Genomic DNA, 57,104 nt, shown 5'->3' with positions numbered 1-57,104 from the left:
TGGTCGCCTCGGGTACGAGGTAGGCCTCGGCGATCTGCCGGGTGGTGAGGCCGCCGACGGCGCGCAGCGTGAGCGCGACCGCTGATGCCGGGGTCAGCGACGGGTGGGCGCACAGGAAGTAGAGCTGGAGCGTGTCGTCCGCCGCGGGCGCACGTCCTGGCGCCGGTTCCTCCTCGACGCGGTCCTCACGCCGGCGGCGGGCGGTGTCGGCGCGGGTCGCGTCGAGGAACTTGCGCCAGGCCACCGTGACCAGCCAGCCCTTGGCATCCCGCGGCGGGTCGGCCGGCCAGACGCGGAGCGCCTCGACCAGCGCGTCCTGCACGGCGTCCTCGGCCGCCGCGAAGTCAGCTCCGCGGCGGACGAGGACGGTCAGCACGCTCGGCGTGAGGCTCCTGAGCAGGGCCTCGTCCATCGGTGAAGTCATTCCGGTGAGGTCATTCCGGTGAAGGCATTCGGTGACGTCATTCCGTGATGGTGGGCTGCACGCCGTAGAACGGGCGCACCTCCAGCCACTCGTGGATGGGCTTGCCGCCCGCCCCTGGAGCGGCGGACAGCTCCCCGGCCAGCTCGACGGCCCGCTCGTAGCTGTCGACGTCGATGATCATCCAGCCGGCGATGAGGTCCTTGGTCTCGGCGAACGGTCCGTCGGTGACCGGCGGGCGTCCCTCACCGTCGTAGCGGACCCACGCTCCCTCGGGGGAGAGCGCCTGGCTGTCGACGTACTCGCCGGTCTTCTCCAGCCGGGCCGCGAAGTCGTTCATGTACTGCACATGCGCCGAGATCTCCTCGGGGCTCCACTGGTCCATCGGCGTGGCGTTGACCGAAGCCGGGGCGCCGCGGTAGTGCTTCAGCAGCAGGTACTTCGCCATGATGTTCTCCTCGGTGCTCGTGCGACCCATTGTGGTCGCGTTCACACCGGGGACGGAGCCGGACGCGGGTTCTCGACATCCCTGTCCGACTTTTTTCGGGCCCCCTGGGAACGAGGCCTCACACCGTCGCCGCCAGGCCCCCCGCCCGCCGCCGGATCACCAGCGCCATCAGCGCCGCCACCGCGCACAGCGCCCCCGACGCGTACCAGACCACGTCGTACGAGCCGAACGTGTCGCGGGCGACCCCGCCGAGGAAGGCGACCAGGGCGGCGCCCACCTGGTGGGAGGCGAGGACCCAGCCGAAGACGATCGCGCTGTCCTCGCCGTACTGCTCGCGGCACAGGGCGAGGGTGGGCGGGACGGTGGCGACCCAGTCGAGGCCGTAGAAGACGATGAAGAAGATCATCGGCGGGTGAACCGAGGGCGCCAGCAGCAGCGGCAGGAACAGCAGCGACACCCCGCGCAGCGCGTAGTACACCGCGAGCAGCCGGCGCGCGTCGAAGCGGTCGGTGAACCAGCCGGAGGCGATCGTGCCGACGACGTCGAAGATCCCGATGACCGCGAGCAGCGAGGCCGCGTCCGTGATGGGCATGCCGTGGTCGTGGGAGGCGGGCACGAAGTGGGTCTGCACCAGGCCGTTGGTGGAGGCCCCGCAGATCGCGAAGGTACCGGCGAGCAGCCAGAACGGGCCGGTGCGGGCGGCGGAGAACAGGACGGACACGGCACGGCGCGCGGCGCCCACCACCGGGGCCGGCTTCGGTACGAACTCCGCCGCCCCGTACGGCTTCTGGCCGACGTCGGCCGGGTGGTCGTGCAGCAGGAGCCATACGAACGGTACGACCACGAGTGCCGCGAGTGCGACCGTCACGGCCGCCGGACGCCAGTCGTAGCGGTCGATGATCCTGGCCAGCAGCGGCAGGAAGATCAGCTGGCCCGAGGCCGACGCGGCGGTGAGGATGCCGCTGACCAGGCCGCGCCGCTCGGTGAACCAGCGGTTGGTGACGGTCGCCGCGAACGCCAGCGCCATGGAGCCGGAGCCGAGGCCGACCAGCAGACCCCAGCACAGCATCAGCTGCCAGGCCGCCGTCATCCACACCGTCAGGCCGGAACCGAGCGCGATGACGGTCAGGGCGACCGCGACCACCCGGCGGATGCCGAAGCGGTCCATCAGGGCCGCCGCGAACGGGGCCGTCAGGCCGTACAGCGCGAGATTGACGGAGACCGCGGCACCGATCGTGCCGCGTGACCAGCCGAACTCGGTGTGCAGGGGGTCGATGAGCAGGCCCGGTACGGAACGGAAGGCCGCGGCGCCGATGATCGTCACGAAGGTGACAGCGGCCACGAACCAGGCGCGGTGCACACGCCTGCGCTTCGGTTTCGACGGCTGCTCCACGACTGTGGGGGCTTCGCTTGTCTGTGTCACGTCATAGAGCTTCCGATCCGGGCCCGGGACGCAGCGAGTGGCCCGAGGGACAGCATTCGCTAGGATCGGGCCATGGCAGCGAGCGCAGCACACCCGGGCTTCCGCCCCCACCGCGTCGTCGTCCTCGCCCTCGACGGACTGCTCCCCTTCGAACTGGGCATCCCGCACCGCATCTTCGGCCGCCCCAAGGACCGAAAGGGCCGGCACCTGTACGAGGTCGTGACCTGCTCGATCCGCCCGCCCGGCCCGGTGATGACGGACGCCGACTTCACCATCCACGTCGCCCATGGCCCCGAGGCCCTGGCCACCGCCGACACGGTGATCGTCCCGGCGTCGTACGAACTCGGCCCGGTCTACGAGGAGGGCGTGCTGACCGGTGAACTCGCCGCCGCCCTCGCCCACCTCCGGCCCGGCACCCGGCTGGCCTCCATCTGCACCGGTGTCTACGTCCTCGCCGCCGCGGGCCTGCTCGACGGCCGCCCCGCCACCACCCACTGGGCCGACTCCGAACGCCTCCAGCGGCTCTTCCCGCAGGTCGAGGTCGACCCGGACGTGCTGTTCATCGACGACGGCGACGTGCTGACCTCGGCGGGCGTCGCGGCCGGCCTCGACCTGTGCCTGCACATGGTGCGCCGCGACCACGGCGCCGCCGTCGCCAACGACGTGGCCCGCCGTACGGTCGTACCGCCCCACCGCGACGGCGGGCAGGCGCAGTACATCGAGCGGCCGGTGCCCGATCCGCAGCAGGCGTCCACCACCGCCGCCCGCGCCTGGGCCCTGGGCCGCCTGCACGAGCCGATCCAGCTGCGCGACATGGCCGCCCAGGAGTCCATGTCGGTCCGCACCTTCACCCGCCGCTTCCGCGAGGAGACCGGCGTCAGCCCGGGCCAGTGGCTCACCCAGCAGCGCGTGGAACGGGCCCGGCATCTGCTGGAGTCCACCGACCGCTCCGTCGACCAGGTGGCCCACGACGCCGGGTTCGGCACGGCCCAGTCGATGCGCCAGCACCTCCAGACGGCACTCGGCGTCACACCCACCGCCTACCGGCGCACCTTCCGGGCCGGGGAAGGGAAGACGCCTGAAGTCCCCCGGGGAACGAGTGAGGTGCCCCAGGGCACGACGACCCTCAGAACGTGAGCACCCCGCGCGCCACCCGCCCCGCCTCCGCGTCCGCCGCCGCCTTCTCGAACTCCTCGACGGGATAGGTCCGGGTGACGAGTTCGTCGAGCAGCAGCCGGCCCTCGCGATACAGGTCGGCGTACAGGGCGATGTCGCGCTGCGGGCGTGAGGAGCCGTAGCGGCAGCCCAGGACGGACTTGTCGAGGTACATCGACGAGACGCGGAAGGACGCCTCGGCGGTGGCCGGGGGCACGCCGAGGAGGATCGCCTGGCCGTGCCGGTCCAGGGCGTCGATCGCCTGACGGATCAGCTCCACACGGCCGACGCACTCGAAGGCGTGGTCCACGCCGGTGGGCAGGACACTGCGCACCCCCTCGGTCGAGGTGAGGAAGTCCGTCGCACCGAAGCGCCGCGCCACCTCCTCCTTGGCCGGATTGGTGTCGACGGCGACGATCCGCAGGGCGCCCGCGAGCCGCGCCCCCTGCAACACGTTGAGCCCGATGCCGCCCGTCCCGATGACCAGCACACTGTCGCCCCGGTCCACCCGCGCCCGGTTCAGTACGGCGCCCACCCCCGTCAGCACCCCGCACCCGATGAGAGCCGCCGACGCCATGGGAATGTCCTCGGGGATGCGGACGGCCTGCACGGCCTTCACCACCGTGCGCTCCGCGAAGGCCGAGTTCGACGCGAACTGGTACACCGGCAGACCGTCGTGGCTGAACGGCCGACCCGGGCGCCCGATCGCCCCCCGGCACATCGTGGGGCGCCCCCGGTCGCACTCCGCGCACGTCCCGCAGTTGGCCAGTGTGGACAGCGCGACATGGTCACCGGGCGCCACATGGGTGACGCCCACACCCACCGCTTCCACGACCCCGGCCCCCTCATGGCCCAGCACCACAGGAACCGGGAAGGGTATGGTCCCGTCCACCACCGACAGATCGCTGTGGCACAGCCCGGCCGCCCGGATGGCGACCCGCACCTCACCCGGCCCCGGCTCCCGCACCTCCAGATCCGTCACGACCCGGACCTGCTTCCCGTCGAAGATCACGCCTCGCATCACACGGCTCCCTTGGGCTCCCTGGGCAGGCCGAGCACGCGCTCGGCGATGATCGTGCGCTGGATCTGGTCCGAGCCGCCGTAGACGGTGTCGGCCCGGGAGAACAGGAACAGGTGCTGTGCCGCGTCCAGTTCGTACGGCGCCGAGGCCGACCAGTCGGCGGGACCCACGCCCGCCACCGCGCCCCGCACCAGCACCGCCAGCTCCCCCAGCCGCTGATGCCAGCCGGCCCACAGCAGCTTCGCCACGCTCGGCGCGCCCGCGTCGCCCGAACCGCCCAGCGTGCACAGGGCGTTCCAGCGCATGGTGCGCAGTTCGGCCCACTGCCGTTCGAGCCGTTCCCGTACGACGGGATCCCGCACCGCCCCCGACTCCTGGGCCGCCCGCACGACGTCCTTGAGCTCCTGGGCGAATCCGATCTGCTGGGCCAGCGTGGACACCCCCCGCTCGAATCCGAGCAGGCTCATGGCGACGCGCCAGCCGTCGCCCTCGCCCCCGACGGCCTGCTCCGCGTGTGCGCCGTCGAAGAAGACCTCGTTGAAGTCGCTGGTGCCGGTCAGCTGTCGGATGGGACGGACCTCGACACGGCCCGGCTGGTCCATGGGGACGAGAAGGAAGGTCAGCCCGTGGTGCCTGCGGGACCCGGCCTCGGTACGGGCGAGCACGAAGCACCAGTCGGCCTCGTGCGCGAGCGACGTCCAGATCTTCTGCCCCGTGACGCGATACCCAGGGCCACCCTCCTCGCGTACGGCCGCGGTACGGACCCCGGCCAGGTCCGAACCGGCACCGGGTTCGCTGTAGCCCTGGCACCAGAGTTCGTCACCGGCTGCGATCGGGGGCAGGAAGCGGGCCTTCTGCTCCTCGGTGCCGTGGGCTATGAGCGTGGGCGCGAGCAGGTTCTCCCCGATGTGCCCGGAACGCGGAGGCGCCCCCGACCGCGCGTACTCCTCGGCCCAGACGACCTGCCGAGTGAGACCGACCCTCCGATTCCCGTACCCGCCCACCCCCCACCCGAGCCCGATCCACCCGGCCGCTCCCAGGGTGCGTTCCCAAGCACGTCGGTCGTTCGTGCCCGTGGCGTGCGCCGCGAGCCATTCACGAACCTCGGCACGAAAGCCCTCGTCATCACGCGTGAACCCAAAATCCATGAGGTTCGTCCCTCCCTCAGGGGCGCGGGGAACTGCGCGACCAGCCACAACCCACCCGCAGCCGCCGAACAACACACGCCCCCGAGCTACTGGGCGTTGGGCCGCTCCCCCTCCTGAGCCGCCCGCTCCATCTCCCGCACCCGTTCCAGCAACGGCATCGGATCCACCCCCACCGACCCCGGCAGAAACTCCGCGATCTTCTCCACGGTCCACCCGCCGGAGGCAAACCCCGCCCGCATCTCCCTCGGCTGCGCCCACACCGCGATCTTCGCCCCGGCGACCGTGTACACCTGCCCGGTGATCCCCTCCCGGGCCGCCGCGTCGGACAGCAGATACACCACCAGCGCGGCGACATCCTCCGGCTCCCCGATCTCCGCCAGCTCCATCGGCACACCCGCCGACATCCGCGTCCGCGCGACCGGCGCCACCGCGTTCGCGGTCACCCCGTACTTGTGCAGCCCCAGCGCCGCGCTCCGCACCAGCGAGATGATCCCGCCCTTCGCGGCGCTGTAGTTCGCCTGCGAAACCGACCCCTGGTGATTCCCGCTGGTGAACCCGATCAGCGTCCCGGCCCGCTGCTTCCGCATCACCGCCGAGGCCGCCCGGAACACGGTGAACGTGCCCTTCAGATGGGTCGCGACGACCGGGTCCCACTCCTCCTCGGTCATGTTGAACAGCATCCGCTCGCGCAGGATCCCGGCCACGCAGACCACTCCGTCGAGCCGCCCGTACGACGACAGCGCCACGTCGACGACCCGCTGTCCGCCCGCCATGGTGGAGATGTCGTCGGCGACCGCCACCGCGGTTCCGCCCGCCGCCTCGATCTCCTTGACCACGGCCTCGGCGATCTCGCTGGTGGGCGAGGCGCCGTCGACCGAGACGCCGTAGTCGTTGACGACGACCTTCGCCCCCTCGGCCGCCGCCGCGAGCGCGACCGCCCGGCCGATGCCCCGCCCGGCGCCGGTGACGGCGACGACCTTCCCTGCCAAGAAGTTCCCCACGCCCGGCCCCTTCCCGTCCCACGGTTTCTGACGAACCGTTAGATTTCAGGTTCCCGAATTCTACGACCCGTCAGATACGGGAAGACAAGCCCCGGGGAGGACCCATGTCGCTGCCGGACGCGTTCCACGACATCGCCAAGCGCGTGAACAACTGGGGCCGTTGGGGTGCCGACGACGAGCTCGGCACGCTGAACCTGATCACCGACGAGGTCGTACGGGAGGCCGCGGCCGGCGTCCGCAGCGGACGCCGCGTCCCTCTCGCGCTGCCCCTCGAACACAACGGCGTACAGACAGGGATGATCCCGGGCCGTATCGACCCGCTGCACGTCATGGTGCAGATCAACCAGGAGCTGTTCGGCCCGGGCACGGTGGCGTGCAGCGACGACGCCGTGACCATGGGACTGCAGGCGGCCACCCACTGGGACGCGCTGCCCCATGTCTCGCACTCGGGCCGGATCTACAACGGCCGCCCGGCCGACTCCGTCACGGCGCACGGCGGTGCCGGGTTCAGCGGCATCGGCAAGGTCCGGCACCTCGTCTCGCGCGGGGTCCTGCTCGACGTCGCCCGGGCCAGGGGCACGGACCGGCTCGACGGCGGGTACGCCGTCACCCCCGAGGACCTGGACGCCGCCGAGGAGCTGGCCGGCACACGGGTACGGGCCGGCGACATCGTGCTCGTACGGACCGGGCAGGTCCAGGTCTGTCTGGCCGGGGACCGGCACGCCTACGCCCACCCGTCACCGGGGCTGTCGATCCGGACGCCGGAGTGGTTCCACGCGCGTGATGTCGCGGCCGTCGCCAACGACACCCTGACGTTCGAGGTGTTCCCGCCCGAGGTGGCGGACCTGTGGCTGCCGGTGCATGCCCTCGACCTCGTGGAGATGGGGATGCCGCAGGGCCAGAACTGGAATCTCGAAAAGTTGTCCACAGCCTGTGGAGAAGCGGGCCGCTACACCTTCCTGCTGACGGCGACGCCCGAGCCGTTCACCGGAGCGACCGGGTCTCCGGTGGCGCCGGTCGCCGTCCTCTAGGGCACCAGCCCCCAAGGGCCCGCCGAGCAGGATGGCGGCGCCGCGCTGCTCGCCCCGAGCACGGCAGCGCGCGCCGCCACCCGACTCCGGCGCTCCCGCCCCGGCTCCCCTGGCCCTGAAGGGAGCCGACGCCGAATCACGACTCACACTCGCCGAGGGCTGCCGTCACCGAGGCCCTCGCCGTCCCCTCACGGCGAATCGCTGCCCACCAGCGTGTGCAAACGGTCACGACGCGTCAACACCCGGTTCGGTGATTTGTCGCTTATGCGGGGTGTTCCGGAGGCGCGCACGGAAGCACGTCCCGGCGCATCACCGCATGCCGCGACGGAGCCGGCCGGCCGCCGTGCACCCACGCCCCGGCCTTCGCCGCAAGACCCCGCGGCATGTGCCGCCGTCCACCACGCCTCGCGCTCCACGCGCCCGGCGGGCACGGACAGGACCGTCAAGGACCGGGCAGGACCGGCAAGAACGGGCAAGCCGGAGGACCGGACCCCGGTCCGCCTCGCCGGCCCTACACCGCCTCGTACGCCAGCCCCTCGAAGGACGTCCCGCCGCCGTACGCCGCCGCGCCCCCTCCGCACGACGCCGTGACCTCGCCGGACTTCGCGCACCGGTCCAGCTCGCACCAGATGCGCTTGCCGGTGCTCTCGACGCTCCAGCCCCAGCGGTCGGCGAGGCCGTCGACGAGGGCGAGACCCCGGCCGCCGGTCGCGTCGTCGTCAGCGCACCGGGGCACGGGGGCCCGGCCGCTGCGGTCTTCGACCTCGAGCCGGACCGTGGCCTCGTCCGTCACCGCGTGCGGCAGTGACAGCAGCAGTACCGCGGGACGGCCGGTGTGCACCACGGCGTTGGTGACGAGCTCGGAGACGAGCAGGATCAGCGTCTCGGCGAGCGGTTCGTCGGCCTGTATGCCGGACCCGGCCAGGCGCGAGCGGGCCCACCGACGGGCACGCCCCACCTCTGCGGGGTCGGGCCGGATCTCCAGCTGCACTTGAAGCACCTGCACCGCTCACACCATCCGAACCGGCGGACACTTAGGCTCGCGCCTCACGAGGGCCACGATCGTAGCCATTTTCTGCATGGCCAGAACAATGGCCGGGACAAGGATCACGGAACGTGAATCCCTTGTGGGACAGCATGGTTGACGTACAGTCACGCCAACAAGCGCTTCGGGCATATTCCAGCGCGAAGGAGTACCCCTGCGGGATACTGTGCGACGCTCGCCACGGGGAGTCGAACAGGCGGCGCCCCGGGGTCGCACTGCGCTCTGAGCCACTCGCATCTCACACAAGGTACCGGAGCGGACCGCCGACTCCGGGCTGTTACGAGTCACGCATCGGATACGACCCGGTATCAACTCTCCGTAATTCCGGCATGCCACAATCCGCGACATCTTTGCGGGCATCGTCGGCAATGTCGCAGCCAGACGGCCTGTCAGACCGTTCCGGTCGTCAGATCGGCCGCGAGGAGTTCCTCACTCTCCGTGACTCCCCCCGCACGTTGGGTTCGAACCCATGCGCGCTTCAGATGCAGCTGGACCTCGGACTCCCAGGTGAAGCCCATGCCGCCGTGCACCTGGAGACAGTCGCGGGCGCCGCGTACGGCGGCCTCGTCGGCGAGCAGCCGGGCGGCGGCGATGTCGGCCGGGTCGGCGGTGACGGCGGCCGCGTACACCGCGGCGCGGGCCGTCTCCGCCCGGACCAGCATCCCCGCGCACAGGTGCGCCACCGCCTGGAAGGCCCCTATGGGCCGTCCGAACTGTTCGCGGGCCCGGGCGTGTTGCGCCGCCAGTTCGCAGACGCGGTTCGCCGTGCCGAGCTGCTCGGCGGCGGTGAGGAGGACGGCGACGGAGTCCGTGGCGGCCGCCGCGCCGCCGGGAACGCGGTGCAGGGGCGTCAGCGGGTCGAGCGAGCGCAGCGGCACGGCTCCGGCGGTGTCGCCGCGTACGACGTCGGCCTCCGCCAGCCACTCCGCGAGACCGCCGTCGACGGACGTCACGACGGTCTCGCCCGTGGCGGCGCCCGGTACGGCACCGGCCGCGAGGTGGGTGGCGGCCAGCGGCCCGGGCAGCAACGCCCGTCCCGTCTCCTCGAACATCAACACCGCCTCGGGGAGCCCCAGTCCGACCCCGCCGTCCGCCTCCGGCAGCCGCAACGCGAAGAACCCGGCGTCGCCCAGGGCCCGCCACAGCGCCCGGTCCAGACGCGCCGGGCCCCGTGCGGCGGCCCGCAGGGCCTCCGCGTCGAAGCGCCGGGTGAGCAGCTGCCGCACCCCCTCGCGCAAGGCCCGCTGGTCGTCCGTCAACCGGAATCGCACGGTCACCGTCCCTTCGGCAGGCCGAGGATCCGCTCGGCGACGATGTTGTGCTGGATCTGCGAGGTACCGGCCGCGATGGTGTACGAGAGGGACGAGAGGCGCTCGAGGGCCCAGGACCGGTCCAGGTCGAGGCAGTCGGGGCCGAGGACGTCGGCGGCGGCGTCGTAGAGCTCCTGGCGGGCGTGCGAGTAGCGCAGCTTGAAGACCGAGCCCGCGGTCCCGGGCACCCCGCCCGAGGTCTCCGCCGCGCTCACGTTCCACTGCGTGAGCCGCCACAGGGCCCGGAACTCGGCGTTGAGCCTGCCCAGGCGGCGCCGGAGCACCGGGTCGTCCCAGCGGCCGTTCTTACGGGCCTCGACGGCCAGTTCGCCCAGGACGCGGCGGCAGGCGACGACCTCCCCGGCGAAGGCGGTGCCGCGTTCGAAGGACAGCGTCACCATCGTCACGCGCCAGCCGTCGTTCTCGTCCCCCACCCGGTTCGCGACGGGCACCGGCACCTCGTCCAGGAACACCTCGGCGAACTCGGCCGACCCGGCGAGGGTCCGCAGCGGCCGTACGGTGATGCCGGGGGCGTCCATGGGCAGGGCGAGCCAGGTGATGCCCCGGTGCTTGGGCGCCGACGGGTCCGTGCGGACCAACAGTTCGCACCAGTCGGCGACTTCCGCGTGGGAGGTCCAGATCTTGGAGCCGGTCACCACGTAGTGGTCGCCGTCGCGCCACGCGCGGGTGCGCAGGGCCGCGAGGTCGGATCCGGCCTCCGGTTCGCTGAAGCCCTGGCACCAGACGTCCTCGCCGCGCAGGATCGGCGGCAGCCAGCGCGCCCGCTGCTCGTCCGTGCCCTCGGCGGCGATGGTCGGCCCGGCGTGCAGCAGCCCCACGAAGTTGGCCCCCACATAGGGCGCGCCGGCCTTCTCGGTCTCCTCCAGGAAGATCAGCCGGGTGGTCGGGGAGGCGCCCCAGTGGACGTCGGCGTATCCGGCGTCGTGGAGCCTGCGCTGCCAGCCGAGGTCGTACGCCCGCCGCCCCGGCCAGTCGCCGGGCGACGGCTTGGGCGGGAGGCCGGGCAGCGTCCGCGCGAGCCACTCCCGCAGCCGGGCCCGGAAGTCCTCCTCCTCGGGCGTGTACGACAGGTCCATCAGCGGGCCTCAGCGGTCCAGGTCCAGGTCGAGCATCCGGATCGCGTTGCCGCGCATCAGCTTGTAGACCGTCTCGTCGTCGAGGCCCTTGACGTGGTCGAGTGCGACTTCCTTGGTGTGCGGGAAGGTCGAGTCGACGTGCGGGTAGTCGGTCTCGAAGGTGGCGTTGTCGCGGCCGACGACGTCGAGCGAGGCCACGCCGTGCTTGTCGCGGAAGAAGCAGCAGAAGATCTGCCGGTAGTAGTAGGTGGACGGCGGCTCGGGGATCGTGTCCCGGACGCCACCCCAGGCGCGGTGCTCCTCCCAGACGTCGTCGGCACGCTCCAGGGCGTAGGGGACCCAGCCCATCTGGCCCTCGGAGTAGGCGAGTTTGAGGCGCGGGAACCTCACCAGCACCCCGCTGAAGAGGAAGTCCATCATCGAGGCCATCGCGTTGTTGAAGCTGAGCGAGGCCTGGACGGCGGGCGGTGCGTCCGGGGAGGCGGCGGGCATCTGGGACGAGGACCCGATGTGCATGTTGACGACCGTCCCGGTCTCCTGGCAGACCGCGAAGAACGGGTCCCAGTAGCCGGAGTGGATTGACGGCAGCCCGAGGTGCGTGGGGATCTCGGAGAAGGTGACCGCCCGTACCCCGCGCTCGGCGTTGCGCCGGATCTCCGCGACCGCCAGCTCGACGTCCCACAGCGGGATCAGGCAGAGCGGGATGAGCCGCCCGCCGCTGTCCCCGCACCACTCCTGGACCATCCAGTCGTTGTAGGCGCGCACACAGGCCAGGGCGACCTCCTTGTCGTGCGCCTCGGCGAAGGTCTGGCCGCAGAAGCGGGGGAAGGACGGGAAGCAGAGGGACGCCTCGACGTGGTTGAGGTCCATGTCCTCCAGGCGGGCCTTCGGGTCCCAGCAGCCGCGCCGCATCTCCTCCCGGGTGATGCCCTCCAGGGTCATCTCGTCCCGGTCGAAGCCGACGGCGGCGATGTTGCGCTTGTACGGGAACTTCAGGTCCTCGTAGATCCACCAGTCGGTGGGCGGGCCGTCCGGGTCCATCGTGATCCGGTACTTGCCGCCGACATAGGCGAGTTCACCGATGCCTGCGGTCAGGGGCCTGGGTCCGCGGTCGCGGTACTTGGCCGGCAGCCACGTCTCGAAGAGGTGGGCGGGCTCGATCACGTGGTCGTCGACGCTGATGATGCGGGGCAGTTCGGTCGCCATGGGTCCCCTCCGCCGGACTGGTGCTTATCTGATGCAGCGTCAGATAGCATCCCACCTGACGACCCGTCAGCCAAGGAGCAGGGGGCAGTCGTGAACGAGACCCCGCACGCCCTGAGTTCGTCCCGCACGCTGTGGGAGCTGGTCGCCCGCCGCGCCGCCCTCACCCCGGACCGGCCGCTCTTTCTGGAAGGCGAGCGCAGGCTCACCTTCGGCGCCCTGCGCACCCGGGCCGAGCGGGTCGCGGCCGGGCTGTACGGCATGGGCGTCCGCCCCGGCACGGTGGTCGCCTGGCAGCTGCCCACCCGGATCGAGACGGCCCTGCTGTCCTTCGCGCTGGCCCGCCTCGGCGCCGTGCAGACGCCGGTCATCCCCTTCTACCGGGACCGCGAGGTGGGTTTCGCGCTGCGCGAGTCGAGGGCGGAGTTCTTCGCGGTGCCGGGCGAGTGGCGCGGCTTCGACCACGCGGAGATGGCGCGGCGGCTCGGCGCGAAGGGTGTCTTCGAGGCGTACGGCGACCTGCCCGACGGCGATCCGTCCGTCCTGCCTCCCCCTCCCACCGACGGCACCACGGTCCGCTGGATCTACTGGACGTCCGGCACGACCTCCGACCCCAAGGGCGTGCTGCACACGGACCGTTCCCTGATCGCGGGCGGCTCCTGCCTCGCGCACGCCCTGCGGCCCACGGGGGACGACGTGGGGTCGATCGCCTTCCCCTACGCCCATATCGGCGGGCCCGACTACACGGTGATGCTGTTGCTGTACGGCTTCCCGGCGGTGCTGTTCGAGCAGTTCGCGCTGCCGGACGCGCTGGAGTCCTACCGCCGGCACGGGGTGACCATGGCGGGCGGGTCCACGGCGTTCTACTCGATGTTCCTGGCGGAACAGCGGAAACGACCGGGGACCCCGGTGGTCCCGACGCTACGGCTCCTGGCGGGCGGCGGAGCGCCGAAGCCGCCGGAGCTGTACCACGCCGTGGTGCGCGAGATGGGCGTACAGCTCACGCACGGCTACGGCATGACCGAGGTGCCGATGATCACCATGGGCGCGCCGGACGACACCCCGGAGCTGCTGGCGACGACCGAGGGACGGCCGCCGGAGGGCATGGAGATACGGATCGTGGACGGGGAGGTGCGGCTGCGCGGCGAGGCGGTGTGCCAGGGCTATCTGGACCCCGGGCAGACGGCGCAGGCCTTCGACGCTGACGGCTTCCTGCGCACCGGCGACCTCGGGCACGTGACGGAGACCGGGCACCTGGTCCTCACCGGCCGGCTCAAGGACGTGATCATCCGCAAGGGCGAGAACATCTCGGCCCAGGAGATCGAGGACCTTCTGCACCGGCATCCGGCGGTCGGGGACGTGGCGGTGATCGGCCTGCCCGACGCGGCGCGCGGCGAGCTGGTGTGCGCGGTGGTGGAACAGCCGCCGGGCGCCGAGCCCTTGACCCTGGCGGCGGCGACCGCCCACCTGCGCGCCGAGGGCCTCTCCGTCCACAAGCTGCCGGAACGGCTCGAGGTGGTGGACGCCCTTCCGCGGGGCGAGACCCTGCGCAAGGTACTCAAGTACAAGCTGCGCGAGCGCTACTCGGGCACGTGACCCGCTGCGGGCAGGTTCCTCAGGGGCGCGGGGAACCGCGCGAGCGACCACGGACAGCCCGCAGCCGCCCGTCCGAGGACAACCCCTACGGCGAAGGGGCGCCGAAATCCCACGGCGCGGACGCGTGGCCCTACTCGGGCACCGTGAAGTAGCGGGCGAAGGCGGGTACGACCTCGGCCTCGCCGACCTTGCCGTCCTCGTCCGCGTCGAGCGCGCCGACGGCCGTGCGGGCGACGTCCTCGGGGGCGCCGAGGCACGTGAGGACGCGGGACACCTCCTCGGTCGTCGCCGCGCCGTCACCGTCCGTGTCGGCGACGTCCAGTGCCGCGTGCAGGAAGGGGCGGGCGATCTCGGCGAACCGGTCGGGGTTGTCGCGCAGGCGCTTGACCGCGCCGTTGACGAACTCCTCGCGCGTGATGCGCTGGTCACCGTCGCGGTCCGCGATGCCCGCCATGCCCTGCCAGAACGCCTCCGCGCCGCCGTACAGCGCCTGTCCCTTGTCGGACCGGGCCGCTACGGCGAACTCCGCGAGCAGCGCCTTGGCCGCCCCGTAGAAGTCCTCGCGGTCGATGTAGCCGTTGCCGTCCTGGTCGAAGATGGCGAACCGGGCGGCGATCCTGCGCTCGTACTCGCTGCTGACCATGTCTCTTTCAGGCCGCCTTACGTCAGGTGGGGTGCGTCTCGCTCGGAGCGTACGACGGAGGGGGCCGTTCGGGCGCGGGAAAACGTCACTTGCGCCAAGACCGGGGGAATTCCGGGACAACAGCGTGTCAGAACGGCAACACTCGCCCTACCGTGCGTTAGCGGCCCGTCACGCGGACAGGGGTTCGCCCTCGTCACCCAGGGCCGCGTCCGCATCGCCGTACACGTCGAACAGCCTGCGAACACCCAGCGCGCCGAGGACCCGGTTGACATGGGACCCGTCGGCCGCGCCCCGGGCGGGCAGCACCAGCCGCAGCCGGCCCTGGCAGGAGCGGATCAGACGGCGCGCGGCGATCAGCACGCCGACGCCGCTGGAATCGCAGAAGAACACCTCGGACAGGTCGAGGACAAGACAGTGATGCCCCTCGGCCACTACGTCGTGCACACGCTGACGCAGCACCGGCGAGGTCACCAGATCCAGTTCGCCCGACACCTGGAGCACGGCCCATTCGCCCTGCTCGCCGCCGGTCACTTTGAAGGTCACCACACGCCCTTCGATCGCCAAAACGGAAGCAGTGCCTACGCTTCCTTGGAGCGCGGCTGCCCAGCGGCCGTTCCCTGAAACACAACGCGAAAAACGGATCCCCTTCGAATCAGGCTTGTTTTAGTCGGCTTCGATCCTGTTCGATCCTCTTCAGTCAGGTCTGATCGGATGGCAGCGGGGTAACCGCCTCTACCACCTGCGGCCGACCAGGGGGCGCACATTGCCACAAAGGGGCGTGCGCTACCGGACGTGCCGACTACATTCGAGGAGACATCAGGCACACGCTGGACAGGGCACGGGCGCGGGACACGAGCAGGGGGTGAGGGGGCCGCATGGCGAAAAAGGACGTACCGCCCCGCTGGGACCGCAAGATGCAGCAGCGGCTCGCCCGCGGGGAGGCCGCCGCCCTCGGTGAGCTCTACGACCGGTTCGCCTCTCTCGTGCACGGCCTCGCCCACCGCGTCCTCGGCGACGAGCGCGCCGCCGACGGCATCACCCGCGAGGTCTTCGTCCACGTCTGGGAACACCCGGACGCCTACGACCCCAGACAGGGCCCGCTGCGCACCTGGGTCGCCACGCTGACCCACCGCCTGGCCGTGCAGCGCCTGCGCGCCACCGAGACCGCCGCCCTCGCCCGCGACGGCTCCGGCACCGCGGAGGAACTGGAGCACAGGGTGCGCCGCGCCTCGGTCGCCGCCCGCGCCGACTACATCGTCCAGTCCATGCCGGTCCCGCTGCGCTCGGCCCTGGAGCGGGCCTACTTCCAGCGCCGCGACTACCGCCAGACCGCCACCGACCTCGGCATCACCGAGGACGAGGCCCGCCGACGGCTGCGCCTGGGCCTCCAGCTCCTGTCCACCGCCCACGAGACCGAGCCACCCGGCGCACCGCCCGGACACGGGGGTGCGGTGTGAGCGGCTCGGAGTTCCCCTCGGGCCCGGGCGAGCCGGACGGGCCCGAGTACGACGAGGGGCAGGAGCCGGGGAAGCCGCCGCACATCCCCATGCCCCGGGCCTCCGTCGAGGACAGCGGGCGGCCGCTGCCCGCACTGGAGGACCTCGGTGACACCGCACCATCTCCCGTACGGCCCGTGCTGGAGCACCCCGTGCTGAAGGCCCTGCTCGGCGCATGGGCGCTGGCCGCCTGCTCGGCCGAGGAGGCGGTGGCCGTCGAGGAGCACCTCGGCGAGTGCGGGCAGTGCGCCGACGAGGCCCGGCGGCTGCGCGAGGCGGTCGGGCTGCTGCAACGGCCCGAGAGCCTCGACCTGGACCCGTCCCTGCGCACCCGGGTCCTGGAGACCTGCCTGGAGCGGCGCCCGCCACGCATCCCGGTGCCCGACTGGGCCGCCGCGTACGACGCCGAGACCGCGCGCCTGGACGCCCTGCTCCAGGACTTCGGCGACGCCGAGTGGCACGCGCCGGTACGGCTGCGCTGGTTCCGGGGCGACGCGTCGACGAGCCGTCGTACGACCGTCGCCGGGGTCATCGCGCATCTGCTCAGCGTCGACGGTCTTGTCGCCCTCGCGCTGGGCCTGGACGATCCCCTGGGCGACGTCACGCCCCGGCACCCGACTCCGGCGTCCCGCACCGAGGCGTACTGGCGCGCCTCCCACTTCCCGCCCACCCGGGCCGTGCGGGCGCCCTGGCGGGAACAGAGCCACAACCTCGTCCGCACGGTGTCCTTCACGGGCGGCGGCGCGGGAAAGATGTCCGTGCCGTACGGCGACTTCGCCCTGCCCCTGCACGACGCGATGCTCGACCGGGCCTTCGAGTGCTGGGTACACGCCGAGGACATCGCGGACGCGGTCGACTACCCCTACGACCCGCCCTCGCCGCGCCATCTGCACCGCATGATCGACCTGGCGGCCCGCATGCTGCCGACGGCCCTGGCGCACCGCCGCCGCGCCGGCCTCGCGGGACCCGCCCACCACCGCCACCTCGTCGCGGCCGGCGAGCCGGGCCGCAGCCTCCGCCTGGAGATCGAGGGCCTCGGCGGCGGCGAGTGGCTGATCCCCCTCGACTCCCCCGCGGCCAAGGGCTCCGCGGAACACGAGGTGGCCCACGTCGCCCTGGACGGCGTCGAATTCTGCCGCCTCGCCGCAGGCCACGTACCTCCCCAGGAGGCGGCGGCGGGCCAGGTGGGGGACAAGGAGGCGATCAGAGACGTCCTGTTCGCCGCAGCCTCACTGAGCAGGATGTAACCAACCCAGGGGCGCGGGGAACTGCGCGATCAACCCCCACGCACCCGCACTCGCACTCGCACTCGCCACCAAACGGCACGAACCGAGCTCTCAGGCGAAAATAACCGTCCGCCGCCCATTGGGCAGAATCCGCCGCTCGGCATGCCACTTCACCGCCCGGGCCAGCGCCTGGCACTCCACATCACGCCCGATGGCGACCAGCCCCTCCGGCGTCACGTCATGCCCGACCCGCTCGACCTCCTGCTCGATGATCGGCCCCTCATCAAGATCGGCCGTCACGTAATGAGCGGTCGCACCGATCAGCTTCACGCCCCGCGCATGAGCCTGGTGATACGGCTTCGCCCCCTTGAAGCTCGGCAGGAACGAGTGGTGGATGTTGATGATCCGCCCGGACAGCGCCTTGCACAGATCGTCCGACAGCACCTGCATGTACCGGGCGAGAACGACCAGCTCGACACCCTCCTCACGCACGATGTCGAGCAGCCGCCCCTCCGCCTCGGCCTTCGTGTCCTTCGTCACCGGAATGTGGTGGAAGGGGATGTCGTACGAGCCCACCAGCTCGGCGAAGTCCGTGTGGTTGGACACCACCCCGGCGATCTCCACCGGCAGCGCCCCGGTCCGCGCACGGAACAGCAGGTCGTTCAGGCAGTGCCCGAACTTGCTGACCATGAGCAGGATGCGCATCTTCTGGTCACCCCGGTGGATCTGCCACTCCATCTGGAAGGAGTCACCGATCGCCGCGAAGCTGGCCCGCAGCTTCTCCACGGACACCGGCGCGTCCGCCGAGAAGTGGACGCGCATGAAGAACAGTCCCGTGTCGTGGTCGCCGAACTGCTGGCTGTCCTCGATGTTGCAGCCGGTCATGAACAGATAGCTCGACACGGCGTGCACGATGCCCTTCCTGTCCGGGCAGGAAAGGGTGAGGACGTACTGGTCCGGCGGGGTCGCGGCGGTGGTGGACTGCTCGTTCATGCAGGACAGGTTCCCACAGGCGGCCGCACCGCCCGCAATCGTCCCGCTAGGCGGACCTGGTCATGAGCCGCAGCACCTCCAGGCTGCGCGGCGGTGTGTCCGGCTCCTCGCCGTCGCTCGTGGCGAGCCGCACGTGCGCGTCCCGGGCCGCCTGGATCGCCTCGGGCCACGCCTGGTTCTCGAGGTACGCGGTGACCGGGGCGTCCGGCCCGACCTGGTGCATGATCCGCAGCACCCGCAGCACGGCGGTGTCCACGAGGGCCGCCTCCTGCGAGTCACGGAAGATCGTGCCGACGTACTTCTCGGCGGACCAGTGATCCAGCCAGGTGTCCTCGACCAGCCGGTACACCGCGTCGGTCACGTCGCCGTAGCCGTCCACGCCGGCCAGCCAGACGTCCCGCTGGAACCCGGGATCGGAGAGCATGTGCAGCGCCGAGCGCACGTTGCTGCGCCAGCGCCACCACGGCATGTCGTTGACAGGCATGCCGCCCATGGTGGATGAGCGACGGCCACGACGGGAAGAGTTCTCCGAAGCTTGCACGGTCATCGATCGTACGTTCCCCTCCACATCGGTCACACAGACCCCCGTAATTCACCTGCACGTCACCAACCGTTGACCCCAGATCGCTCTCGGGTTGGCCATGTAACGGAATCGTGCGGAAGCATGACCGGCAGGCGACGCAACCGCAGCACATCCCTCCCCGGCCTCCTCACCCGTCACGCCAGAAAAGGCGTCCTCTCCGCGGGCTCGGCGGCCGCGTGCGCGTCGCTCCTCGCCGGCTGCGGGGTCGTCCCCGGCACCACGGGGGATGCCGGGGACGATCCGATCACCGTCATGACCTGGGCGCCGCAGGACACCAAGGCCACCAACAAGCCCGGAATGCCGGCCTTCGCCCACGCCTACGCCCGCTGGATCAACGCCAAGGGCGGGATCAACGGCCGCAAGCTCAACGTGCTGACCTGCAACGACCACAACGACAGCGTGGCCGCCGCCAAGTGCGCCCGGCGGGCCGCCAAGGAGAACGTGGTCGCGGTCGTAGGATCCTACAGCCAGTACGCCGACTCCTTCTTCCCGTCCCTGGAGGGCGCGGGCATCCCGTACATAGGCGGCTACGGCATCACCAACGCCGAGTTCACCAGCCCCCTGTCCTACCCCGTCAACGGCGGCCAGCCCGCGCTGCTGGCCGGTCTCGGCAGATCGCTCGCCGGCTGCGGGCCGGTCGCCCTGGTGCGGCCCGACACCATCGCGGGCGACCAGCTGCCGCCGCTGCTCGACTCCGGCCTGAAGGCGGGCGGGCACCGGGCGGCGCGGGACCAGCGGGCGGCGGAGGACGCCACCGAGTACGACGGCCAGGCCGAGCGGGCGCTGGAGACGACGACCTCCGTCCCGGGGGACGAGGGGTGTGTGGTGCCCGCGCTCGGAGACCGCAACGGCACCTTCATGGACTCCTTCCGACGGGCCCGCGAGGACTATCCCGACGTACGCACGGCCACCGTGCTCGGCAGCGTCGACCAGACCGTGATCGACGCGACCGGCGGGGCCTCGGGGCCGTACGAGGGCTCGTACATCACCGGCTGGTACCCCGTGGAGAGCGATGCCCGCTGGAACGGGATGAAGCAGGTGATCAAGGAGGAGGCCTTCGGCGACAACCGCATCGACGCCGCGGACGCCGGAGTGCAGACCACCTGGATCGCCTACACCGTGTTCAAGAAGATCGTCGAGTCGCTCGGCGACGGCGAGGTGAGCGCCGACACGGTGACGGAGGCCCTCGACAACGGCCTCAGGATCAACACGGGCGGGCTCACGCCGACGCTGCAGTGGCAGTTCCAGGACAAGCTCGCCGCCGTCGGCTTCCCGCGCCTGGTCAATGCGAACGTGACCCTTCAGGTGGTGCGGGAAGGGCGGCTGGTGTCGGCGCGGAAGGGCTTCGTCGACACGACGAAGACGCTGCAGGACGCCGACGTGAACTACTGAGCCCCCGCTCAGCGGTTCACGCCCGGATCAGCTCACCTCACAGCTGCGTCGGCTGACGCTCGGTCAGGCCGTAGGTCTTCGCTATCGCGTTCCACAGCCCGGCCGCCTTGGTCTTCTCGGTGCTCGCGACGCCGCTGGCGCGGTTGCCGGCCTGCGTCTGGCCGGTCACACGGGCCTGGCCCTTCCTGCAGCCCTTCTTGCCCGCGGTCTGGTCGGCCCAGGCCGCGTAGTGGTTGTCGGCCGAAGCCGAGGCCTGCCACGCCTTGGTGAGGGCGGTGGTCAGCGCGGCGTGCTGAGGCAGCCGGTCGACCGTGATGCCGGAGAGCCGGGTGACCAGCTCGGTGCGCTGCTTGGCCGCGTCGCGCAGGTTCTTGGCCGCCTGCGGCAGGTTGTCGCAGCCCTTGACGTCGGCCACGGCGCTGATCACGGTGCTGCGGCTGTCACCGCTGTCGGCGAGCAGCTTGTCCAGCTCCACCGCCTGGTCCCGGGCCGGGTCGGCGGAGGGCGAGGCGGAGTCGTCCGTCGCGGGCGCCGAGGCGGCCACGGTCTTGTTGTTGTCGCCGCCGTCGTCACCGCCTCCGCCGGCGGCGAGCAGCGCGCCGGCGCCGACGCCGAGGACGGCGATGCCGATGCCGACGGCCGCGATCACCGGCACGCGCGAGCCGGTACGGCCGCCGCGACCGCCCTGCCCCCCGCCGGCGTGGCCGGGCCCCTCGTAGGAGGGCTGGGGCTGCGGCTGCTCGAAGCGGGGCAGCTGCTGCGTGGCCCCGGCCGGGCTCTCGGCGCCCTGGTCGCTGCGGAAGAGGTTGTCGAACTCGGAGGGCGGCTGCTTGTCCCCGCCGGGCACCGGCGCGATGAACTGCGTCGCCTCGGCGTCCGGATTCGAGGCGGGCGGCAACGGCCCGGCTCCGGCGCGGGGTGCGGTGCCCAGGAACGTGGTGGCCTCGGGGTCGTGTCCGGTGGGTGTCTCGGGCGGCAGCGCACCCGGGCCCACCGGGGGTATGTACTGCGTCGCCCCCTCGTCGGCAGCGGGCGCGGCGACGGGCGGCAGGTACTGGGTCGCCCCCTCGTCGGCGGGCGGGGGCAGGGGGGCACCTCCGGCGGCGGGGCCGTGCGCGCCGGCGGCGGGAGACCCGTACCCGTCCGTGGCCGGCGGCAGCGGGGCACCCCCGGCGGGAGCGCCGTACGCACCGGCGGCCGGCGGCGGCGAACCGCCCGCGGCGGCGGACCCGTACGGGTCGGAGCCCGGCGGCAGACCGCCCCCGGCGGGAGCCCCGTACCCGTCCGTCGCCTGCGGCAGCGGGGCACCGGCGGGCCCGGCGCCATGTCCGCCGGCACTCGCCTGCGGCAGCGGGCCGCCCCCAGCCGGGGAGCCGTAGCCGCCGCCGGCCTGCGGAGGCGAACCGTATGCGTCGGAGACCGGCGGAAGGCCGCCACCGGCGGGAGAGCCGTAGCCGTCCGTGGTCTGGGGCAGCGGGGTGCCGTACGGGCCGGGGGCCGGGGGCAGTTGGGAGGCGTCGGCCGGAGTGCCGTAGCCGGCGTACGGGTTGGGGGGCTGGGTGCCCTCCTGGGGGAGCGCGCCCGGCGCGTGGTGCTGCGCGTCCCACGCCGGAGGCTCCGGGGTGGTCCACTGCTGGGGCGGCGGGGACTGCTGGGGCGGCGGGGACTGCCAGCTGTTGTCCTGCGGCGGGGGCGGGGCCTGCTGGTCGGGGCCCCACGGCTGACCCCAGGTCTGGCCCCCGGCGGGAGCGGATGCCGGGGGCTGGCCGGTCGGGGCCGGGCCGGGCCGGCCGCCTGCCGGGGTGTCACCGGGTCCGCCCGTCATCCCCGGCAACAGGGGTTCGCCACCGTCGGAGGGCAGCACGATGCCTTCGCGCGCTTGGCGCGCCGAGGGCTCCTCGCCCTGTCCACTCTGCGTCACCGGGACTCCTACTTATGGGGGACCTTGTGAATCGTCGGGTCACGCTACCGGGTCCCCAGAGCCCCGTGCCACGCAGCACAGGGCCCGACCTCGAGCCCTGTGATCGCGGTAACACACGCGGGTCACGGCACGCTGTTCATGTCACCTCCTGCGCGCACAGCGGCCGTTTCCCACACGTTCACGCATCCGCAGACCCTGTGTTCACGCCGCCGCCTGAAGGTCCAGACGCGCCCCGAACTCCCTGACCACCGCCTCGTCCCGGTACGGCTCCAGCCGCTGCTGGAAGTCCTCCAGATACTCGGCACCCCGGTTGGACCGCAGCCCCTCCAGCAGTTCCACGGCCTTCATGCCCGTACTGCACGCCTCTTCGACCTCGCGCTGCTGCACCTGTGCCGTGGCCAACAGCACATAGCCGATGGCCCGGCGGCGCGCCCGCGTCTCGGGATGCCCGGCCAGCGACTCCTGCGCGCACCGCGCCGCCGCGTCGGCCTGCCCCAGGTCCCGGTGACAGTGGGCCAACTCGTCGGCGAGATAGGCCTCGTCGAAGTGCGCGATCCACACCGGGTCGTCCCCGGCGGCAGGGTCGGCCGCCTCCAGCGCGCTCACCGCGCGCCCGGCCGCCGACTGGGTGGCGCGCACGTCGCCCATCAGGGCATGCCCGCGCGCCTCCGCCGCGTAGAACATCGACTCCGCGCGCGGTGACACGCGCCCCCGCGCCCCCTCCTGCGCCGCCCTCGCCAACTGCGCGATCTCCCGCGGGTTCCCGAGCTGCGCGGCGAGATGGCTCATGGAGGCGGCCAGCACATAGCCGCCGTAGCCGCGGTCCCCGGCCGCCTGGGCCAGCCGCAGCGCCTGGATGTAGTAGCGCTGCGCCAGACCGGGCTGCCCGGTGTCCACGGCCATGTATCCGGCGAGCTCCGTCAGCCGGGCCACCGCGGCGAACAGGTCCCGCCCCACCGCCTCCCGGTACGACCCCGCCAGCAGCCCCGAGACCACGCTGTTGAGGTAGTGCACGACGACCGGGCGCACATGCCCGCTGCCGTACTGGTGGTCGAGATCCACCAGCGCCTGCGTCATCGCGAGGACCGCCTGCACGTCGGACTGCCCCACGCGCGGTCCGGCCGAGCGCGACACCTGGCCGTCGGGCGCGGAGATCAGCCAGTCACGGCTGGGTTCGACCAGCGCGGACGCGGCGACGGAGGAGCCGGACAGGAAGTCCCGCCGCCCCACGTCGCTGCGCCACAGCTCGCAGACCTGCTCGATGGCCCCCAGTACCGTCGGCGAGAACTGGAGACCCACGCCCGAGGCGAGGTTCTTGCCGTTGGCCATGCCGATCTCGTCGATCGTGACCGTACGGCCGAGTTTGCGGCCCAGTGCCTCGGCGATGATCGCCGGGGCCCGGCCCCGCGGCTGCTGCCCGCGCAGCCAGCGCGCCACCGACGTCTTGTCGTAGCGCAGGTCGAGGCCGTGCTCGGCACCGCACATGTTGACCCGGCGGGCGAGGCCGGCGTTGGAGCATCCGGCTTCCTGGATGAGCGCCTGGAGCCGTTCGTTCGGCTGCCGAGCGACGAGCGGCCTTGCGGCCATGGCGTACCCCCTGTGGCTGCGGTGCCTGCCCACGCACCGAGTTGACGTGTCTTCCGCGGCCGAACCCCTCACGTCCCAGCGAAAAGATCCGGCCGTGAAGATCAATGCCCCGCCGACCAGGCGAAAATGCGAGGCATGTGAGGAATGCCGGGGTAACGGCTGTTGCCGGCCCCACTCGTGGCTACCCAGCTCCGGCCACCGATCCTCCTGCGCGCCCCCGCACATGCACCCATGCGCCCCGAGGACGGGGGCGGTGCTCCTCCCCGCGCACACGGGCGGGCGTAACCCCTGGTGACGACCAGAGTTGTGTTCATCGTGGAAGAGACGATCGCCGGCACCGAAGCCGCTCAGATCCCGAAGCAGCGCGGGGAATCGCTGCTGGAGACCGCTGTCCGTTATGCCGAGGAGCGCCACTGGGACGTGTTCCCCGGCACCTGGCTGGAAGCCGTCGACGGGAGTCAGCAGTGCTCCTGCGGTGACGCCGCGTGTCCGGCACCCGGATCGCACCCGGCGCGCCCGGACTGGGCGACGCAGGCGACGGGCAGTGCGACCGTCGCGCGACGGATGTGGCAGAAGCAGCCGACGGCGTCGATCCTGCTGCCGACGGGGCGGACGTTCGACGCGATCTCCGTGCCGGAGACGGCCGGGTTCCTCGCGCTCGCGCGGATGGAGCGGATGGAGCTGACGCTCGGTCCTGTGACGCTCACGCCGGATCGGCGGATGGAGTTCTTCGTGCTGCCGGGGGCGTCCGTGAAGATCCCTGAGCTGGTGCGGAAGCTGGGGTGGTCGTTGTCCTCGCTGGATCTGACCGTGCTGGGTGAAGGGGCGTACGTGGCCGCGCCGCCTACGCGGTTCGGGTCCCGGGGGGCTGTGCAGTGGGCCTGCCGGCCGACGCCTGCGAATCGGTGGTTGCCGGATGCGGAGGAGTTGATCTCGCCGTTGGCTTATGCGTGCGGTAGGGATCGATAGCGCCGGATCGTCTGCGTGGTCGCCGTTTCGGGGCGGCTGCGGGTCGTGTCTGGTTGATCGCGCAGTTCCCCGCGCCCCTGAAAAGCGCCACCGTAGGGTGCAAGGTGACGGAGGGAGACGCGGTGGGATCCAGCGCTGTACGGGTGCAGGGGCTTTGGAAGCGGTTCGGGCAGCAGGTGGCTGTGGCCGGGGTCGATCTTGAGTTGCCCGCGGGCAAGTTCATCGGGCTCGTCGGGCCGAACGGAGCCGGGAAGACCACCACCTTGTCGATGGTGACCGGGCTGCTCAGGCCCGATCACGGGACCGTCGAGGTGGTCGGGCACGACGTGTGGCGCGACCCCGTCGAGGTGAAGGCCCGGATCGGGGTGCTGCCCGAGGGGCTGCGGCTGTTCGAGCGGCTGTCGGGGCGGGAACTGCTGGCGTACAGCGGGCGGTTGCGCGGACTGCCCGGTGCCGAGGTCGACAAGCGGGCCACTCAGCTCCTCGACGTTCTCGATCTGGCCGGTGCCCAGCACAAGCTCGTCGTCGACTACTCGACCGGCATGCGCAAGAAGATCGGGCTCGCCGCCGCTCTCCTCCACAATCCCGAAGTGCTGTTCCTGGACGAGCCCTTCGAGGGCGTCGACCCCGTCTCCGCCCAGACCATCCGGGGCGTGCTGGAGCGGTACACCGCCTCGGGCGCCACGGTCGTGTTCTCTTCCCACGTCATGGAGCTCGTCGAGTCGCTGTGCGACTGGGTGGCCGTCATGGCCGCCGGGCGGATCCGGGCCACCGGGACCCTCGCCGAGGTGCGCGGTGACGCGCCCTCGCTGCAGCAGGCGTTCCTCCAACTCGTCGGGGCGCAGAGCCGGGACGCCGGGTCCGACCTCGACTGGCTGGGCGGCGGGGCCCGGTGAGTGCGCCCGCCCTCACCCCCGTCGTCGTACGGCTGAAGCTGTCGCTGCTGCGCAACGGGCTGCGGCAGTCCGGCGGGCGCAAGGCCGCCTACATCGCGTCGGCCGTCTTCGCCCTGCTCTTCGCCGCGCTGCAACTGCTCGGCCTGATCGCGCTGCGGGGGCACGCGCACGTCGAGTCCCTGGTCGTGCTGGCCGTGGCGGTACTGGGCCTCGGCTGGGCGGTGATGCCGCTGTTCTTCCCCAGTGGTGACGAGACGCTGGACCCGACCCGGCTTGTGATGCTGCCGCTGCGGCCCCGGCCGCTGGTGCGGGCGCTGCTCACGGCGTCGCTGGTGGGCATCGGGCCGCTGTTCACGCTGTGCCTGCTGGTGGGCTCGGTGGTCGCCGTGGCCCGGGGCGGGGCGGCGTTCGCGGTGGGTGTCGTCGCGGTCGCCCTGGCGCTGCTGGTGTGCGTGGCGTTCGCGCGGGCTGTCGCCGCCGCCAACGTACGGCTGCTGACCAGCCGCAAGGGCCGTGACCTCGCGGTGCTGAGCGGGCTCGTCATCGCCGTCGGGGCGCAGGTCGTCAACTTCGGCGCGCAGCGGATCGGTTCGTCGGGTCTTGGCGAGCTGGACCCGGTCGCGCAGGTGCTCCAGTGGGTGCCGCCGGCGTCGGCGATCGGCGCCGTGCACGCGGTGGGCGAGGGGTCGTACGGTCTCGCCGCCGCCCAGCTGGCGCTGACCGCCGGTGCGCTGGTGGTGCTGCTCGTGGTGTGGTCCCGGCATCTGACCCGGCTGATGACCTCGCCCGACGGATCCACGCTGCCCACCGCCGAGACGGCCGCCCGCGAGCGGTCCTCGAGCGGGCTCGGGCGGCTGCTGCCCGGGGGCCGCACCGGCACGGTCATGGAGCGCAGCCTGCGCTATGTGTGGCGCGACCCCAAGACCAAGGCGGCCTGGGTGACCTCGCTGGCCATCGGGCTGATCGTGCCGGTCTTCAACGCCTGGCAGGGCACCGGGTCCGTGTACTTCGCGTGCTTCGCCGCCGGGATGCTCGGCATCCAGATGTACAACCAGTTCGGGCAGGACACCTCGGCGTTCTGGATGGTCGCCATGACGATCTCCTCGCGCCGGGACGCCTACGTCGAGCTGCGCGCCCGTGCGCTGGCCCTGCTGCTGATCACCCTGCCGTACGCCACGCTCGTCACCGTGGTGACGACCGCGATGCTCGGCGACTGGCGGCGGCTGCCCGAGGCGCTGGGGCTGTCCTTCGCGCTGCTCGGCGCGATGCTCGCGACCGGGGCGTGGACGTCGGCCCGCTTCCCCTACTCCATCCCGCAGGAGGGCTACAAGAACGTCGCTCCCGGGCAGACCGGGCTCGCCTGGATCTCCATCTTCGGCGGGATGATCGCCGCCGCCGTGCTGTGCGCGCCCGTCATCGCGCTCACGATCTGGCTGAACGTGAGCGCCGGGGGCGACGACTGGACATGGCTGCTGCTGCCGGTGGGCGCCTCCTACGGGGCCGCGATCACGGCGGTGGGGCTGCGGCTGGCGGCTCCGCGGACGGCCCGGCGGCTGCCGGAGATTTTGGTGGCGGTCAGCAAGGGGTGAGCCGTCCGTCCCGGTTCAGGATGACCCGTCCGGCTCAGTTCGCGCTGAGGGCGTCCAGGAACGGCTCGATCGCCGCGCGCCAGGCCTCCGGCTGGTCGTAGTGCACCAGGTGGCCGGCGTCGGCGACCTCCGCGTACTGGCCGCGGGGCAGGACACGGACCATCTCCTGGGCCTCGGCGCGGCCCAGCTCACCGTCGAGGCCGCGCACGACCAGGGCGGGGCACCGGACCTGGGTCAGCTCCTCCCAGTGCGCGTCGTACACCCAGGTCTCGCGGGAGCGGAGCATCTGTTCCGGTTCGAAGACGGGGCGCCAGCCGTCCGGGGACTCGGCCATCACCTCGGCGTAGAACGCGCCGCGGGCCGGGTTGGGCCGCTCCACCCAGGGGTCGTCCTCGCCGAACCACTTGCGGACGTCGGCGAGCGTGGCGAAGGGCAGCGGCCAGGACCGGAACCACTGGTCCCACTCGCGCTGCGAGGCCGCGCCGAGCGCGGAGGCCCGCATATCGCAGATGATCAGCCCACGGACCAGGTCCGGGCGCTTGGCGGCGAGCTGCCAGGCGGTCAGCGCGCCCATGGCGTGGCCGATGAGGATGACCGGGTCGAGCCCGAGCTGCTCCAGAGCGGCCTCCACGTCGTCGACGTAGGCGTCACGGGAGAAGGCTCCCTGCGGGGGCTTCTCGCTGCGGCCGTGGCCGCGCTGGTCGAGAGCGACGGCGCGGTACCGGCCGGAGAGCCAGCGGGCGGTGGACGCCCAGTGCGAGGCGCGGCCCATGAGGCCGTGCAGTAACAGCACGCCCGGGGAGCCGTTCGTCGCGGTATCCGCGCCGGGCGTGCGCAGCGGGTGCCGCGGGTCGTGCGGGTGCTGCGGATCGTGCGGTTCGTGCGCCGGATCGGTCTTGGGCGGGTCGCCGAACTCCCAGGCCGCGAGGCGTACGCCGCCCGTCCCGGTCACGTCGATGCGTCGCGCCATGTCCTGGCACCCCCCAAGCTTCGCGCGGACCGTGGTCGTCTCCGGCCGTCCGGTCCTGTGAACCGTGTTCTGCCTGCTGCGCCTTGTTGCTGTGCCGTGCGTCACCCGCACACTATCGAATGCCCATTCGAGAATGCTGTTCTCGCGGGCAACACCCCTCGTTCGAGTGACCATCCTCAGGGATTGATAGCCGCTGCCGAGGGGAGATCTTCAGCGGGAGGCGGACCGCTCGGGGAAACCGGTCCGAGGGGAATGACCCTGAGAGCTCGGGGCTCCGGGTCAGCACAGGGGAGGACAGGCCCCGGCGCCACAAGGCGCCGGGGCCCTCCACATCTCCACGGCACATCCTCCCGCCCCCTCCCCGGCCGGGCGACATCGCTGTCGAGCCACGGCCAAGAGCCCTCAGGTCATATGCCTCACGCGACAGCGTCGCACGGGAAGCGGACGAGCGCTGCCATTCGACGGACTGAATCCCGCAGACGGCGGGATCACGCCAACACCACCGGCGCGGCCGGCCGGGCGGGCCCGGCCCGGCTCAGGGCTTGGCGACGAACACGTGGGAGGCGACCTCCGACTCCAGTTCCGCCGCCTCGCCCCCGCTGCCCACCAGCACACCGCCCGCCGACTCGGTCACGCTGACCACCGAGCCGGGCTGCACGCCCGCCCGCCGCAGCGTGTACATCAGCTGCGCGTCCGTCTGGATCGGCTCGCCGATACGGCGCACCACGACCGTCTTGCCCTCGGCGCCCGGGTCCAGAGTGGCCAGCGACACCATCCCCTCGTCCAGGAACGGGTCGGCGCCGTCCTTCTCGCCGAGCTCCTCCAGACCGGGGATCGGATTGCCGTACGGCGACTCCGTCGGGTGCCGCAGCAGCTCCAGCACACGGCGCTCCACGGCCTCGCTCATCACGTGCTCCCAGCGGCACGCCTCGGCGTGGACCTGCTCCCACTCCAGGCCGATCACGTCGACGAGCAGACACTCGGCGAGCCGGTGCTTGCGCATCACGCGCGTGGCGAGACGGCGGCCCTCGTCGGTGAGCTCCAGGTGCCGGTCGCTGGCGACGGACACCAGACCGTCGCGCTCCATCCGCGCCACGGTCTGGCTGACGGTCGGCCCGCTCTGGTCCAGCCGCTCGGCGATACGGGCGCGCATGGGGACCACACCCTCTTCCTCCAACTCGAGGATGGTGCGGAGATACATCTCCGTGGTGTCGATCAGTCCGGACATACGTGCCCCTCGATGAGATCTGCCGGAGGCTGGACGGCTCACCGGCGCGTGCGCTGGCCCTGCACCCAATTCTGCCGGATACCACCGACAACCGTGCCGCCGGAGGGAAACCCGGGGATTACGCGGCCCGGCGGAAGGGTACGAAGTTCTCCTTCACGGACCCCGGAGCGCCGCGCGGCACCCTTGGCCCGGCCGCCACGACCGTATTGACACCACACTGGTCCAGACCGCACCGTGATGCGCGACACGCGCCCAACAAGGCCTCCCGAAGGGACCCCGTATGAGCGACCGCGCGCCGGCCGGCCAGTTCCTGGACGCCGCGATCGACCTGCTGCGGCAGGTCCGCGACGAGGAGGCCGACAGCATCACGGCCGCCGGCACGCTCCTCGCCGACACCGTCGAGAGCGGAGGCCGCCTCTTCGCCTTCGGCGCCGGGCACTCCTCCCTCGCCGCGCAGGACCTCGTCTACCGCGCCGGCGGCCTCGCCCTCATGAACCTGCTCGCCGTGCCGGGCGTCGTCGGCGTCGATGTCATGCCCGCACCGCTCGGCTCCGCCCTGGAACGCGTCGACGGCCTCGCGAGCGCCGTCCTGGACAGCTCACCGATCCGCGCGGGCGACGCCCTGCTCATCATCTCCCTGTCCGGGCGCAACGCCCTCCCCGTGGAAATGGCCATGCACGCCCGCGCCCGGGGCGTACGGGTCATCGGCGTGACCTCGGTCGCCTACGCCACGGAGACCAAGTCCAGGCACAGCTCGGGGACGTATCTGAAGGACCACTGCGATCTCGTCCTCGACTCGAAGATCGCGGTCGGAGACGCCGAACTCACCCTCGACAACGTCCCGGCCCCCTTCGCCCCCGCCTCCACGGTCGTCACCTCGGCCCTCCTCCAGGCCGTCATGGCCACCACGGCCGGAACCCTCGCCGACCGCGGCCTGGAACCCCCGCTCCTGCGCTCCGGGAACGTCGACGGCGGGCACGACTGGAACAGCCGCGTGATGGAGCAGTACCGGGACCGGATCTTCTACCGGCACTGAGGCGACGGCGAGACCCGCGCCCGTCCACAGCTACTCGCCGGACAGCCCCGCGAGATCCAGTGACGCCGCGATCCGCACCGCCACGTCCTCCGCGTACATCGCGTCGGACCGCTCGAACGCGCTGCGCCCCGCCCCCCGCAGAAACGTCACCACACCCAGCGTCCGCCCCCGGCTGCGCAGCACCGCGCACAGGGCGTGCACCGCGTCCGGCGGCCACTGCCGGGCCTCGGCCCACAGCCGGGCCTCCTCGGGCGCCGCGGCCCCCGCACTCGCCCTCAGCGCGCCGACCCGCTCCACGCACTGCAGAGCCGGATGCCCCTCCGTGTACCGCGCGGGCAGGCCCGCGTGGCCGGAGAACTTGCTCGGCCCCGGAGCGCCGGACGGAGTGGCGGCGACCCGCACCAGCCGTACCGGCCCCTCGCCCTGCGCGTCGACGAGCGCGCCGCCCGCCACCCGGTCGATCAACGCGTGGTCGGCGAACCCGGCCAGGGCGAAGTCCAGGTGGACCGTCGCCGCCTCCGCCGGGTCCTCGCACTCGGCCGCGGCCCGCGAGGCCCGGTACAGCTGCTGCGTACGGAACCGCAGCAGCGACGCCTCCTGCTCGCTCTGCTTGGCCTCCGTCACGTCCTGGAACAGCCACCCCACACCCAGCGGAACCGGCTCCTCCGCGAGCGGCGAGGCCAGCCGTACGAAGCCGCTGCGCCAGCACCGCCGCCGCTCCCCCTCCGGCATGCGCACGCCCACCCACACCTCGGCGGGCGCGGGCGGGGCACCCTCCGCCAGCACATGCTGCAGCGCGCTCTCCAGCTCCTCCACGCCCTGCGACAGCAGATCGCCGAGCGGGCGGCCGAGAACGGACGTACGGCCCGTGCCCAGCGCCTTGGCCGCGTGCGCGTTCACCACGGCCGGCCGCAGGTCGACGTCCACGAGCACGACGCCCCAGCTGGCGTCCTCGAACAGCGCCTCGCTCAACGCGATCGACCGCTCCAGATCGATCTGCGCGTGCACCTCGCTGAAGGCGCAGTACACACCCGCCGGCTTCCCGTCGGTCCCTCGCACGGCCGCCGACTGGGTCCGTACGAGCACCCGCCCGCCGTCCTTGGTCAGCAACGCGAACTCGTTCACCTGCCGGCCCGGGGCGTGCATCGCGGACAGCAGCCGGCTCTCGACCTCCTCGGCGTCCGCGCTGCGCACGGCCCACCCGGCCAGGCCCCGCCGCCCCACGGCCTCGTCCGCGCTCCAGCCGAGAATCCGCTCGGCCTCACGGTTCCAGTGCGTCACGACACCGTCGGCGTCGAAGGCACACAATGCCGCGTCCATCCCGTCCAGCAACGCGGCAAGCAGATCCGAACCATCCGAATTGTCCCGCTCGGGCTCGTCGGGCCCCAGCTCGTCGGTGGTCCCACTACGCCGGGAAGCACTCACCTGGACCCCCTGCAGGCTGCGTCCGCACGTACCGCACGTCGGTTCGCTACTTGCAATCATTCAACTGGAACGTGACCCAGCGCACACCGTGTTCCCACAACATTGAAAGAATCGTTGTACGAGGGCATTCCCCACGTCATCCGCGAACGAACACCCCGCCTCCTCCGGCGCGGCCCTGCGTCAAGGTCTCAGAAAAACGGTTGATCCGAGGCCGGTCGGTTTCCTAGGGTTCCAGGTACACGAGAAGGGAGGTGGTTCGGCAGATGTATGAGAACCGGACGCGTGAGGTGGCTGCGGGCTAGCGGCCCGACACCACACACAGTGCGGTGCCGGACCAGCGCGTGAACGGAACGCGCAGCCGGCCCAATCTCCAGCAGTCACCCGACCCGCGAGCCGCCGGTACGTCCGGCCGGCCCTCCTCAGGAGGACCAGGCTCGCGGGTCGTCTGCGTTGTCGGGGGTGGTCGTGGAGGACGAATGGCGCGAGGACCGGGTCGGCAGTGCGCTGCGGGGTGCGAATCCGGCGGTGCTGCGGAGGCTGGACGCCGGGTTCGCGGCGATCGGGGATGTGCAGTTTCTGCCTGGCTACTCCGTGCTCCTGACCGACGATCCCGCGGTGGAACGGCTGTCCGAGCTGCCACGGAGCAAGCGGCTGGCGTTCCTGGCCGACATGGATCGGCTGGGGGAAGCCGTCGAGGAGGCCTGCCGGCGGGTGGAGACGGGGTTTCGCCGGGTCAATCTGGAGATTCTCGGGAACACCGACGCGTTCCTGCATGCGCATGTGTGGCCGCGCTACGAGTGGGAGTCGGCGGATCTCGTGCGGCTGCCCGTGTGGCTCTATCCGCGTGAGATGTGGAGCGAGGAGCGGTATTCGCTCGGGGCGCGGCATGACCCGCTGCGGGAGGCCATCGGTGCGGAACTGGACCGGCTCACCGGGTGAGACGTGCTCACGGCCCCACCCGGAGCCGGGTGAGGCCGTGCATGGGGCGGCTCAGTGGGCGATGTCCCCGTAGCCCTCGATCTCGCGGGGGTCGCGGGTGCCCGGGCCGACGTAGCGGGCCGAGGGGCGGACCAGGCGGCCCGTGCGCTTCTGTTCGAGGATGTGGGCGGACCAGCCGGCCGTGCGGGCGCAGGTGAACATGGACGTGAACATGTGCGCCGGGACCTCGGCGAAGTCCAGGACGATGGCCGCCCAGAACTCGACGTTCGTCGCGAGGACGCGGTCGGGGCGGCGGGCGTGGAGTTCCGCGAGGGCCGCCTTCTCCAGGGCCTCGGCGACCTCGAAGCGGGGAGCGCCCAGTTCGCGGGCGGTGCGGCGCAGGACTCGGGCGCGGGGGTCCTCGGCGCGGTAGACGCGGTGGCCGAAGCCCATGAGGCGCTCGCCGTTGTCGAGCGCGTTCCGCACGTAGGCCTCCGCGTCGCCCGTGCGCTCGATCTCCTCGATCATGCCGAGGACGCGGGACGGGGCGCCGCCGTGCAGCGGGCCGGACATCGCGCCCACCGCGCCGGAGAGCGCTGCCGCGACGTCCGCGCCGGTCGAGGCGATCACCCGGGCCGTGAACGTGGACGCGTTCATGCCGTGCTCGGCCGCGCTCGTCCAGTACGCGTCCACCGCCGCCACGTGCTTGGGGTCCGGCTCGCCCCGCCAGCGGATCATGAAGCGTTCGACGACGGACTGGGCCTTGTCGATCTCTCGCTGGGGGACCATGGGCAGGCCCTGGCCCCGAGCGGACTGGGCGACGTAGGACAGGGCCATGACGGCGGCGCGGGCCAGGTCGGCTCGGGCCTGCTCCTCGTCGATGTCGAGGAGCGGTTTGAGGCCCCAGACCGGGGCCAGCATGGCCAGGGCCGACTGGACGTCCACGCGGATGTCACCGGAGTGGACGGGGATGGGGAACGGCTCGGCGGGCGGCAGGCCGGGATTGAAGGCGCCGTCGACGAGCAGGCCCCAGACGTTGCCGAAGGAGACATGGCCGACGAGGTCCTCGATGTCGACGCCCCGGTACCGGAGTGCGCCGCCCTCCTTATCCGGTTCGGCGATCTCCGTCTCGAACGCGACTACTCCCTCGAGCCCGGGTACGAAGTCGGACATCAGGCGGCTCCTCGTGATGTAAGTGACAGATGGTGTCTGGTGGGGTGAGACGTGTGAACCATGTGTCAGTCAGCTTGCGAAGCGGGCGGCCGTCCGGTGGATCCACGGTCGCTCGCGGCGACTCGCGGTCCTGGCCGGTCTCCCCTGTGATGCCCCGTGCGGCTGGCGGTCACCCAACCCGAACGGCATCAGAACGATATCCCCGAGTGCCATCGTTGGGGAGGGTTCACGGCACTCAGTGCCACTCAGTGACGAAGGACACCGTCCATACGGCAAGATGACCGGGTGACCGACCGTGACGCCGCCCCCTTCGATCTGGCCTCGATGCGCAAGCAGTACCGGGCCGAGGGGCTCTCCGAGACCGAGCTGGCCGCCACCCCCGTCGAGCAGTTCGCGCGCTGGTTCAAGCAGGCCGCGACGGACGGCGGGCTGTTCGAGCCGAACGCCATGGTCGTCTCGACGGCCGACGCCGAGGGGCGGGTCAGCGCCCGCACCGTGCTGCTGAAGCACTTCGACGAGCAGGGCTTCGTCTTCTACACGAACTACGACTCCCGCAAGGCCCGCGACCTGGCGGAGAACCCGTACGTCTCGCTGCTGTTCCCCTGGCATCCGATGGCCCGGCAGGTCCTCGTCACCGGTGTCGCGCGGCGCACCGGCCGGGACGAGACGGCGGCGTACTTCCGGACCCGGCCGCACGGCTCACAGCTGGGCGCGTGGGCCAGCGCCCAGTCCTCGGTGATCTCCACCCGGGCCGACATCGACCGCGCGTACGCCGAACTGGCCGCCCGCTATCCGGAGGGCGAGCAGGTTCCCGTACCACCCAACTGGGGCGGCTTCCGGGTGGCCCCGCAGACGGTGGAGTTCTGGCAGGGCCGCGAGAACCGGCTGCACGACCGGCTGCGGTATGTGGAGCAGCCGGACGGGGGCTGGCGGGTGGAGCGGCTCAGTCCCTGAGAGGCCTCGGCCAATCCCTGCGTTGCGGTCGGCAGCGCCCTCAGCCCAGCGTCTCCTCCAGCAGCCCCGCCCACTGCGCCACCACCCGTTCCCGGCGGGCCGTGTCGTCGGTGAGGAGGTTGGCCAGGCCGAGGCCTCGGGCCATGTCGAGGAGGCCCTGGACCGTTTCCCGGACGCCGGGGAGGGATTCGTCGGCGGCGAGGAGGTCGACCGCTATGCGGTGGGTCTCGCGGCCTACGCGGGATTCGAGTTCGGTGACGCGGGGGCGGAGCTGGTCCTCGTTGGAGGCGGCGACCCAGAGGTGGAGGGCGGCGCGGAAGAGGGGGCCGGTGTAGAGGTCGACGAGGGCGGCGACGACCGCGTGGCGGTCCCCGGACGCGCCCTCGGGGAAGAGGGCGCGCAGAGCGGTCGAGCGTTCCTCGGCGACGTATTCGACGGCCGCGGTGAAGAGGTCCTCGCGGGTCGGGAAGTGGTGCTGGGCGGCGCCGCGGGAGACGCCCGCGCGCTCGGCGACGACCGACACCGTGGAGCCGGCCCAGCCGTGTTCCGCGAGGCAGGCCACAGCCGCTTCCAGGAGCCGCTGCCGGGTGGCCCGGCTGCGGTCCTGCTTGGGGACTCTCTCCGCACGGTCGGCCGTGCTCACACCACCCATGCCGCATCCCGTCGTTCGAGGAAGGCCGTCATCCCCTCGCGGGCCTGCGCGGAGGAGAACAGCCGGGCCGAGAGCGCGGTCAGGTCGGCCGCGTCCCGGTCGAAGGCTTCCAGCACCCTAGCCGTGAGCAGCCGTTTCGTCTCGGCCAGGGCGTCGGGGGCGGATGTGCGCAGGCCGTCGAGGACGGGGGCCAGGGTGGTGTCGACGTCCGCTCCGTGCGTGGTGAGCAGGCCCGTGCGTGTCGCCTCCGCCGCGTCGAAGCGTTCGCCGGTGAGGTAGTAGCGGGCCAGGGCGCGCGGGTCGGCGCGTGGGAGCAGTGGCAGGGAGATGACCGCGGGGGCGACGCCGATGCGGACCTCCGTGAAGGCGAAGGTGGCCTCGGTGGAGGCGGCGGCCATGTCGCAGGCGGCCAGCAGGCCGAGGCCGCCCGCGCGGACGTGGCCGGTGACGCGGGCGACGACCGGCTTGGGCAGTTCGACGATCTGCCGCAGCAGGGCGACGAGCGCGTCCGGGGGTGGTGGGGCCTTGAGGTCGGCTCCGGCGCTGAAGGTGTTGCCGGTGTGGGTGAGGACGATCGCGCGGACGCCGGTTTCCTTGCCGGCGTCGGTGAGGGCGTCGGCCAGCTCGGCGACCAGGGCCGCCGACAGGGCGTTGCGGTTGTGCGGTGAGTCGAGGGTGAGGGTCTCGATCGCACGCGCGTGCGTGCGCGTGATGAGGCTCATGCGCGCTCCCTGAGCTGTCGGCGGAGGATCTTGCCTGAGGCCGCGCGGGGGACGCCGACGATGAAGGTGACCTGCCGGATCCGCTTGTAGGGGGCGACACGTTCGGCGACGAACATCATGACCTCCGCCTCCGAGAGGCCGGCGGCGGACGGCTGGCGGACCACGTACGCGTGCGGGACCTCGTTGCCGTCGTCGTTGTACCTGCCGATGACGGCTGCGTCGGCGATGCCCGGGTGCGTGAGGAGGAGGGCCTCCAGTTCGGCGGGGGCCACCTGGAAGCCCTTGTACTTGATGAGTTCCTTGACGCGGTCGACGACGAAGAGCCACCCTTCGCCGTCCGCATGGCCGACGTCTCCGGTGTGCAGCCAGCCGTCGGGGTCGATCATCGCGGCGGTGGCGTCGGGGCGGCCGAGGTAGCCCTTCATGACTTGGGGGCCGCGGATGAGGATCTCGCCGGACTCGCCGGCGGGCAGGTCCGTGCCGGGGTCGTCCAGGGAGACGATGCGCATCTCGGTGCCGGCGATGAGCTTGCCGACGGTTCCGGGCGGCGCGTCGCGCATCGCGTCCAGCGGGACGACATGGGTGCCGGGCGACAGTTCCGTCATGCCGTAGGCCTGGCCGACGGGCGGCAGGCCGAGCCGCTCCGAGCAGGCGGCGGCGAGCCGGGCGTCCAGGGGCGCTGCGGCGCTGAGGATGTACTTCAGGGACGACAGGTCGTACTGCGCGACGGCCGGGTGTTTGGCGAGGGCCAGGACGATCGGCGGGGCCACGTAGAGGCCCGTGATGCGGTGGTTCTGGATGGCCGCGAGGAACTGCTCCAGGTCGAAGCGGGGCAGGACGACGACGGTGGCGCCCTTCCTCAGGGGCGCGTTCATCAGGGCCGTGAGGCCGTAGATGTGGAAGAACGGCAGGACGGCGAGGATGCGGTCGCCGGGGCCCGCGGGTATCGCCCCGTCGAGCTGGGCGAGGTTGGTGGCGATCTGCCGGTGGGTGAGCAGCACGCCCTTGGGCGTGCCGGTGGTTCCGGAGGAGTACGGGAGGGCCGCCACGTCCTCCGCGGGGTCGATGTCGACCACCGGCTCGGGGGCCGTGGAGGCCAGCATGTCGATCAGGGACCGGTGGCCGGTGGCGCTGTCGCACACGAAGATCTCGCGTACGCCGCCGGCGAGTTCGGCGGCCCGGCGGGCGACGTCGAGCAGCGGTGAGACGGTGACGATCCAGCGGGCCGCCGAGTCCGTCAGCTGCCGCGCGAACTCCTCGGCGGTGGCGAGCGGGTGCACGGTGGTGACGGTGGCGCCCGCGCGCGTGGCGGCGTAGAACGCGGTGGGGAAGGCGATGGTGTTGGGGCTGTGCAGGGCGAGGACGTCGCCCTTGCGCACCCCGGCCTCGGCGAGCCCGGCGGCGACGCGCCGGTGGAAGCGGTCGACCTGCTCGTAGGAGAGGGTGGTGCCGTCGGTGCCGTCGATCAGTGCCGGGGTCCCGCCGAACTCCGCGGCCCTGGCGAGGACCGCCTCGTGGATGGGCAGGTCGACGAGCGGGACGTCTGCGTACTCGCTGCGGAACATGGTTCCTCCTCGCGCGCGGGCCGTCTCCGGCCGTCTCAGTACGACTTGGGCAGGCCCAAGGTCTGGTGGGAGACGTAGTTGAGAATCATCTCCCGGCTCACCGGTGCGATACGAGCCACGCGCGCGGCCGTTATCAGCTGCGCCAGGCCGTACTCGCGGGTGAGGCCGTTGCCGCCGAGGGTGTGCACGGCCTGGTCCACGGCCTTCACACAGGCCTCCCCGGCCGCGTACTTCGCCATGTTGGCGGCCTCTCCGGCGCCCATGTCGTCGCCCGCGTCGTACAGCTGGGCGGCCTTCTGCATCATCAGGCGGGCGAGTTCGAGCTCGATGTGCGCCTGGGCCAGGGGGTGGGCGATGGCCTGGTGGGCGCCGATGGGGGTCTTCCAGACCTGCCGGTCGCGGGCGTACTCGACGGCTCGCGCCAGCGCGTAGCGGCCCATGCCGATCGCGAAGGCGGCCGTCATGACGCGCTCGGGGTTGAGGCCGGCGAAGAGCTGCAGCAGGCCCGCGTCCTCGTCGCCGACGAGGGCGTCGGCGGGCAGCCGTACGTCGTCGAGGGTCAGCTCGAACTGCTTCTCGGCGGCGTTGAGTTCCATGTCGATGGGGCGGCGGCCGAACCCGGGGGTCTCGCGCGGGACGATGAACAGGCAGGGCTTGAGACTGCCGGTGCGGGCGTCTTCGGTGCGGCCGACGATGAGGGTCGCGTCCGCGATGTCCACGCCGGAGATGAAGACCTTGCGGCCGGTCAGGATCCAGTCGGCTCCATCACGGTGAGCCGTGGTCGTGATGCGGTGCGAGTTGGAGCCGGCGTCGGGCTCGGTGATGCCGAAGGCCATGGTGCGAGTGCCGTCGGCGAGGGCCGGGAGCCAGTGCTGTTTCTGTTCCGCCGTGCCGAAGCGGGCGATGACCGTGCCGCAGATGGCGGGTGAGACGACCAGCATCAGGAGCGGGCAGCCGGCAGCGCCCAGTTCTTCGAGCACGACGGAGAGTTCGGCGATTCCGCCGCCTCCGCCGCCGTACGCCTCCGGCAGATTGACGCCGAGGTATCCGAGTTTTCCCGCCTCGGACCAGAGTGCCTCCCGGTCGTAGGTGCGGCCGTGGCGTTTGCCCAGTGCCGCTACGGCCGAGCGGAGGGCCTTGTGTTCGTCTGTTTCGATCGTGGGCATGTGACTCCTTCATCGTGGCTGGTCGCGCAGTTCCCCGCGCCCCTTAGGAGGTCTCCTTCACCACTGCCAGGAGCATCCCCGGCTCCACCTGTTGGCCGGGTACGGCGTGCAGCTCGCTCAGCGTGCCCGTCACGGGCGCTGTGATCTTGTGCTGCATCTTCATCGCCTCCAGCCAGAGGAGGGGGTCGCCGGCCTTGACGGGGGTCCCTGTGGTGAGGCCGTCGGCCACTCGGACGACCGTGCCGGGCATGGGGGCCAGGAGGGAGCCCGGGGCGTGCTGGGCCGTCGGGTCGGGGAAGCGGGGCAGGGCCGTCAGGGCCGTGTTGTTGACGTAGACGTGGTCGTCGTGGCGGGTCACGGTGAACCGGCGCCGCACTCCGTCCACTTCGAGTACGACCAGACCCGGGTCGGAGTGCACCACCCGGACCCCCTCCGCCTCCAGGCCCTGCCTCGTGTACCGGTAGTGGACCTCGTGTTCCTCGCCCGCCATCCCGTAGCGCTTGACCTGCGGCTGGGAAGGCACGTTGCGCCAGCCGCCGAAGCGGGAGCGGGGGCCGGTGTGGGCGTCGGCGAGGGCCGCGGCCAGCGGGGCGTGCGGGTCGGTGGCGGGGGTGGTCAGTTCCGGCAGGTGGCGGTCGTAGAAGCCGGTGTCCATGCGGGCCGCGGTGAACTCGGGGTGGCGCAGGGAACCGACCAGGAGGTCGCGGTTGGTGACGGGGCCGTGGATCAAGGCCCGTTCCAGGGCGGAGGCGAGCTTGCGGAGGGCCTCCGCGCGTGTGGGGGCGTGGGCCACGACCTTGGCGAGCATGGGGTCGTAGTGGACGCCGATGTCGTCGCCGTCGGTGTAGCCGGTGTCCAGGCGGACGCCTTCCGGCAGGGACAGGCGGTGCAGGCGGCCGGTCTGCGGGGCCCAGTCGCGGGACGGGTCCTCGGCGTACAGGCGGGCCTCGACGGCGTGGCCACGCACGCGTGGAGGCTCGCTGTCGAGCGGGTGGCCCTCGGCGACGCGGATCTGTCCGGCGACCAGGTCGAGGCCGAACACGGCTTCCGTCACGGGGTGCTCGACCTGGAGGCGGGTGTTCATCTCCAGGAAGTGGGCCCTGCCGCCGGCGACGAGGAACTCGACCGTGCCGGCGCCCACGTAGTCGACGGCCCGGGCGGCGTGTACGGCGAGGGCGCTCAGCTCCTCCTGGAGTTCCTCGGAGAGTCCGGGGGCCGGGGCCTCCTCCACGACCTTCTGGTGGCGGCGCTGGAGGGAGCAGTCGCGGGTGCCGAGCGGCAGGATGGTGCCGTGGGTGTCGGCGAGGATCTGGACCTCGACATGGCGGCCGTTCTCGACGTACGGCTCGACGAAGACCTCGCCGTCGCCGAAGGCGCTCGCGGCTTCGGCGCGTGCGGCGGCCAGTTCGGCGTCCAGGTCCGCCAGGTGCCGTACGACACGCATGCCGCGTCCGCCGCCGCCCGCCGCCGCCTTCACCAGCACGGGCAGGTCGGCTTCGGTGACGTGGGCGAGGGGCTGGATGCCCATGAGTTGCTTGGCGCGGGTCTTGGACGCCATCGCCTCAATGGCCTCGGGGGGCGGGCCGATCCAGGTCAGGCCCGCGTCCAGGACGGCCCGGGCGAAGTCGGCGTTCTCGGAGAGGAAGCCGTATCCCGGGTGCACGGCGTCCGCTCCGGCCGCGACGGCGGCCTTCACGATCAGGTCGCCGCGCAGATAGGTGTCGGCGGGCGCCTCCCCCGGAAGTCGTACGCTCGCGTCCGCCACGCGCGCGTGGAGGGCGCCCTCGTCCGCGTCCGAGTGGACGGCGATGGTGCGGATGCCCAGTTCGCGGCAGGTGCGGAAGACGCGGCAGGCGATCTCGCCCCGGTTGGCGACCAGCAGAGAAGTGATCACGGAAAGGTCCCTCACATCCGGAAGACGCCGAAGCCACCACGCGCGCCCTCGTAGGCCGCCGTGTGGATGGCGGACAGGCACAGGCCGAGGACGGTGCGGGTGTCGCGCGGGTCGATGACGCCGTCGTCGTACAGCCGCCCGGACAGGAACATCGGCAGCGACTCGGACTCGATCTGCTGCTCCACCATGGCGCGCAGCGCGGCGTCCGCCTCCTCGTCGTAGGGCTGTCCCTTCGCCGCCGCCGACTGCCGGGCGACGATGGAGAGGACACCGGCGAGCTGCTGGGGGCCCATCACGGCCGACTTGGCGCTGGGCCAGGCGAAGAGGAAGCGGGGGTCGTAGGCCCGTCCGCACATGCCGTAGTGGCCGGCGCCGTAGGACGCGCCCATGAGGACGGAGAGATGGGGTACGCGGCTGTTGCTGACCGCGTTGATCATCATCGCGCCGTGCTTGATGATGCCGCCCTGCTCGTACTCCCTGCCGACCATGTAGCCGGTGGTGTTGTGCAGGAAGAGCAGCGGGATGTCGCGCTGGTTGGCGAGCTGGATGAACTGGGCGGCCTTCTGGGACTCCTCGCTGAAGAGGACCCCTTGGGCGTTGGCGAGGATGCCGACCGGGTAGCCGTGCAGGGTGGCCCAGCCGGTGGTCAGGCTCGTGCCGTAGAGCGGCTTGAACTCGTCGAAGTCGGAGGCGTCGACGATGCGGGCGATGACCTCGCGCGGGTCGAAGGGGCTCTTCAGGTCGCCGGGGACGATGCCGAGGAGCTCGTCGGCAGGGTACTTGGGAGGCTCGGCCGGGCCCGGATCGTCGTACGCCTTGCGGTGGTTGAGGCGGGCGATCACGCGCCGGGCCTGTCGGAGCGCGTCGGGCTCGTCGACGGCGAAGTAGTCGGCGAGGCCGGAGGTGCGCGCGTGCATCTCGGCGCCGCCCAGGGACTCGTCGTCGCTCTCCTCGCCCGTGGCCATCTTCACCAGCGGCGGACCGCCGAGGAACACCTTCGCCCGCTCCTTGACCATGATCACGTGGTCGGACATGCCGGGGATGTAGGCGCCACCGGCGGTGGAGTTGCCGAAGACGACGGCGACGGTCGGGATGCCGGCCGCCGACAGCCGTGTCAGGTCCCGGAAGATGGCGCCGCCGGGGATGAAGATCTCCTTCTGGGACGGCAGATCGGCTCCCCCGGACTCCACCAGGCTGATGCAGGGCAGCCGGTTGGCGAGGGCGATGTCGTTGGCGCGCAAAGCCTTCTTCAGCGACCAGGGGTTGCTCGCTCCCCCGCGCACGGTCGGGTCGTTGGCGGTGATCAGGCACTCCACTCCCTCGACGACACCGATGCCGGTGACGAGGGAGGCGCCGACGGTGTAGTCACTGCCCCAGGCGGCCAGCGGGGACAGCTCCAGGAACGGCGTGTCCGGGTCGAGGAGCAGCTCGATGCGCTCGCGGGCCAGGAGTTTGCCGCGTTCGCGGTGCCGCGCCACGTACTTCTCGCCGCCGCCCGCGAGGGCCTTGGCGTGCTCGGCGGTCAGCTCGTCCAGCTTGGCGAGCATCGCCTCGCGGTTGTCCCGGTGGTCGGGGCTCTTGGGGTCGAGCGCGGAGGTCAGGACGGTCACAGCAGGGCCTCCGGTATGTCCAGGTGGCGGGAGCGCAGCCATTCGCCGAGGGCCTTGGCCTGCGGGTCGAAGCGGTGCTGGGCCGCGACGCCCGCGCCGAGGATGCCCTCGACGACGAAGTTGAGGGCGCGGAGCCGGGGCAGAAGGTGCCGGGTGACCTTCAGCTCGCGGCTCTCGGGGATGAGCTGCTGGAATCTGCCGGTCGTCAGCTCGTGTGCGAGCCACCGCCAGGCGTCGTCCGTGCGGGCCCACACACCGACGTTGGCGTTGCCGCCCTTGTCACCGCTGCGGGCGCCCGCGACGAGGCCGAGAGGGGCGCGCCGGGTGGGCCCGGGCGCCAGAGGCTGCGGCAGGGGCTGCTCCGGTACGGCGTCGAGTACGGCGGTGGCGTGGGCCGGTGGCACGGGGACTCGGCGCCCGTCATGGAGGACCGCCACATGGTCGACGGCCCCATGGGGGACATACACATCCTCGAAGACCCCATAGGGCGCGCCCTTTCCAGGTGGCGCGAGCACATGGAAGCCGGGGTAACTGGCGAGCGCCAGCTCCACGGCCGCCCCGCTCAGCGCCCGCCCGACGACGCCCTGGTCCGGGTCCCGTACGACGAGCCGCAGCAGCGCGCTCGCCGTCTCTTCGCTCGGAGCGTCGGGCCGGTCGGTGCGGACCAGCTCCCAGCGCACGTCGGCGACCTTGCCGAGGGCGGGTTCCAGCTGCTCCCGCACCAGGGCTGCCTTGGCCTCGATATCGAGTCCGGTGAGCACGAAGACGACCTCGTTGCGGAAGCCGCCGAGCTTGTTGAGCCCGACCTTGAGGGTGGGCGGGGGTGCCTCCCCGCGCGCACCGTCGATCCGGACCCGGTCGGGCCCGTCCTGGCCCAGCCGCACGGTGTCCAGCCGGGTGGTGACGTCGGGCCCCGCGTACCGGGCACCGGCCGTCTCGTACAGCAACTGGGCGGTGACCGTGCCGACGTCGACGAAGCCGCCGGTGCCGGGGTGCTTGGTGATGACGCAGCTGCCGTCCTCGTGGAGCTCGGCGAGCGGGAAGCCGGGGCGGCGGACGTCGCCGTCCCGGAAGAAGGCGTAGTTGCCGCCGGTGGCCTGCGCCCCGCACTCCAGGACGTGCCCGGCGACGACGGCCCCCGCGAGCCGGTCGTAGTCCGTTTCCCTCCACCCGAAGTGCGCGGCGGCGGGCCCGGTGACGAGGGCCGCGTCCGTCACCCGCCCGGTGACGACGATGTCCGCGCCCTCCCGCAGGCACGCCGCGATGCCGAACCCGCCGAGGTAGGCGTGGGCGGCGAGGCTGCCGGGGTGGGCGGCCGTGAGGTCGTCTCCCTCGACATGGGCGACGCGTACGGGGATACCGAGCCGGTCGGCCAAGTGCCGTACGGCGTCGGCGAGTCCGGCCGGGTTGAGCCCGCCGGCGTTGGTGACGATCCGCACGCCCCGCTCGTGGGCGATCCCCAGGCAGTCCTCCAACTGCCGCAGGAACGTGCGGGCGTATCCGGCGGCCGGGTTCTTCAGCCGGTCACGGCCGAGGATCAGCATGGTGAGCTCGGCGAGGTAGTCGCCGGTGAGGACGTCCAGTTCACCGCCGGTGAGCATCTCGCGCAGGGCGTCGAAGCGGTCGCCGTAGAAGCCGGAGGCGTTGCCGATGCGCAGGGTCACGGGGTCGCCTCCTTCGAGGGTCCCTCGGCATCCCCCTTCGGCTTCGGCGGGCGTCCGCTGCCCGGCGGTCCCGCGAAGGCCTGTGCGAGGTCCAGCCAGCGGTCAGCGTCGGGGCCGTCGGCGCGCAGGGCGAGGTCGGTGCGGTGGGCGCGCTGGGTGACCAGGAGGCAGAAGTCGAGGGCGGGGCCGGTGACGCGTTGCGGGGCGTCCTCGGGGCCGTAGGTCCACAAGTCGCCTGAGGGTGCGCGCAGTTCGACGCGGAAGGCGTCGGCCGGCGGAGTCAGCCCGTGCACGCCGTAGGCGAAGTCCCGGGTCCGTACCCCGAGCCAGGCCACATGCCGCAGCCGGTCGGTGGGTGGGCGCACCACACCCAGAGCCTCGGCCACGTCCTGGCCGTGGGCCCAGGTCTCCATAAGGCGGGCCGTCGCCATGGATGCGGCCGACATGGGTGGGCCGTACCAGGGGAAGCGCGCCTTGGGCGGGGCGGCCCGCAGCGCCTCCTCCAGTGCCGTACGGCCGTCACGCCAGCGTGCGAGCAGTTCGGCGGGCGGGAGCGCGGCGCCCTCCTCGGCGCCCTCGTCGACGAAGGAGCCCGGTGCGGTGAGGGCCTTCTCGACCAGGGCGCGGAAGCCGTCGGCGTCGGTGACGGCGAGCAGGGCCGAGCGGTCGGTCCAGGCGAGGTGGGCGATCTGGTGGGCGACGGTCCAGCCGGGGGCGGGGGTGGCGAGTGCCCAGTGCGGCGCGCTCGATCCGGCCACGAGGCGGTCGAGGTCCTCGCTCTCCTCGCGCAGGTCGTCGATCACGGACGTCGGATCGGACACGGGCGCTCCCTGGGGCACGGCGGTGTGCTTGGTGGTGCGGCGTGCTGAGGAGCATGGCAGCGGGGCCAGAAACAATCAAGCATGCTTGCATGAAAATGTGGGATGGCTGAAAGCGTGCCCTTCGGCGGCGCGATCAATACACTCCCAGTCGCGCTCGTTCCATTGGTCGGCCATCGGGGGAGAAACCAGAATGAGCACCTGGAATCCGGGCGGGCAGCCGCCGTACGACCCACACGGCCGGCCTCCGCAGCCGCCGGGAGCCGGGTATCCGCCACCGGGCTCCGGGTATCCGCCGCCGGGCTCCGGATACCCGCCACCGGGCGCCGGTTACCCGCCCCAGGGTGGCTATCCGCCCCACATCCCCCACCCCTACACACCCCACATCCCCCATCCGGTGCCACCGCAGGCACCACCGCCCGGCCCCTTCACACGGCTGCGGCGGCGGATCGGGCCCATCAACACCGCGCGCAGGGTCTTCAAGCCGTCCCGGCCGGACCTCGTCGAGGACGCCTTCGTCGCCCGCATGCAGAAGATCCGCACGCTGGTGGGACTGTGCGCGGTGGTGTGGGTGTCGGTGAGCTACAAGGTCAGCAGCTCCTTGCGGGACGTCGCCGACGATCGTCTCGACCAGTCGTGGAACAGCGTGCTGGTGCTGTCGGTGACGTTTCCGGTGGTCGTGGGCGTCCTGCTGGCGCTGACCGCCCCGTCGGCCCGGCGGGACCTGCTGCGCCGGGCCGCGAAGCCGTTCGGGGCGATGGTGGCCCTGATCGCCGCGGTCTTCGTGTTCCCGCTGATGGTGCTCACCGGCTTCGTCGACGGGCGGTTCGCCACCAACCCGGCGATGACCGTGGTCACTTGGGTGGTCGTCGTGCTGGTCATGGTGTGGGTGCTGCCCTTCATCGCCTGGGGCGTCGGCCTGGCGCTGCTGCACGTGTTCCGCACCGCCGACATCCACCAGACCATGCCGCCGCTGCTCGCGATGACGCTGGTGTGGGAGATGACCCTGATCGACGTGTTCACGGGGGCGTACGCGGGCGTGCCGGGGCCGGTGCGGATGGTGTTCCTGCTCGGGGCCCCGGTGTCCGTGACGGCGGTCGGGTTGTGGGAGCTGCGCCGGCTGCGGGTGCGGTACGGGATCACCGTGGGCGGGATCCTGGTGCGCCGAGACGGGTAGCGGACGCCGGCCGGCCTATCCGGTGATGTCGAGCGCCGTCCCGTACAGCCGGTCCACCTTCAACCGGACGACCACCCGGCGTTCGGCGACCAGCTCTTTCAGGAACGCGTCTTCGTCCTCCGGCTTCGCGCCCTGCGGGATCATTCCGAGCAGTTCCCGCCCGACCGCGTCGCCGGGAACCGTCGTGGCCTCGGAGACCTCGGCCTCGCCCTCCGCGACGGCGAACGACCACACATCGCCGCCCTGCACATGCAGCGCCGCACGAGGGTCACGTCTCAGATGCCTGACCTTGATGCGCTCGGCCGTCGTCGAGAACCGCACGATACGAGCCTCGGGGTCCCATCTGTAGACCATGGTCGTCAGGTGGGGCCGGCCATCACGCTTGACACTGGCGAGCGTGCCGAACTGCTGCTTGCCGAGGAGGTCGGAGAGCGCTTCGTCGGACAGGGGGCGGGGGGCGGGGCGTTGAGTCATGGACGGATCAACTGCGGCGTCCGCTCGGATATTTCATGGCAGGCGCCAATAGGCTGACGTCTCATGGGAGTTGGCGTAGGGGGGGAAAGCGAGATGGTCGCCGTCCCGGCCGGGGTGGTGACGCTGGCCGATCGGCGGACGCAGCGGAGCTGGACGGCCGAGGTCGCGGCCTTTCGGATGGCGGCGTTTCCCGTCACTCAGGAGTGGTACGCCCGGGTCACCGGTGAACGGCCCGGTGCCGCTAGTGGTGCGCGGCTGCCTGTCGAGGGTGTGTCGTGGTGGGACGCGGTCGCCTTCTGCAACTCCCTCTCGGTGGCGGAGGGTTTGACACCCGCGTATCGCGTGGGCGTCGCGGCCGAGGCCGTCGAGTGGGACGCCTCCGCCGACGGGTACCGGCTGCCGACCGAGGCGGAGTGGGAGTACGCCTGCCGGGCCGGCAGTGCCGGACCGCGTTACGGCCCGCTCGACGAGGTCGCCTGGTACCGGGGGAACTCGGACGAGCGGGTCCACCCCGTGGGCGGCAAGCAGGCCAACGCATGGGGCCTGTACGACATGCTGGGCAACGTCTGGGACTGGTGCTGGGACCTCTACGACGCCGAGGTATACGGCACGTACCGGGTGTTGCGGGGCGGCGGCTGGTCCGACGAGCACTGGAGCTGCCGGGCCTCGGTGCGGCGCCGCAGCCATCCGACGTTCCGGATCGACGATGTGGGGTTCCGCGTTGCGCGGTCCTCGGTCGCGCCGTCCGTTTGAAGGGGAGAGGGTCCGAACGACGATGCAGGCATCAGAGGTCCGGCATGCGGTGACCGCGGCCATGTCGACCGCCTCGGCACTCGGCCTGACGGCCGACGACGCGGTCGTCCTTCATGACTCGAACAAGCTCACTCTGCGTCTGCTGCCCTGTGACGTCCTGGCCCGGGTGGCGCCGGTGGCGGATCAGATCGCCGAGTTCGAAGTCGAGCTGGCGCAGCGGCTCGCCGAAGCCGGGTGTCCCGTCGCCGCTCTCGAGCCGCGAGTGGAGCCACGCCCGTACGAGCGTGACGGCTTCGTCATCACGCTGTGGACCTACTACGAGCCCGTCTCCCTTCACGAGGTCTCGCCGGCCGACTACGCCCACGCGCTCAAGCGACTGCATACGGGGATGCGCGATCTCGACGTCCCGACGCCGCACTTCTTGGATCGGGTCGAGCAGGCTCAACGGCTCGTGGCGGACCGCGACCGCACTCCGGCGCTCGCCGACGCGGACCGGGAACTGCTCGGCGACACATTGCGCGGCCTGAGAGGGGTGATCGGCGAGCGCGACGGCGCCGAGCAGCTGCTGCACGGCGAGCCGCACCCGGGCAACCTGCTCGCCACGGAGAGCGGGTTGCTGTTCATCGACCTCGAGACGTGCTGCCGGGGGCCCGTCGAATGGGACCTCGCCCATGCGCCCGAGGAGGTCGGCGGGCACTATCCGGGTGTCGATCAGGAGTTGCTGCGCCAGTGCCGGATCCTCGTGCTGGCGGTGATCACGGCGTGGCGCTGGGACCGAGACGACCAGCTCCCGAGCGGGCGTCGACTGGGTGAGGAGTGGCTCGCCCAGGTACGGGCAGCACGCGAGCCCTAGCCCTCCAGCCCCGTGCTCTCCAGCGCCGCCGTCTTCTTGCGTCCTCGGCCCACCTGCGTACGCACCGCACCCATGCTCGCCGCGACGACGAGGGCGATCGCGGCGGCCTCCATGGCGGAGAGGGCCTGGTCGAGGATGAGGAAGCCGGCCGTCGCGGCGATGGCGGGCTCCAGGCTCATCAGGATCGCGAAGGTGGAGGCGGGCAGGCGGCGCAGGGCGAGGAGTTCGAGGGTGTAGGGCAGGACCGAGGAGAGCAGGGCCACCGCCGCGCCCAGACCCAGCGTCACCGGGTCGGCCAGCTTCGTCCCCGACTCGGCGATGCCCAGGGGCAGGAAGAGCACCGCACCTACCGCCATCGCCAGGGCCAGCCCGTCCGCCTGCGGGAAGCGACGGCCCGTACGGGCGCTGAAGACGATGTACGCCGCCCACATGGCGCCGGCGCCCAGGGCGAAGGCCGCTCCTGTGGGGTCGAGGCCGCTGAAGCCTCCGCCGCCGAGGAGGAAGACACCGGCGAGGGCGAGGGCCGCCCAGACGAAGTTGATCGCGCGGCGGGACGCCAGGACCGAGAGGGCGAGCGGGCCGAGGACCTCCAGCGTGACCGCGGGACCCAGCGGGATGCGGGCGACGGCCTGGTAGAAGAGGCCGTTCATCGCGGCCATGGTGATGCCGAAGACGACGACCGTGCCCCAGTCGGTGCGCGAGTGGCCGCGCAGTCGCGGGCGGCAGACCAGCAGCAGGACGACCGCCGCCACCAACAGGCGCAGCGCCACCACCCCGAGCGCACCCGCCCTCGGCATCAGGGTCACCGCCAGCGCGCCGCCGAACTGCACGGAGATGCCGCCCGCGAGCACCAGGCCCACGGGCCCGAGGGATCCGAGTCGGCCGGGGCCGCCGGACGGGGAGGGCGTGGCGGCCGTCGCGGACTGGGGCGTGGTGGCGCTGGCGGGGGTGGTCACGGGCGGTCCTGTGGTTCTCGGCTCCGGATGCGGGCTGTGTGTACACCGGTCTGCACTCCACGTACACCCCGATGTACTTCTCAGTCCACAGTAATGGACTCAGTCAGGTGCGTGAAGCCCTTTTGCCTCTGTCTTGGTCAGTGAGACGTGTTCCTCAGCGCCGGGACAGGTAGAGGTTGAACGCCTTGTACAGCAGCCGGTTGAGGGGGTACTCCCATTCGCCGAGATACTCGACGGCCTCGCCGCCGGTGCCCACCTTGAAGCGGAGCAGGCCCAGCAGATGGCTGGACTCCTCCAGGGTGTCGGTGATGCCGCGCAGGTCGTAGACGGCGGCGCCGAGTCCGTGGGCGTCGGTCATCATGCGCCACTGCACGGCGCTGCTCGGCTGGACCTCGCGCCGGCGGCTGGTGGAGGCGCCGTAGGAGTACCAGACGTGGTCGCCGACGCTCAGCATGGTCGCGGCGGCGAGCACCTCGCCGTCGTGGTAGGCGAGGTAGAGCCGCATACGGTCGGGGTGTTCGGCGGTGAGCGCGCTCCACATGCGCTGGAAGTAGGGCAGCGGGCGCGGGATGAACCGGTCCCGCTCGGCGGTCTCGCTGTACAGCTCGTGGAAGGCCGGCAGATCCTCGAGGTCGCCGCGCACGACCTTCACGCCGGCCTTCTCCGCCTTCTTGATGTTGCGCCGCCACTGCTGGTTCAGGCCGCTGTGGATGTCGTCGAGCGACCGGCCCGCGAAGGGCACCTGGAAGACGTACCGGGGCTGCCCGGCGGCGAAGCCGTCCTCGCCGCCCGCTTCGGTCCGCTGCCAGCCCATGCGGCGCAGATCCTCCGCGATCCGGCCGGCCCGCGGGTCGTACGACGTCGCCCGCACGTCCCGCAGCCGCGCGGCGGCCGGGTCCGCGATCCCCGCTTTGACCGCCTCGGCGCTCCAGCGGCGCACCGCGACCGGTGGGCCCATCCGCACCGCGAAGGCGCCCCGCCGTCTCAGGTGCGCGAGCATCGGCTCCAGCAGCCGCTCCAGTCCGGGCTCGTGCCAGTCGACGAGGGGACCCTCGGGCAGATACGCGAGGTATCTCCGCAGCCCGGGCAGCGGGCGCAGCAGTACGAGCCCCGCGCCGACGAGCCGCCCGACCGCGTCGAACCAACCCAGGCTCTCCGCCCGCCAGTCGGGCTTCACCTCGCCCCAGGACGGGACCTGGGTATGGCTGGCGGAGGGGCGGGCCGCGACGAACGCGAGGTGCTCGTCACGGGTGATCGGCTTGACGCGGACGCTCATACGCGGACTCCTTCGAGTGGCTGTCCCGCGAGCCTAGGAGCGCCCCCGGCCCTCCTCCGGCTCAGACACTCGGGTCCGCCCGTCGCGTGGCCCGAACGCCTCAAGCGCGTCCACGTCGCTCGCGCGGGCGTTGAGGTAGTAATCGGCCCAGGACGCGATGTCCGGGTAGTCGCACCCGGCGATCAGGCGCGCGGTCGCCGCCGGGATGTCGTACGGCGTGACGCGCAGGTCGGTGCCCGGCCCCAGCAGGCACCAGTGGGCGCCGGGGCGGCCGTAGGGCATGCCGACGCTGCCCGGGTTGACCACCAGGCGGCCGTGGGCCAGCCGGGCGTAGGGCATGTGGGTGTGGCCGCACACCACAGTCCGGATGTCGTCGTCCAGTCCGGCGAACACCTCCGTCCAGCGGGCCGGGCGGGAGTCGACCAGGACGATCTCCTCGTCGTCGCGGGGTGTGGCGTGGCAGAAGAGGACCTTGCCGTGGCCCGGGACGGTGAGCGTCAGGGACGTGGGCAGGGAGTCGAGGAAGTCGACCTGGCCGGGGGTCAACCGCCGTGCGGCGTACGGGGTGATCGAGTCGGGCAGCTCGGGGTCTTTGCCCTTGCGGATCTCGACCAGCTCACGGTCGGCGTTCCCCGCGACCCACAGCACACGGTCGCCCTGCGCCCGCAGCAGCTCGATGACCTCCGCGGGTTGCGGGCCCGCGGCGATGTCGCCGGTGAGCACGAGGTGATCGGCCGCGCGGACGTCGGGCTCGGCGAGCACGGCCTCCAGGGCCGGGAGGACACCGTGGATGTCGGAGAGGACGGCGACGCCCCCCGGGCCTCCGGCGCTCCCCGTTTCACGGCTGCTTCTCCGGCTCATCCCCTGCCCCTTCCAGCGCCTCCGCCAGCACTTCCGCCAGATGCCTCACCCGCACCCCCGCCAGCTGTTCCAGCTGCGTGCGGCAGGAGAAGCCGTCCGCCAGGACCACCGTGCCGTCCGGGGCGTCCCGTACGGACGGCAGGAGCTGCTCCTCCGCACAGGCCGTGGACACCTCGTAGTGGCCCTTCTCGAAACCGAAGTTTCCCGCGAGTCCGCAGCAGCCGCCGCTCAGTTCGCCGGAGAGCAGAGCGGCTTGACGCAGGCGGCGGTCGGCCGCGTCGCCCAGCACGGCGTGCTGATGGCAGTGGGTCTGCCCGGCCACCGGGCGGTCCAGGCGGGGCGGCGTCCAGTCGGGGGCGTGGCGTTCCAGTGTCTCCGCGAAGGTGAGGACCTTCGCGGCGAGGCGGGCCGCACGCGGGTCGTCGTGCAGCAGCTCGGGGACGTCGGTGCGCAGGGCGGCGGCGCAGCTCGGCTCCAGGACCACGACCGGGGCGCCGGTCTCCAGCACCGGTTCCATCAGGTCGAGCGTGCGGCGCATGACGGTCCGGGCACGGTCCAGCTGGCCCGTCGAGACATAGGTCAGCCCGCAGCAGACGCGGCCCCGGCCGCGCAGCACCGACAGCGGATCCATGGCGACCGTCCGCCCGTCGCCCACCGGCGGTTTCACCAGCCGCAGCGTCGGCGGCAGCCCCACCCGCAGCCCGGCCGCCTCCAGCACCCGCACGGCGGCCTGTCCGACCCAGGGCGAGAGGTGCTCGGTGAAGGTGTCGGGCCACAGGATGACCAGGTCGCCCGAGCCGGGGGCCGCCTCACCCCGGCGCCGCTCCCACCACCGGCTGAACGGCTGCCCCGCCACCCGCGGGATGTCCCGTTCGGGTGCGATCCCGCCCAGGCGTTTCGCCATCCACGCGAGGGGCCGTACCCCCGAGAGCGCGTTGACCAGCCATGCCGTGCGCGTGCGGGACACCGCCCGGAGCCACACCGGGAGGCGTCCCATCGAGTGGTGCGCGGCCGGCCGGCGCCGGCCGGCGTAGTGGTGGTGGAGGAACTCCGCCTTGTACGTGGCCATGTCGACCCCGACCGGGCAGTCCGAGCGGCAGCCCTTGCAGGACAGGCACAGGTCCAGCGCGTCCCGCACCTCGGCCGAGCGCCAGCCGTCGGTCACGACCTCACCCGCGAGCATCTCGTGCAGCAGCCGGGCCCGCCCGCGCGTGGAGTGCTCCTCCGCGCCGGTCGCCCGGAAGGACGGGCACATCACGGAGGAGCCGGACACCGACGTCGTACGGCACTTGGCGACGCCCACGCAGCGTCGTACCGCCGCCGAGAAGTCGCCGCCGTCCAAGGGGTAGCCGAAGGCGACGTCGACCGGTTCACGGGGCAGGACGGAGAAGCGCAGGCCGGCGTCGAGGGGCGCGGGGCGTACGAGCATCCCCGGGTTGAGCAGGTCGTCGGGGTCCCAGACGCCCTTCGCACGCGCGAAGAGGCCCACCATCTCCTCGCCGTACATCTTCGGCAGCAGCTCCGCCCTCGCCTGCCCGTCCCCGTGCTCCCCGGACAGAGATCCCCCGTGCGCCACCACCAGCTCCGCGAGCTCCTCCGAGAAGCGGCGGAAGCGGGCGACTCCGGGCTCGGTCAGCAGGTCGAAGTCGATACGGACGTGGATGCAGCCGTCCCCGAAGTGCCCGTACGGCGTGCCGCGCAGCCCGTGCGCGGTGAGCAGCCCCCGGAAGTCCCGCAGATACGCCCCGAGCCGGGCGGGTGGCACCGCACAGTCCTCCCACCCCGGCCAGGCCTCGCTGCCGTCCGGCATCCGCGTGGCCGTACCGCTCGCGTCCTCCCGGATCCGCCACAGTGCCCGCTGCCCCGCCGGGTCGGTGACCACCAGGGCGTCCACGACGTCGGCCGCCCGCACGATCGCCTCCGCACGCGCGCGTGCCTCCCCCGCCGACTCCCCGCCGGTCTCCACGAAGAGCCAGGCCATGCCCTTGGGCAGGGCCACCGCGGACGGCACCAGATCCGCCGACATCCCCTCCACCGTCAGCGGCCCGAACGGCAGCAGCCCGGCGGCGGCCTCCGCAGCCGCGCTCTCGTCGGTGTAGCCCAGCACGGCCAGCGCACGCGCGCGTGGTGCCTCGACCAGTCCTACGACCGCCTCCGTCAGCACCCCCAGCGTTCCCTCGGAGCCGCAGAAGGAACGGGCCACGTCGGCGCCCCGCTCGGGCAGCAGGGCGTCCAGCGCGTACCCGGAGATCCGGCGGGGCAGCTCCGGGAAGCCCGTACGCAACCGGGACAGCTCGCCGTCCACCAGGGCCCGCAGTCCGTCCGGCGCCCCGGACCAGTCCTGCCCGAGCCGCAGCCGCCGCCCCCGCGCGGTGACCACGTCCAGCTCGCGCACGCTGTCCGCGGTGGTCCCCCACGCCACGGAGTGGGAGCCGCACGAGTTGTTGCCGATCATGCCGCCGAGCGTGCACCGGCTGTGCGTGGACGGGTCCGGCCCGAACCGCAGCCCGTGCGGAGCGGCGGCCTCCTGGAGCCGGTCGAGCACCAGCCCCGGCTGTACGACGGCGGTACGGGTCACCGGGTCGAGTGACACGAGCCGGTTCATGTGCCGGGTGAAGTCCAGGACGACACCGGTGCCGGTGGCCTGCCCGGCGATGGACGTGCCCCCGCCGCGGGCGACCACGGGCACGCCGTGCTCCCGGCACACGGCCAGGGCGGCGGCCACGTCGTCGGCGTCCCCGGGGGCGACGACCCCGCGGGGGACCCGCCGGTAGTTGGACGCGTCCATCGTGACCAGCGCGCGGTCCGTCACGCCGAACCCCACGTCACCGCGGACCGCGCCGCGAAGCTCCGCCTCAAGTTCCGACATGGGTCCATCCCATACCCACCGCCACACCGTCTCACCCGACGGACGACGTTTCGCCCAGGTTTCTGGAAACGGCTACGCTCCCTTCCGTGGCTGAGATCCGGATTCCCGCTGACATCAAGCCCGCCGACGGACGTTTCGGCGCGGGCCCCTCCAAGGTGCGGACGGAAGCGCTGGACGCGCTGGCCGCGACCGGCACCTCCCTCATGGGCACCTCCCACCGCCAGGCCCCGGTCAAGAACCTGGTCGGCAAGGTGCGCGAGGGCGTCCGTGAGCTGTTCCAGCTGCCCGACGGCTACGAGGTGGTCCTCGGCAACGGCGGCTCCACGGCGTTCTGGGACATCGCGACGCACGGCCTGATCGAGAACAAGTCGCAGCACCTCAGCTTCGGCGAGTTCTCCTCCAAGTTCGCCAAGGCGTCCAAGCTCGCCCCCTGGCTCGCCGAGCCCACCGTCATCTCCTCCGACCCCGGCACGCATCCGGAGCCGCAGGCCGAGGCGGGCGTCGACGTGTACGCGTTCACGCACAACGAGACCTCCACGGGTGTCGCCGCCCCCATCACGCGGGTGCCGGGCGCCGACGAGGGCTCCCTCGTCCTGGTCGACGCCACCTCCGGCGCCGGCGGCCTGCCCGTCGACATCGCCGAGACGGACGTCTACTACTTCGCCCCGCAGAAGTCCTTCGCCTCCGACGGCGGCCTGTGGATCGGCGTCTTCTCCCCGGCGGCGATCGAGCGCGCGGAGCGCATCCACGCGTCCGGCCGCCACGTCCCGGAGTTCTTCTCGCTGCCCACGGCGATCGACAACTCCCGCAAGAACCAGACGTACAACACCCCGGGCCTCGCCACGCTGTTCCTCCTCAACGAGCAGCTGGAGTGGATCAACGGCCAGGGCGGCCTGGACTGGTCCGTCCGCCGCACGGCCACGTCCGCGCGGACGCTGTACGGCTGGGCCGAGGACGTCAAGTTCGCGAACCCGTTCGTCACGGACCCGGCCAAGCGCTCGCAGGTCATCGGCACGATCGACTTCAGCGACGAGGTCGACGCCGCCGCCGTCGCCAAGGTCCTGCGCGCCAACGGCATCGTCGACACCGAGCCGTACCGCAAGCTCGGCCGCAACCAGCTGCGCGTCGCGATGTTCCCGGCGATCGACCCGGCGGACGTCGAGGCGCTCACGAAGTGCGTCGACTACGTGATCGAGAAGCTCTGACCTTTTCTCGTACGCGAGTTTCGTACGTCATCGAGGGGCGCCCGGCGGATCACCGCGGGGCGCCCTCTCTCGTGCTCAGGCGGCCGCGCCCCGCCCGAACACCTCGAACAGCCGGGTCAGGCTGTCCTCCTCGTAGCCTTCCGCCGCTCCGCGCCGGAACGTCTCCAGCACCGCGGCGGGCAGCGCCGGGTCCACGCCCGAGTCACGCGTCGTGTGCACGACGTGGTCCAGGCTCGCCACGGCCATCGAGATCCGCTCGACGTCACCGGAGTGCCGCCCCGCCTCGATCCGCGGCGTGTAGAAGTCGAGGAACTGGCTCATCCCGCCCAGCGTTCCGGCCGCGTACGGCGTGATCTCCGAGGCCCTGATGCCGTTCGCGTCCGCCAGCGCCAGCATGTGCAGCCAGGCGGTCAGGGTCGTCCAGAACAGGTCCATCTGGAGCTGGTAGTAGAGCGCGGCCAGGCCCGGGTCCGCACCGCGGTAGTCGGTGCCCGTGATGACCTTCAGGACGTCCTCGTACTGCTCGAAGAGGTCCCGGGGACCGCTGTAGAAGGTGTCGAACTCCTGCGACCCGATGCCGGACGGCGGTGTCTGCACGCCGCCGGTGAGATGGCGTGCCCCGTGCTTCGCCGCCCAGGCGGCCCCCTCGCGGGCCCTGCCCGGGGTGTCCGAGCTGAGGTTGACCAGGACGCGGCCCTCCAGTGCCGCGGTGGCGGGTTCCAGGACGGCGTACATCGCGGCGTAGTCGGTGAGGCTCAACAGGACGACCTCGTTGGCCGCCAGCGCCTCCTCGACCGTGGCGGCGCGCACCGCTCCCCTGGCCACGAGTTCGTCGGCGCGGCTCGCGGTGCGATTCCAGACGGTGACCCGGTAGCCGGCGTCCAGGTAGGCACCGGCCATCGCGCGGCCCATGGGCCCGAGACCGATGACAGTCACGGAAGTGCTCACAGATGTCTCCCCGAAGATCTCTGAGGCGAGGACTAGAACGAACGCTCTATCCAGCGAGGAACCTAGCACAGCGACTAGAGCGATCGCTCCAGCTCGGTACAGTGGCGGCGTGAAGACCAAGGCCCCGCACGACCTCGAGACCGCCGGCACCCGTGAGCGGATCGTCCGTACGGCCTCACGCCTGATGCAGCGTCAGGGCTACGAGGGCACCGGCATCAAGCAGATCTCCCGCGAGGCCGGGGCGACGCTCGGCTCCGTCTACCACTTCTTCCCGGGCGGCAAGCAGGAGCTCGGCACGGCCGCCGTACGGCTGGGCGACGAGGAGTTCACCGAGCTGCTGCGCGAGTCGCTCGACGGGGAGCCGGAACCGGAGAAGGCCCTTCTCGCCCTCACCGCGTCCCTGGCCCAGGGTCTGCGCGACTCCGACTGGCTCGACGGCTGCCCGGTCACCTCCACCGTCGTGGGCACGGCGACCAGCGCCCCCGGCATCCAGGAGGCGGCCGCAGAGGCGTTCGCACGCTGGCGGACGGTGGTCGCCGAGAACCTGGTCGCGGCGGGCTTCGCCGAGACGGACGCCGGGGATCTGGCCCACACGGTGATCGCCACCCTGGAGGGCGCCGAACTGGCGTCCCAGGTCGCCCGCAGCGAGGCGCCTCTGGAGGTGGCGGGGCGTCATCTGGCGCGTTTGATCGCGTCGTACCGATGACCTTCGGGTAGCCGGGGATCCCGGCATCCGGCCTCAC

51 protein-coding genes (1 of these 51 cut by a window edge) are annotated in these 57,104 nt (G+C 72.0%); 17 read left to right on the top strand and 34 right to left on the bottom strand.

Going from position 1 to position 57,104, the window contains the following annotated elements; all coding sequences use genetic code 11:
• The 3 genes from AC07DF_RS27920 to AC07DF_RS27910 all read right to left on the bottom strand — a co-directional run.
• Positions 1–412: the beginning of an RNA polymerase sigma factor gene (locus tag AC07DF_RS27920; RefSeq protein WP_478977925.1), read on the bottom strand. 734 nt of this gene lie to the left of the window's left edge; only the first 412 of its 1,146 coding nucleotides appear in the window; the start codon lies at positions 410–412; its stop codon lies beyond the left edge, outside the window.
• 49 nt (positions 413–461) lie between these two features.
• Positions 462–869 (bottom strand): YciI family protein, encoded by a 408-nt coding sequence (locus AC07DF_RS27915; protein WP_478977011.1) that lies wholly within the window; start codon positions 867–869, stop codon positions 462–464.
• Positions 870–987: 118 nt separating this feature from the next.
• On the bottom strand, positions 988–2,292 hold the full coding sequence (locus tag AC07DF_RS27910; protein ID WP_478977009.1) for an MFS transporter: 1,305 nt from the start codon (positions 2,290–2,292) through the stop codon (positions 988–990).
• A gap of 72 nt (positions 2,293–2,364) precedes the next feature.
• On the opposite strand from AC07DF_RS27910, the gene AC07DF_RS27905 reads away from it, so the two are divergent.
• Positions 2,365–3,429: a GlxA family transcriptional regulator gene (locus AC07DF_RS27905; protein WP_478977006.1), complete on the top strand. Its 1,065-nt coding sequence runs from the start codon at positions 2,365–2,367 to the stop codon at positions 3,427–3,429.
• Here AC07DF_RS27905 and AC07DF_RS27900 read toward each other — a convergent pair.
• The 3 genes from AC07DF_RS27900 to AC07DF_RS27890 form a co-directional block, all read right to left on the bottom strand.
• Positions 3,419–4,468 carry a Zn-dependent alcohol dehydrogenase gene (locus tag AC07DF_RS27900; RefSeq protein ID WP_478977003.1) on the bottom strand — a complete coding sequence of 350 codons (1,050 nt, stop codon included), beginning with the start codon at positions 4,466–4,468 and terminating at the stop codon, positions 3,419–3,421. The two genes, AC07DF_RS27905 and AC07DF_RS27900, sit on opposite strands and share 11 nt — an antisense overlap.
• Positions 4,468–5,616: an acyl-CoA dehydrogenase family protein gene (locus tag AC07DF_RS27895; protein ID WP_478977000.1), complete on the bottom strand. Its 1,149-nt coding sequence runs from the start codon at positions 5,614–5,616 to the stop codon at positions 4,468–4,470. Before AC07DF_RS27895 ends, AC07DF_RS27900 begins: the two co-directional genes overlap by 1 nt.
• Positions 5,617–5,702: 86 nt before the next feature.
• Positions 5,703–6,617, bottom strand: a complete 915-nt coding sequence (locus tag AC07DF_RS27890; RefSeq protein WP_478976997.1) for an SDR family oxidoreductase — start codon at positions 6,615–6,617, stop codon at positions 5,703–5,705.
• A gap of 104 nt (positions 6,618–6,721) precedes the next feature.
• Between AC07DF_RS27890 and AC07DF_RS27885 the strand changes: the two genes are divergently transcribed.
• Positions 6,722–7,648 (top strand): cyclase family protein, encoded by a 927-nt coding sequence (locus AC07DF_RS27885; RefSeq protein ID WP_478976993.1) that lies wholly within the window; start codon positions 6,722–6,724, stop codon positions 7,646–7,648.
• Positions 7,649–8,159: 511 nt separating this feature from the next.
• Here the strand turns inward: AC07DF_RS27885 and AC07DF_RS27880 are convergent.
• From AC07DF_RS27880 to AC07DF_RS27865, 4 genes are all read right to left on the bottom strand, one after another.
• Positions 8,160–8,639 (bottom strand): ATP-binding protein, encoded by a 480-nt coding sequence (locus tag AC07DF_RS27880; protein ID WP_478976990.1) that lies wholly within the window; start codon positions 8,637–8,639, stop codon positions 8,160–8,162.
• 443 nt (positions 8,640–9,082) lie between these two features.
• Positions 9,083–9,964, bottom strand: a complete 882-nt coding sequence (locus tag AC07DF_RS27875) for an acyl-CoA dehydrogenase family protein (RefSeq protein WP_478976986.1) — start codon at positions 9,962–9,964, stop codon at positions 9,083–9,085.
• A 2-nt stretch (positions 9,965–9,966) separates the two neighbouring features.
• Complete coding sequence (locus AC07DF_RS27870) at positions 9,967–11,100, bottom strand: acyl-CoA dehydrogenase (RefSeq protein WP_478976983.1); 1,134 nt, start codon at positions 11,098–11,100, stop codon at positions 9,967–9,969.
• Between the two features lie 9 nt (positions 11,101–11,109).
• Positions 11,110–12,306 (bottom strand): amidohydrolase family protein, encoded by a 1,197-nt coding sequence (locus AC07DF_RS27865; RefSeq protein WP_478976980.1) that lies wholly within the window; start codon positions 12,304–12,306, stop codon positions 11,110–11,112.
• A 90-nt stretch (positions 12,307–12,396) separates the two neighbouring features.
• On the opposite strand from AC07DF_RS27865, the gene AC07DF_RS27860 reads away from it, so the two are divergent.
• Positions 12,397–13,899, top strand: coding sequence for a class I adenylate-forming enzyme family protein (locus AC07DF_RS27860; protein WP_478976977.1), 1,503 nt, complete (start codon positions 12,397–12,399; stop codon positions 13,897–13,899).
• 130 nt (positions 13,900–14,029) lie between these two features.
• On the opposite strand, the gene AC07DF_RS27855 is transcribed toward AC07DF_RS27860, so the two are convergent.
• Positions 14,030–14,542 (bottom strand): EF-hand domain-containing protein, encoded by a 513-nt coding sequence (locus tag AC07DF_RS27855; RefSeq protein WP_478976974.1) that lies wholly within the window; start codon positions 14,540–14,542, stop codon positions 14,030–14,032.
• 168 nt (positions 14,543–14,710) lie between these two features.
• Positions 14,711–15,085, bottom strand: coding sequence for an STAS domain-containing protein (locus tag AC07DF_RS27850; protein WP_478976971.1), 375 nt, complete (start codon positions 15,083–15,085; stop codon positions 14,711–14,713).
• A 332-nt stretch (positions 15,086–15,417) separates the two neighbouring features.
• On the opposite strand from AC07DF_RS27850, the gene AC07DF_RS27845 reads away from it, so the two are divergent.
• Complete coding sequence (locus AC07DF_RS27845; RefSeq protein WP_478976968.1) at positions 15,418–15,999, top strand: sigma-70 family RNA polymerase sigma factor; 582 nt, start codon at positions 15,418–15,420, stop codon at positions 15,997–15,999.
• Positions 15,996–17,285 (top strand): maleylpyruvate isomerase N-terminal domain-containing protein, encoded by a 1,290-nt coding sequence (locus AC07DF_RS27840; protein ID WP_478976965.1) that lies wholly within the window; start codon positions 15,996–15,998, stop codon positions 17,283–17,285. The genes AC07DF_RS27845 and AC07DF_RS27840 overlap by 4 nt, the downstream gene beginning before the upstream one ends.
• A gap of 90 nt (positions 17,286–17,375) precedes the next feature.
• Here the strand turns inward: AC07DF_RS27840 and purU are convergent, their stop codons facing one another.
• Positions 17,376–18,257, bottom strand: coding sequence for a formyltetrahydrofolate deformylase (gene purU / locus AC07DF_RS27835; protein WP_478976962.1), 882 nt, complete (start codon positions 18,255–18,257; stop codon positions 17,376–17,378).
• A gap of 46 nt (positions 18,258–18,303) precedes the next feature.
• Positions 18,304–18,804: an SCO4402 family protein gene (locus AC07DF_RS27830; protein WP_399017670.1), complete on the bottom strand. Its 501-nt coding sequence runs from the start codon at positions 18,802–18,804 to the stop codon at positions 18,304–18,306.
• A 117-nt stretch (positions 18,805–18,921) separates the two neighbouring features.
• On the opposite strand from AC07DF_RS27830, the gene AC07DF_RS27825 reads away from it, so the two are divergent.
• Entirely contained in the window at positions 18,922–20,232 is a 1,311-nt protein-coding gene (locus tag AC07DF_RS27825; RefSeq protein WP_478976957.1) for an ABC transporter substrate-binding protein, read from the top strand.
• Between the two features lie 37 nt (positions 20,233–20,269).
• Here AC07DF_RS27825 and AC07DF_RS27820 read toward each other — a convergent pair whose 3' ends face one another.
• Complete coding sequence (locus AC07DF_RS27820) at positions 20,270–22,153, bottom strand: hypothetical protein (RefSeq protein WP_478976954.1); 1,884 nt, start codon at positions 22,151–22,153, stop codon at positions 20,270–20,272.
• 201 nt (positions 22,154–22,354) lie between these two features.
• Entirely contained in the window at positions 22,355–23,740 is a 1,386-nt protein-coding gene (locus tag AC07DF_RS27815; RefSeq protein ID WP_454357896.1) for an NsdA family TPR-like regulatory protein, read from the bottom strand.
• Positions 23,741–24,046: 306 nt separating this feature from the next.
• Here AC07DF_RS27815 and AC07DF_RS27810 point away from each other — a divergent pair, with 306 nt between their 5' ends.
• The 3 genes from AC07DF_RS27810 (at position 24,047) to AC07DF_RS27800 (ending at position 27,194) form a co-directional block, all read left to right on the top strand.
• On the top strand, positions 24,047–24,709 hold the full coding sequence (locus AC07DF_RS27810) for a bifunctional DNA primase/polymerase (protein ID WP_478976950.1): 663 nt from the start codon (positions 24,047–24,049) through the stop codon (positions 24,707–24,709).
• Between the two features lie 104 nt (positions 24,710–24,813).
• Positions 24,814–25,605: an ABC transporter ATP-binding protein gene (locus AC07DF_RS27805; protein ID WP_478976947.1), complete on the top strand. Its 792-nt coding sequence runs from the start codon at positions 24,814–24,816 to the stop codon at positions 25,603–25,605.
• Positions 25,602–27,194, top strand: coding sequence for a transporter (locus tag AC07DF_RS27800; protein ID WP_478976944.1), 1,593 nt, complete (start codon positions 25,602–25,604; stop codon positions 27,192–27,194). The genes AC07DF_RS27805 and AC07DF_RS27800 overlap by 4 nt, the downstream gene beginning before the upstream one ends.
• 34 nt (positions 27,195–27,228) lie before the next feature.
• Here the strand turns inward: AC07DF_RS27800 and AC07DF_RS27795 are convergent, their stop codons facing one another.
• Both AC07DF_RS27795 and AC07DF_RS27790 read right to left on the bottom strand, forming a co-directional pair.
• On the bottom strand, positions 27,229–28,164 hold the full coding sequence (locus tag AC07DF_RS27795; RefSeq protein ID WP_478976941.1) for an alpha/beta fold hydrolase: 936 nt from the start codon (positions 28,162–28,164) through the stop codon (positions 27,229–27,231).
• Positions 28,165–28,699: 535 nt separating this feature from the next.
• Entirely contained in the window at positions 28,700–29,392 is a 693-nt protein-coding gene (locus tag AC07DF_RS27790; protein WP_215120741.1) for an iron-dependent transcriptional repressor DtxR, read from the bottom strand.
• A 280-nt stretch (positions 29,393–29,672) separates the two neighbouring features.
• On the opposite strand from AC07DF_RS27790, the gene AC07DF_RS27785 reads away from it, so the two are divergent.
• Positions 29,673–30,428 (top strand): SIS domain-containing protein, encoded by a 756-nt coding sequence (locus tag AC07DF_RS27785; RefSeq protein WP_478976936.1) that lies wholly within the window; start codon positions 29,673–29,675, stop codon positions 30,426–30,428.
• Positions 30,429–30,458: 30 nt separating this feature from the next.
• Here AC07DF_RS27785 and AC07DF_RS27780 read toward each other — a convergent pair whose 3' ends face one another.
• Positions 30,459–31,913, bottom strand: coding sequence for a PAS domain-containing protein (locus AC07DF_RS27780; RefSeq protein WP_478976933.1), 1,455 nt, complete (start codon positions 31,911–31,913; stop codon positions 30,459–30,461).
• 405 nt (positions 31,914–32,318) lie between these two features.
• On the opposite strand from AC07DF_RS27780, the gene AC07DF_RS27775 reads away from it, so the two are divergent.
• Positions 32,319–32,792, top strand: coding sequence for a diadenosine tetraphosphate hydrolase (locus tag AC07DF_RS27775; protein ID WP_478976930.1), 474 nt, complete (start codon positions 32,319–32,321; stop codon positions 32,790–32,792).
• Between the two features lie 51 nt (positions 32,793–32,843).
• Here the strand turns inward: AC07DF_RS27775 and AC07DF_RS27770 are convergent, their stop codons facing one another.
• On the bottom strand, positions 32,844–33,944 hold the full coding sequence (locus AC07DF_RS27770; RefSeq protein ID WP_399017651.1) for a citrate synthase 2: 1,101 nt from the start codon (positions 33,942–33,944) through the stop codon (positions 32,844–32,846).
• 285 nt (positions 33,945–34,229) lie between these two features.
• Between AC07DF_RS27770 and pdxH the strand changes: the two genes are divergently transcribed.
• Positions 34,230–34,898, top strand: a complete 669-nt coding sequence (gene pdxH, locus AC07DF_RS27765) for a pyridoxamine 5'-phosphate oxidase (RefSeq protein ID WP_478976927.1) — start codon at positions 34,230–34,232, stop codon at positions 34,896–34,898.
• 40 nt (positions 34,899–34,938) lie between these two features.
• Here pdxH and AC07DF_RS27760 read toward each other — a convergent pair whose 3' ends face one another.
• The 8 genes from AC07DF_RS27760 to AC07DF_RS27725 are packed head-to-tail and all read right to left on the bottom strand — an operon-like array spanning position 34,939 to position 44,992.
• On the bottom strand, positions 34,939–35,550 hold the full coding sequence (locus tag AC07DF_RS27760; RefSeq protein WP_478976924.1) for a TetR/AcrR family transcriptional regulator: 612 nt from the start codon (positions 35,548–35,550) through the stop codon (positions 34,939–34,941).
• On the bottom strand, positions 35,538–36,272 hold the full coding sequence (locus AC07DF_RS27755) for an enoyl-CoA hydratase family protein (RefSeq protein ID WP_478976921.1): 735 nt from the start codon (positions 36,270–36,272) through the stop codon (positions 35,538–35,540). The genes AC07DF_RS27760 and AC07DF_RS27755 overlap by 13 nt, the downstream gene beginning before the upstream one ends.
• Entirely contained in the window at positions 36,269–37,837 is a 1,569-nt protein-coding gene (locus AC07DF_RS27750; protein WP_478976918.1) for a 4-coumarate--CoA ligase family protein, read from the bottom strand. The genes AC07DF_RS27755 and AC07DF_RS27750 overlap by 4 nt, the downstream gene beginning before the upstream one ends.
• A 35-nt stretch (positions 37,838–37,872) precedes the next feature.
• Positions 37,873–39,003: an acyl-CoA dehydrogenase family protein gene (locus AC07DF_RS27745; RefSeq protein ID WP_478976915.1), complete on the bottom strand. Its 1,131-nt coding sequence runs from the start codon at positions 39,001–39,003 to the stop codon at positions 37,873–37,875.
• 43 nt (positions 39,004–39,046) lie between these two features.
• Complete coding sequence (locus AC07DF_RS27740; protein ID WP_478976912.1) at positions 39,047–40,897, bottom strand: acetyl/propionyl/methylcrotonyl-CoA carboxylase subunit alpha; 1,851 nt, start codon at positions 40,895–40,897, stop codon at positions 39,047–39,049.
• Positions 40,898–40,908: 11 nt separating this feature from the next.
• The gene (locus tag AC07DF_RS27735) at positions 40,909–42,507 is read right to left on the bottom strand and encodes an acyl-CoA carboxylase subunit beta (protein WP_478976909.1); all 1,599 of its coding nucleotides are present in this window, start codon (positions 42,505–42,507) and stop codon (positions 40,909–40,911) included.
• A complete protein-coding gene (locus AC07DF_RS27730; RefSeq protein WP_478976906.1) occupies positions 42,504–44,171 on the bottom strand; it encodes an acyclic terpene utilization AtuA family protein in 1,668 nt (555 codons plus the stop codon). The genes AC07DF_RS27735 and AC07DF_RS27730 overlap by 4 nt, the downstream gene beginning before the upstream one ends.
• On the bottom strand, positions 44,168–44,992 hold the full coding sequence (locus AC07DF_RS27725) for a TIGR03084 family metal-binding protein (RefSeq protein ID WP_478976903.1): 825 nt from the start codon (positions 44,990–44,992) through the stop codon (positions 44,168–44,170). The genes AC07DF_RS27730 and AC07DF_RS27725 overlap by 4 nt, the downstream gene beginning before the upstream one ends.
• Before the next feature lie 190 nt (positions 44,993–45,182).
• Here AC07DF_RS27725 and AC07DF_RS27720 point away from each other — a divergent pair, with 190 nt between their 5' ends.
• The gene (locus AC07DF_RS27720) at positions 45,183–46,166 is read left to right on the top strand and encodes a hypothetical protein (protein WP_478976900.1); all 984 of its coding nucleotides are present in this window, start codon (positions 45,183–45,185) and stop codon (positions 46,164–46,166) included.
• A gap of 15 nt (positions 46,167–46,181) precedes the next feature.
• Here AC07DF_RS27720 and AC07DF_RS27715 read toward each other — a convergent pair whose 3' ends face one another.
• A complete protein-coding gene (locus AC07DF_RS27715; protein ID WP_478976897.1) occupies positions 46,182–46,640 on the bottom strand; it encodes a PPOX class F420-dependent oxidoreductase in 459 nt (152 codons plus the stop codon).
• A gap of 63 nt (positions 46,641–46,703) precedes the next feature.
• Between AC07DF_RS27715 and AC07DF_RS27710 the strand changes: the two genes are divergently transcribed.
• Both AC07DF_RS27710 and AC07DF_RS27705 read left to right on the top strand, forming a co-directional pair.
• A complete protein-coding gene (locus AC07DF_RS27710) occupies positions 46,704–47,393 on the top strand; it encodes a formylglycine-generating enzyme family protein (protein WP_478976894.1) in 690 nt (229 codons plus the stop codon).
• 22 nt (positions 47,394–47,415) lie between these two features.
• Positions 47,416–48,246 carry a phosphotransferase enzyme family protein gene (locus tag AC07DF_RS27705; RefSeq protein ID WP_478976891.1) on the top strand — a complete coding sequence of 277 codons (831 nt, stop codon included), beginning with the start codon at positions 47,416–47,418 and terminating at the stop codon, positions 48,244–48,246.
• On the opposite strand, the gene AC07DF_RS27700 is transcribed toward AC07DF_RS27705, so the two are convergent.
• From AC07DF_RS27700 to AC07DF_RS27685, 4 genes are all read right to left on the bottom strand, one after another.
• Entirely contained in the window at positions 48,243–49,202 is a 960-nt protein-coding gene (locus AC07DF_RS27700) for an EamA family transporter (protein WP_478976888.1), read from the bottom strand. The two genes, AC07DF_RS27705 and AC07DF_RS27700, sit on opposite strands and share 4 nt — an antisense overlap.
• Before the next feature lie 154 nt (positions 49,203–49,356).
• Positions 49,357–50,478 (bottom strand): lipid II:glycine glycyltransferase FemX, encoded by a 1,122-nt coding sequence (locus AC07DF_RS27695; protein WP_478976885.1) that lies wholly within the window; start codon positions 50,476–50,478, stop codon positions 49,357–49,359.
• Between the two features lie 33 nt (positions 50,479–50,511).
• Positions 50,512–51,339 (bottom strand): metallophosphoesterase family protein, encoded by an 828-nt coding sequence (locus tag AC07DF_RS27690; protein WP_478976882.1) that lies wholly within the window; start codon positions 51,337–51,339, stop codon positions 50,512–50,514.
• A complete protein-coding gene (locus AC07DF_RS27685) occupies positions 51,317–54,208 on the bottom strand; it encodes an FAD-binding and (Fe-S)-binding domain-containing protein (protein WP_478976879.1) in 2,892 nt (963 codons plus the stop codon). Before AC07DF_RS27685 ends, AC07DF_RS27690 begins: the two co-directional genes overlap by 23 nt.
• A gap of 86 nt (positions 54,209–54,294) precedes the next feature.
• On the opposite strand from AC07DF_RS27685, the gene serC reads away from it, so the two are divergent.
• A complete protein-coding gene (gene serC, locus AC07DF_RS27680) occupies positions 54,295–55,413 on the top strand; it encodes a phosphoserine transaminase (RefSeq protein WP_478976875.1) in 1,119 nt (372 codons plus the stop codon).
• A gap of 75 nt (positions 55,414–55,488) precedes the next feature.
• Here serC and AC07DF_RS27675 read toward each other — a convergent pair whose 3' ends face one another.
• Entirely contained in the window at positions 55,489–56,379 is an 891-nt protein-coding gene (locus AC07DF_RS27675; protein WP_478977922.1) for an NAD(P)-dependent oxidoreductase, read from the bottom strand.
• Between the two features lie 91 nt (positions 56,380–56,470).
• Between AC07DF_RS27675 and AC07DF_RS27670 the strand changes: the two genes are divergently transcribed.
• Complete coding sequence (locus AC07DF_RS27670; protein WP_478976872.1) at positions 56,471–57,067, top strand: TetR/AcrR family transcriptional regulator; 597 nt, start codon at positions 56,471–56,473, stop codon at positions 57,065–57,067.
• Positions 57,068–57,104 lie beyond the last annotated feature (37 nt).

The sequence above is a fragment of the Streptomyces sp. NPDC044719 genome, assembly GCF_056433405.1.
This window is presented reverse-complemented; position numbering and strand designations above follow the sequence as displayed.

Excerpts from the sequence above, each read along its gene's own strand:
- AC07DF_RS27785 (WP_478976936.1), top strand. The coding sequence starts at position 29,673 with ATGAGCGACCGCGCGCCGGCCGGCCAGTTCCTGGACGCCGCGATCGAC.
- AC07DF_RS27830 (WP_399017670.1), bottom strand. The coding sequence starts at position 18,804 with ATGACCGTGCAAGCTTCGGAGAACTCTTCCCGTCGTGGCCGTCGCTCA.
- AC07DF_RS27900 (WP_478977003.1), bottom strand. The coding sequence starts at position 4,468 with ATGCGAGGCGTGATCTTCGACGGGAAGCAGGTCCGGGTCGTGACGGAT.
- AC07DF_RS27760 (WP_478976924.1), bottom strand. The coding sequence starts at position 35,550 with ATGGGTGGTGTGAGCACGGCCGACCGTGCGGAGAGAGTCCCCAAGCAG.
- AC07DF_RS27795 (WP_478976941.1), bottom strand. The coding sequence starts at position 28,164 with ATGGCGCGACGCATCGACGTGACCGGGACGGGCGGCGTACGCCTCGCG.
- AC07DF_RS27755 (WP_478976921.1), bottom strand. The coding sequence starts at position 36,272 with ATGAGCCTCATCACGCGCACGCACGCGCGTGCGATCGAGACCCTCACC.
- AC07DF_RS27780 (WP_478976933.1), bottom strand. The coding sequence starts at position 31,913 with ATGATTGCAAGTAGCGAACCGACGTGCGGTACGTGCGGACGCAGCCTG.
- AC07DF_RS27845 (WP_478976968.1), top strand. The coding sequence starts at position 15,418 with ATGGCGAAAAAGGACGTACCGCCCCGCTGGGACCGCAAGATGCAGCAG.
- AC07DF_RS27770 (WP_399017651.1), bottom strand. The coding sequence starts at position 33,944 with ATGTCCGACTTCGTACCCGGGCTCGAGGGAGTAGTCGCGTTCGAGACG.
- AC07DF_RS27695 (WP_478976885.1), bottom strand. The coding sequence starts at position 50,478 with ATGAGCGTCCGCGTCAAGCCGATCACCCGTGACGAGCACCTCGCGTTC.
- AC07DF_RS27870 (WP_478976983.1), bottom strand. The coding sequence starts at position 11,100 with ATGGACCTGTCGTACACGCCCGAGGAGGAGGACTTCCGGGCCCGGCTG.
- AC07DF_RS27895 (WP_478977000.1), bottom strand. The coding sequence starts at position 5,616 with ATGGATTTTGGGTTCACGCGTGATGACGAGGGCTTTCGTGCCGAGGTT.
- AC07DF_RS27690 (WP_478976882.1), bottom strand. The coding sequence starts at position 51,339 with ATGAGCCGGAGAAGCAGCCGTGAAACGGGGAGCGCCGGAGGCCCGGGG.
- AC07DF_RS27720 (WP_478976900.1), top strand. The coding sequence starts at position 45,183 with ATGAGCACCTGGAATCCGGGCGGGCAGCCGCCGTACGACCCACACGGC.
- AC07DF_RS27885 (WP_478976993.1), top strand. The coding sequence starts at position 6,722 with ATGTCGCTGCCGGACGCGTTCCACGACATCGCCAAGCGCGTGAACAAC.
- AC07DF_RS27915 (WP_478977011.1), bottom strand. The coding sequence starts at position 869 with ATGGCGAAGTACCTGCTGCTGAAGCACTACCGCGGCGCCCCGGCTTCG.
- AC07DF_RS27815 (WP_454357896.1), bottom strand. The coding sequence starts at position 23,740 with ATGGCCGCAAGGCCGCTCGTCGCTCGGCAGCCGAACGAACGGCTCCAG.
- AC07DF_RS27865 (WP_478976980.1), bottom strand. The coding sequence starts at position 12,306 with ATGGCGACCGAACTGCCCCGCATCATCAGCGTCGACGACCACGTGATC.
- AC07DF_RS27705 (WP_478976891.1), top strand. The coding sequence starts at position 47,416 with ATGCAGGCATCAGAGGTCCGGCATGCGGTGACCGCGGCCATGTCGACC.
- AC07DF_RS27685 (WP_478976879.1), bottom strand. The coding sequence starts at position 54,208 with ATGTCGGAACTTGAGGCGGAGCTTCGCGGCGCGGTCCGCGGTGACGTG.
- AC07DF_RS27710 (WP_478976894.1), top strand. The coding sequence starts at position 46,704 with ATGGGAGTTGGCGTAGGGGGGGAAAGCGAGATGGTCGCCGTCCCGGCC.
- purU (WP_478976962.1), bottom strand. The coding sequence starts at position 18,257 with ATGAACGAGCAGTCCACCACCGCCGCGACCCCGCCGGACCAGTACGTC.
- AC07DF_RS27825 (WP_478976957.1), top strand. The coding sequence starts at position 18,922 with ATGACCGGCAGGCGACGCAACCGCAGCACATCCCTCCCCGGCCTCCTC.
- AC07DF_RS27715 (WP_478976897.1), bottom strand. The coding sequence starts at position 46,640 with ATGACTCAACGCCCCGCCCCCCGCCCCCTGTCCGACGAAGCGCTCTCC.
- AC07DF_RS27750 (WP_478976918.1), bottom strand. The coding sequence starts at position 37,837 with ATGTTCCGCAGCGAGTACGCAGACGTCCCGCTCGTCGACCTGCCCATC.
- AC07DF_RS27790 (WP_215120741.1), bottom strand. The coding sequence starts at position 29,392 with ATGTCCGGACTGATCGACACCACGGAGATGTATCTCCGCACCATCCTC.
- AC07DF_RS27855 (WP_478976974.1), bottom strand. The coding sequence starts at position 14,542 with ATGGTCAGCAGCGAGTACGAGCGCAGGATCGCCGCCCGGTTCGCCATC.
- AC07DF_RS27905 (WP_478977006.1), top strand. The coding sequence starts at position 2,365 with ATGGCAGCGAGCGCAGCACACCCGGGCTTCCGCCCCCACCGCGTCGTC.
- AC07DF_RS27745 (WP_478976915.1), bottom strand. The coding sequence starts at position 39,003 with ATGCCCACGATCGAAACAGACGAACACAAGGCCCTCCGCTCGGCCGTA.